A 54,919-nucleotide genomic window follows, 5' to 3' on the forward strand; every position below is an offset into this window, starting at 1 on the left:
CAGATACGCCCGCGCCCGCCCGATCACCGTGCGATTGGCCGCCAGCAGGGCGTTGATCTCGTCCGAGACGGGCTGTAATTCGCGGACCTCCGGGCGGGGCAGGGCCTCGGCCCGGCCGGCGCGGATGGCGGCCAGATCGTGTTGCAGCCGCCGCAGGCTGGCCAGCCCGGCGCTGACCTGAATGACGCTGGCCAGCGCCAGCCCCAGCCCCAGCACCAGCAGCGACAGTGCCAGTGGCCGGCGCACGCGCGTCAGTGCGGCGTCGATCCCGGCCTGTGGCGCGGTCAGGCGCAGGATGACCGGCGCGGCGCTGTCGGCCAGCCGGACCTGCCGGACCAGCACCCGCAGGCCCGCACCGTCAAGGTCACGTCCGCTGCCGCCGGTCTGTTCCCCCGGCGGCCCGTCCAGATAAGCATCAAACAGCGAACCCGACCGCCCTGCCACCACGCCGCCGCGCGTGACCTGCCAATACCAGCCCGACAGCGGCAGGTCATAGCTGGGATCGGGGGGCTGGCGGGTGACGCGCAGGGTGCCGCTTTCGCTGTCCAGCCCGGCGGTCAGCATATCGGCGGCGGCGGACAGTTCGGCATCGAAGCGGTCGGTCACGAACTGGTTCAGCACCGCGCCAATCGCCAGCCACGCCCCCAGCAGCGCCACCCCCAGCCAGACCGCCGCCAGCCCCAGCAGCCGCCCCCGGATCGAGCGCGGCGCGATCATCCGCGCGGACCTGCGGGGGCTGGCGCGGCTGCCGGGGCCGGGGCGGCCAGCACATAGCCCTCGCCGCGGCGGGTGCTGATCAGCCCGTCACCGATCTTGCGGCGCAGACGGCCAATCACCACCTCGATTGACTTGAAATCGCGGTCCTGACCGGAGTCATACAGATGGTCTGACAATTCGCTGCGCGACACCACCCGGCCCTGATGATGCATCAGATAGGACAGGATGCGGGTTTCAAAGGCGGTCAGTTTCAGCGGCATCCCGTCACGGCTGATCACGCCCATCTGGCTGTCCAGCCGCAGCGGCCCGGCGCTGATCATGGCGCTGGCATGGCCCGCCGCGCGGCGCACCAGCGTCTGACAGCGCAGCACGACCTCGTCCAGGCGGAAGGGCTTGACGGCATAATCGTCGGCCCCGGCGCGAAATCCCGCGACCTTGTCGGCCCAGTCGCCGCGCGCGGTCAGGATCAGCACCGGCATCGTCACCCCTTGCGCGCGCCAGCGGGTCAGCACCTCCAGCCCGCCAAGGCCGGGCAGGCCAAGGTCCAGCACCGCCACGTCATAGGTTTCGGTGGCGCCCATGAATTCGCCCTCGGCCCCGTCGCTGGCACAGTCCGGGGCAAAGCCCGCATCGCGCAGGGCACAGGCCAGTTGCGCCGACAGGGTGGGGTCGTCCTCGACGATCAGACATCTCATCTTCGGGCCCTTTCCAGACCGTTTCCCGCGACCTCCAGAATGCGGCCACTGGCCGGGTCGACGCGGATCACCAGCAGGTCGCGGTCGGGCGTCAGCCAGCGCAGTTCAAGGACCCGATCCGCCCCCAGCGCGCGTTCGCCGGGCCGCGCGGCAACCGGCTGCGCGCCGATCAGCCGCCCCTGCCAGCGCTTGCCGACCTTGCGCGCCAGCTTGTGCAGGTCCATCCGGCGGGGATGGTCCAGATCGTCATCATCGTCGCGGTGATGGCTGTCGTCGTGGTCATCGCGGTGGGCGTCATATGTGCTGCGGGTATCGTCGCGGCTGTGGCGGGAATGATGCGGGTCGGAATGCGCCGACCACAGCGCCAGCGCCGCCACCAGCGCCACCAGCACCATTCCCCCCAAGGCAAAAAGTCGTTTCGCATTCATGTGGCCAGTCTATAGCGCCGGAAGGTAAACGAAACCCCAACAGGTCATTGGCGTTTGATTGGTCCGTCATCGGCTAGGGATGATTCGTGACGGGGCGCGCTGCCCCGCAAGACGGTTAATAAAGGATGTGACCATGATCTTGTTTTCCCTTAAACGCAGCACTGCGATTGTGACGCTGATGGCGCTGGCGGCGGCGCCGCTGGCGGGGGTGGCGCAGGCGCAAACCCAGCCCCGGACCCCGGCACAGGTGCAGGGCCAGTTGCCGCCGGCGCTGATGGTCGAAGGGCTGCGCGACATTCATACCGCCCCCGCACGACGCGGTGGCACCCGTGTGACCGGCAAGCTGGCCGATGGCAGCGATTTCCGCGCCATGCTGACGCCTGACGGCCAGTTGGCAATGATCGGCAGCGATGACGGGGCCTTGCCGCGGGCGATGCTGGAAGCGGTGTTGCCCCAGGCGCTGCGCGACGATGCGATGCTGGCGCAGATCGCCACGATCCACGCGGTCATGCAGGCCGATGCGCGCGGCACCATGGTGATGGGCAAGGATGCCGATGGCCAGCATATCCGCATCGGCTTTGACCCCAGCGGCAAGCTGGCGCATTTCAGCCGTGGCGATGACGGGTTTGGCGGCAAGAAGGGCTATGACCGCAAAGGTCACAAGGACCACAAGGGACGTAAAGACCACAAAGAGCATCGGGGCTGGGACGATGATGACCGGTCCGGCGATGACAGAAAGGGCGGCAAATGGGGTGGCCGCAGCTGGGGCGATGATGACGACGACCGCCCGCACGACCGGCGCGGTTCGCACATGGGGCAGGGCGATGGCCCCGCCATGGGCGGCCCCCGGAATGATGACGGCCCCCGGAATGGTGACGGCAATGGCGCCGGTCAGGGCATGGGCAATGGTCCCCGGATGGGACAGGGTGCCGGTCAGGGCGCCGGGGGCGCGATGGGCCAGCCGCCCGCACCGATGCCGGATGACGCCATTCGTCAGGCGGCCCGCGATGCCGGATATACCGATCTGGGGGCGATTGACCGCGCCGGGCCGCGCGGCCTGATCGCCGCCACCAACCCGCAGGGCGAGGCCGTCACGGTCGAGATCGCGCCCAATGGCCGCATCCTGCGCGAAACCGCGCGCTGAGGGCACGGCGCACGCGGTGCCCCGGCGGGGCGCCGCATCACGCCCGGCCAGCCGGCTTGCGGCCGTGCCGCGCGGGCCTGATCCGCAGGGTGGGGGTCTATTTCAGCTCGACCTCGATAAAGGCCATGGGGGCGGTGCCGGCATTGACGACGTTATGTTCGGTCCCTTCCGGGCGGGTATAGGCCTGACCGGCGGGGATCAGGCTGTCGCGAACCTCGCCCCCCGGCAGCATCAGGCGCAGGTGGCAATCGGTCAGCGTGGTGATGACATAGTCCAGCGGATGCCGGTGCCAGCCGGTCTGCGCGCCGGGGGCAAAGTCAAAGCGGGTGACGCGCACCCGGTCGTTTTCCATCAGCGGCGTGGCGACAACTTCGGGGGTATCGTCGTCAGCGTCGGGGGTGTTCGTGGGGTCGGGGGTCATGTCAGGCAACCTCGCGGATGGCGTCGGCCAGAATGCCGATCAGGGTGTCGATCTGGTCCTTGCTGATGATCAGCGGCGGCGACAGGGCGATGGTGTCGCCGGTGACGCGCACCATGGCGCCCCTTTCGAAGGCGCGGACAAAGACATCGAAACCGCGCTTGCCGGGCTGGTCGCCGGGGGCCAGTTCCACCGCGCCGATCAGGCCCATATTGCGGATATCGACCACATGCGGCAGGTTGGCCAGCGCGTGCAGGCGGTCCTGCCAGTAGTCCGCCAGACCGGCGCAGCGCGCGAACAGATCCTCGTCACGATAGATGTCCAGCGTCGCCAGCGCGGCGGCACAGGCGATCGGGTTGCCGGAATAGGTATAGCCGTGGAACAGCTCGATCATATGTTCGGGACCGGTCATGAAGGCGTCGTGGATCGCGGCGCTGGTCAGGACCGCGCCCATCGGGATGACGCCGTTCGACAGGCCCTTGGCGGTGGTGATCATGTCGGGCACGACGCCGAAATGCTGTGCCGCGAAGGCGCTGCCAAGGCGGCCAAAGCCGGTGATCACCTCGTCAAAGATCAGCAGGATTCCGTGCTGGCGGGTGATTTCGCGCAGGCGTTGCAGGTATCCTTTGGGCGGCAACAGAACGCCGGTCGATCCGGCCATGGGCTCGACAATGACGGCTGCGACGGTTTCGGGGCCGTGCAGGGCCAGAATCCGCTCCAGCTCGTCGGCCAGTTCGGCGCCGTGCAGGGGCTGGCCGCGCGTCATGCGGTTTTGCGGCAGATGCGTATGCGGCAGGTGGTCGGCGCCGGGCAGGGTCAGGAAGCTGCGGCGGTTCGACACGATGCCGCCGACGGTGATGCCGCCAAAGCCCACCCCGTGATAGCCCCGCTCGCGCCCGATCAGGCGGGTGCGCTGACCCTCGCCACGGGCGCGGTGATACCCCAGCGCGATCTTCAGCGCGGTATCCACGGATTCCGAGCCGGAATTGGTGAAAAACACATGTTCCAGCCCCTCGGGGGCCAGATCGGCCAGCCGGTTGGCCAGATCGAAGGCCAGCGGATGGCCCATCTGGAAGGCGGGGGCGTAATCCATCTGCGCGGCCTGCCGGCTGATGGCCTGCGTGATCGGCGCGCGCCCGTGCCCGGCATTGCAGCACCACAGCCCCGCCGTGCCATCCAGCACCTGACGGCCATCGCTGGTGGTGTAATGCATGTCCTGCGCCGCAACCAGCATCCGCGGCGCCGATTTGAACTGGCGGTTGGCGGTAAAGGGCATCCAGAAGGCGCGCAGGTCATTGGGGGTGGGCGGTGTGGCGGTCATGGCAAAACCTGTGCGAAAGGGCTGATCGCCTGACGCTAGCACCGCCCTGCGCGCCGTCAAGCGCCGCCATGCGCGGGGCGCGGGGGACGCGGCTGTGTGACCTGCCCTGAATGGCCTGACGGTCCTGCCGCAGCAGGGACCGGCGAAAGGCGCGCCGATACCCCGCTTGTGCGGGTTGCGGCTGTGGCCGGGCGGTGACGCCGGGCATTCGCCGGGGCAGGTTGTGGTCACAACCCTTGCCACGGCAGTGTCACTGGCGATAATCGGGCGACGCGTGGCAATGCCGCGACGCCCAAGGACATCAGGATGAGCGACCCGCAATCCAGCCCCGACCTGCCGCAGCCCGAAAGCGCCGGCGCGTTTCACCCCTTTCCCGAACGTCACGATCACGGCCATGGCGGCGGCGCGCGTGCGGCGCTGACGCTGGCGGCGATTGGCGTGGTCTATGGCGATATCGGCACCTCGCCGCTTTATGCGCTGCGCGAATCGCTGGCCCATGCGCATGAGGAAGGGATGCAGCAGACCGCCGTGATCGGCATCGTGTCGCTGCTGTTATGGACGGTGATGCTGATCGTGACGGTCAAATATGTCGCCCTGATCCTGCGCGCCGACAATAACGGCGAGGGCGGCACCCTGTCGCTGGTGGCCAAGGCGACCGAGGCCCTTGGCGGACGCTCGCGCGGGTTGCTGTTGCTGGGGGTGGTGGGGGTGTCGCTGTTTTTTGGCGATGCCATGATCACGCCGGCCATTTCGGTGATGTCCGCGATCGAGGGGCTGGACCTGATCCTGCCCGCCGCGCAGGGCTGGGTGGTGCCGCTGACGCTGGCGGTGGTGTTTGCGCTGTTCTGGGTCCAGCGGTCAGGCACCGAACGCGTGGCGCGGTTTTTCGGCCCGGTGATGGTGATCTGGTTCGGGACCATGGCGGTTCTGGGCCTCAGCCATATTGCCGATGACGGGCGCATCCTGCTGGCGCTGAACCCGCTGCGGGCGGCGGAATTCCTGTTCACCAAGGGGCTGTCCGCCATGCCGGTGCTGGGGTCGGTGTTTCTGGCCGTCACCGGGGCCGAGGCGCTGTATGCCGATATGGGCCATTTCGGGCGCGGGCCGGTGCGCATCGCCTGGGGGTCGCTGGTGCTGCCGGCGCTGGTGCTGGCCTATCTGGGGCAGGGCGCGATGGTGCTGGCCGACCCGCAAACCGCCGTCAATCCGTTCTTTCTGATGGCGCCGGACTGGTTTACCCTGCCGCTGATCCTGCTGGCGACGCTGGCAACGGTGATTGCCAGTCAGGCGGTGATTTCGGGCGCGTTTTCGGTGGCGCAGCAGGCGGTGCAACTGGGGCTGATCCCGCGGCTTGAGATCCGCCACACCTCGGACACGCAGCGCGGGCAGGTGTTCATGCCCCGGATCAATATGCTGCTGCTGACCGGGGTGGTGGCGCTGGTGCTGGCCTTCGGGTCATCGGCGGCGCTGGCCAATGCCTATGGCATCGCGGTGACGGGGGATATGGTGATCACCTCGATGCTGGCGATCATCGTGTTCCGGTGGGCGTGGAACTGGCGCTGGTGGACGATTGCGCTGGTCATGGTCCCGATTCTGGGGATCGAGCTGATCTTTTTCTTCGCCAATATGGCAAAGGTGCTGGATGGCGGATATATCCCGCTGGCACTGGCGGCGGTGGCAATCACCATGATGGCGGTCTGGCTGCGCGGCTCGGCGCGGGTGCAGGCCAAGCTGCGGGCGGAATCGGTGTCGCTGGACCTGATCGCGCGCAAACTGGCCGAAAAACCGCCCGTCATCGTGCCGGGCACGGCGGTGTTTCTGACCGCCGATCTGCGCGTGGCGCCGCCGGCGCTGATGCATAACCTCAAGCATAATCAGGTCCTGCACGAACGCAATTTCGTGGTCACCATCGTCACCGCCAACAGCCCGCGCGTCGCTGATGACAGCCGCCTGCACATGGAAGAGGTCGCCCCCCGGTTCTGGCGGGTCTGGCTGCGCTTTGGCTATATGGAACAGCCCAATGTGCCGCGCGCCCTGGCTGCGGCGCGCGATCTGGGACAGCGGTTTGACATCATGTCCACCTCTTATTTCCTGAACCGCCGCAGCCTGCGCGTCGGCAAGGGGCGCCTGATGCCGCATTGGGCGGCGCGGCTTTATGCCGGGCTGTATCGCAGCGCGTCCGAGCCGACGAATTTTTACCGCCTGCCCTCGAACCGGGTGGTCGAGCTGGGGCAGCAGATCAACCTGTAACGCAAACGAAAAGGCCCCGCCGGGCGGGCGGGGCCTTGGCGCTGTCGCAAGGGGGCTGTGTCAGCTGGCGGCTGCTGCCCGCGCGGCGCGGGCGGCGCTGCGGGCGGCGACGCGGGCGCGGATGGCGTCGACATCGGCCACCGGCGTCGCGGCGAACAGCTTTTGCGTGTATTCATGCCGGGGATTGGCAAAGATCGCATCGCGGGGCGCGTGTTCGACCACCTCGCCCATATAGATGACCATCACGTCATCCGCGATATAGCGCACGACCGACAGGTCATGGCTGATGAACACATAGGTCAGGTTCATTTCATCCTGCAAATCGGCCAGCAGGTTCAGCACCTGCGCCTGCACCGACAGGTCCAGCGCCGAAACCGGTTCGTCCAGCACCAGCAGCGACGGGTTCAGCATCAAGGCGCGCGCAATCGCGATCCGCTGGCGCTGCCCGCCCGAGAACATATGCGGATAGCGGTTGTAATGTTCAGGCTTCAGGCCGACACGTTCCAGCATCTCCAGCGCGCGTTTGCGGCGTTCGGCGCCGGGCAGGCTGGTGTTCAGGATCAGCGGTTCGGTCAGCACATCCCCCACCTTCTGGCGCGGGTTGAGCGAGCCATAGGGGTTCTGAAACACGATCTGCACCTTGGATCGCAGATCCCGCGTCACCTTCTGACGCGCGATATCGACGGGCTGACCTTCGATCAGCAATTCGCCGGTCGTGGCCGGGTCGATCAGGGTGATGATCCGCGCCAGTGTCGACTTGCCACAGCCGGATTCGCCCACGATGGCCAGCGTCTTGCCGCGTTCGACGGCAAAGTCGATGCCCTTCAGCGCCCGCACCGTTTTCACCCCGCCAAGCAGGCCCTGACGGACATGGTAATCGCGGGTAATGGCGCGGCCTTCCAGAACGATATCGGTCATCAGGCGTCCTCCTCGGTATAGTCGCCGACGGTGGGCAGGCGGTCGCCGGTGGCGTTTTCGGGCAGGGCCGACAACAACGCGCGGGTATAGCCGCTTTGCGGGTTTTCGAACAGCGACAGCACGTCGGCCTCTTCCATCTTGCGGCCTTTATACTGAACCACCACGCGGTCGGCGGTTTCGGCCACCACCCCCATGTCATGGGTGATCAGGATCAGCGCCATGCCGTGTTCTTCCTGCAAATCCATCAGCAGATCCAGGATCTGTTTCTGGATGGTCACATCCAGCGCCGTGGTCGGCTCATCCGCGATCAGCAGGCGCGGATTACAGGCAATCGCGATGGCGATCATCACCCGCTGGCACTGGCCGCCCGACATCTGGTGCGGATAGCTGTGGATGCGTTCCTCGGGGTGGGGGATGCCGACCGCGCTGAACAGTTCGATCGCGCGGTCCCGCGCGGCGCGGCCGGTCAGGCCCAGATGCTTGCGCAGCACTTCCTCGATCTGGAAACCAACGGTGAAAGAGGGGTTCAGGCTGGCCATCGGTTCCTGAAAGATCATCGAAATGTCGCGCCCGATGATCTGACGGCGCGCGCGCGCGGGCATGTTCAGCAGGTCGTGCCCGTCATAGGTCAGCCGGTCGGCGGTCACCGTGGCGGTGGCGGGCAGCAGGCCCATTGTCGCCAGCATCGACACCGATTTGCCGCTGCCGGATTCCCCGACAATGGCCAGAACCTCGTGTGCGTCCACGTCGAAACTGACCCCGTCCACGGCCCGGAACGGGCCGGCGGCGGTGTCGAAACTGACGGTCAGGTTGCGGATTTCAAGCAGTGGCATGGCTCAGCTCCGCTTCAGTTTGGGGTCAAGGGCATCGCGCAGCCCGTCGCCCATCAGGTTGATGGCCAGCACCGTGATCAGAATGGCCAGACCGGGCAGGGTCACGACCCACCAGGCGCGCAGGATGAATTCGCGCGCCTCGGCCAGCATGGTGCCCCATTCCGGCGTCGGCGGCTGTGCGCCCATGCCCAGAAAGCCAAGCGCCGCGGCGTCCAGAATGGCGTTGGAAAACGACATCGTCGCCTGCACGATCAGCGGTGCCAGGCAGTTGGGCAGGATGGTGCGGAACATCAGCCGCAGCTTGCCCGCCCCTGCCACCCGCGCGGCCATGACATATTCGCGGTTCTTTTCCGCCATCACCGCGGCGCGGGTCAGGCGGGCGAAATGCGGCTGCAACACCAGCGCGATGGCGATCATCGCATTGGTCAGCCCCGGCCCCAGCACCGCCACCAGCACCAGCGCCAGCAAAAGCGACGGAAAGGCCAGAATCACATCCATCACCCGCATGATGACGGTATCGACCCAGCCGCCGAAAAACCCCGCGACCAGCCCGATCACCACCCCGCCAAGCAGGGCGATGGTAACCACGACCACGCCGATAAACAGCGAATAGCGCGCCCCGAACAACAGCCGCGACAGGATATCGCGCCCCACCGCATCGGTGCCAAGCAGGTAATCGCTGCTGCCGCCATCCTGCCAGAAGGGCGGCAGCAACAGCGCGTCGCGGTATTGATGCGTGGGGCTGTGCGGCGCGATCAGCGGTGCCAGCAGCGCCAGCACCACCAGCAGCACGAATACCCACAGCCCGATCACCGCGCCCTTGTTTTCGCTGAAATAGAACCAGAATTCGGCCAGCCGGTGGCGCAAGCTGCCGGGCCTGGGGCCATTATGTGTCACGTCGGTCATATCTGCCCCCTTACTGATGCCGGATGCGCGGGTTGATCAGCCCGTAAAGCAGGTCAACCGCAAGGTTCACCACCATGACGATGGCGGCGATGATCAAAAGCCCGCCCTGCACCACCGGATAGTCCCGGCGCGAGATGGAATCGACCATCCATTTGCCGATGCCGGGCCAGGAAAAGATCGTCTCGGTCAGGATCGCGCCAGCCATCATCACCCCGATTTGCAGGCCGATGGTGGTGATCACCGGGATCATCGCATTGCGCAGCGCGTGCACGCCGATGACGCGCCCCGGCCCCATGCCCTTGGCGCGGGCGGTGCGAACGTAATCCTCGCCCAGAACCTCCAGCATGGCGGACCGGGTCTGGCGGGCAATCACCGCCAGCGGGATCGTGGCCAGCACAATGGATGGCAGGATCAGGTGGCTGAGCGCGGACCGGAACGCGCCCGGCTGGCCCGACAGCAGGCTGTCGATCAGCATGAACCCGGTCACGCGGTCGAAAAAGAACAACAGGCTGATCCGCCCCGAAACCGGCGTCCAGCCCAGAATGCCGGAAAAGAAAATGATCAGCAGCAGGCCCCACCAGAAAATCGGCATGGAATAGCCCACCAGCGCTGTGCCCATGGTGATCTGGTCAAACCACGACCCGCGCTTGATCGCGGCCAGAACGCCGGCGGGAATGCCGATCAGCGTGGCCAGCAGGATCGCGCAGATCCCCAGTTCCACCGTCGCCGGGAACAGCGAAAAGAATTCCGTCAGCACCGGCTTTTTGGTCACCAGCGAGGTGCCCAGATCGCCCTGCATCAGCCGTCCCAGAAAGTCCAGATATTGCGCCCACAGCGGCTGGTCAAAGCCAAGCTGATGGCTGATCTGCGCATAGCGTTCAGCGGACATGCCGCGTTCGCCGGCCATCAGCAGCACCGGGTCGCCCGGCAGCACCCGGACAAAACCGAAGGCGATGATGGTGATGCCCAGAAAGGTCGGAACCAGATAGGCCAGTTTGCCAAGAAGAAAGCGTATCATGCCGCAAATACCATAGGCCGCGCCACAGCGGATGCGGGGCGCGGCCTTGTTGAAGGGTTGGGTTTATTCGGCGATGTCGACTTCGTCGAACTGGTGGGTGCCAAGCGGGCTCATGATATAGCCGGTGACTTTGGCCGACATCGGCATCACCACGCTGGAATGCGCCAGCGTCGCCCACGGGGCCTGTTCCTTGAACATCACCTGAGCGTCTTCATACAGCCTGGTGCGTTCAGCCTGATCGGTGGTTTCGCGGGCCTTGGCCAGAATGGCGTCGAAATCCTCGTTGCAGAAGAACGCCCGGTTCGCACCCTTGTCAGCCGCGTCGCAGGACAACAGCACCCCAAGGAAGTTGTCGGGGTCGCCATTATCGCCCGTCCAGCCCAGAATCACGGCGCCGGTGCGGTCTTTTTCGCCCGATTTCTTCAGGTATTCGCCCCATTCATAGGACACGATATTCGATTTCACCCCGACCTTGGACAGGTCTTCCTGGAACATTTCCGCCGCGCGGCGGGCATTGGGCATGTAAGGCCGCTGCACCGGCATGGCCCAGATATCCATGGTCAGATCGGTGACGCCGGCATCGGCCAGCATCTTTTTCGCGGCTTCGGGGTCATAGGCATCATCCGTGACCGCGTCGTTATACGACCACATGGTCGGCGGCAGCGGGTTCTTGGCAACCTGACCCATGCCCTGGAACACGGCATCGACCATGGCCTGCTTGTTCAGCGCCATGTTCAGCGCCTTGCGGACCTCTGGCTTGTCAAAGGGCGGCAGGGTGGTGTTATAGGCCATATAGGCCACGTTCAGCCCCGGCTGTTCCATCACCGTCAGGTTGCTGTCGGCCTTCAGCGACGCAATATCGGCGGGCGCCGGATAGGGCATGATGTGGCATTCGCCGGCTTGCAGCTTTTGCATCCGCACCGAGGCATCGGGCGTGATCGCAAAGACCAGATTGTCGATCTTGGGGCGCTGACCCCAGTATTCGTCATTGGCGACGTAACGGATCACCGCGTCTTTCTGATAGCCCATGAACTTGAACGGGCCGGTGCCGACGGGCTGCTGGTTCAGCAATTCCCTGGCGCCATCGGCGTCCAGCTTGTCGGCATATTCCTTGGACTGGATGACCGCGAAATCCATGCCCAGATTGGCCAGAAAGGGGGCCTCGGGTTTGTTCAGCACGAATTTGACGGTGTTGTCGTCGACCTTTTCAATCGACTTGATCAGGTCCGCCATGCCCATCGAGCTGTAATATTCATAGGTCGTGCCCGGAACATACTGGTTCCACGGGTTGTCTTCGTTGCCCTGACGGTCGAAGGAAAAAATCACGTCATCGGCGTTGAAATCGCGCGACGGGGTAAAGCGGTCATTGGCATGGAACTTGACGCCCTTGCGCAGGTGGAAGGTGTATTCCAGCCCGTCCCCGGACACGTCCCAGCTTTCGGCCAGCGCGGGTTCGATCTCGGTCGTGCCCTTCTTGAACTGGACCAGCCCGTTGAACACCGGACGCGAGGCCGCGTCAAAGGTGGTGCCGGTGGTATAGGCCGCCGGGTCAAACCCCTCGGGCGAGCCTTCCGAGCAATAGACCAGCGTTTTTGCCTGTGCCGCTGACGCAGCCGCGATGGCCAGTGCGGATACGGTCAGGATATGGGTGATTTTCATGTGGTCACTCCCTGTCAGGAACCATGGACGACCGGCTTGGCGAAAACCTGCCGGTCACTGCGGTCTAACCAAGCGGAACACGGGCGGGGGCGCAAGCCCTGTTCGCGTTAACATCGGCATATTCTGGACATCCCTGTTTGGGGCGCTTTCGCTGCCGCGCAGAAAAAACCGCTGGTTCCCCGCGAATTAAAGCCGGAATATCAACCTCCAGCGCGCAGCAATTGATGTGCGCGCCTTGGCGCGCGTCGCCGTGAACTGGTCAGGGCAAGGTGACCGATTGCCGCGTCTGGTCCTGATCTGCACAGTTGTGCACATGGCCCGGCAGGGGGGCCTCCAGCGCGGCGGCGACCGACAGAAACAGCGGCTCGGGCGCCAGCGCGTCCAGCAGGCCGGTGCGCCGGGCTTCGTGACGGGCGCGCGGCGATTCCAGCCGCGCCAGCCGCAGCACCAGCCCGCGCTGACGCCAGCGCCCGATCGCCGCCGACAGGATGCCCGCGCCGGTAATGTCGACGCTGATCACGCCCGCGGCCTCCAGCACCAGCAGGCGGGGCGGCGCGGGCAGGGCCGCCAGCGCCGCATCGACCGCCGCCACCATCCGGGGCGCGGTCACGAAACTGACCGGCGCCCCCAGCGCAAAGACCAGCACGCCGGGCACCGTTTCGGCCCGGCTGTGCGGACCGGGCTGACCCCAGACCGAGGTCCCGCGATACCGCGCCATCGGACCCGAGCCGATGCGCAGCGCCACCGACAGCGCGTGCAGCACCGATAACAGCATGGCCAGCGCAATGCCGGTTTCAATCGGCAAGAACAGCACCAGCCCCGCCGATGCCGCCACCAGGGGCAGCTCGGCCGGGCTGCGCCGGGCAATGTCGCGGATGCGCCGGGCCGGGATCAGCCGCAGCGCGATAAAGATCAGCAGGCCCGCCAGCGCCGGCACCGGGATCAGCGCCAGCGGCGCCGGCACCAGCAGCAGCCCCAGCGCCAGCGCCGCCGCCACCACCCCGGCCCATGGGCTGACCGCCCCGGCACGGCGTGCGATCTGGCTGCGCGGCGGGCTGGCATTGACCGGAAAGGCCCCGGCCAGCCCCGCCGCCAGATTGGCCAGCCCCACCGACAGGATGGCCTGCTGGCGCTGGCTGGTATCGGGCGGGGCATCGGGGGTCAGTGAATCCAGCACCAGTTGCGTCTGGGTCATGCACAAAAACCCCACGATCAGCGCCACCGGCAACAGCCGCACCAGATCCGCCAGGGCGGGCCAGCCCGGCAGGCCCGGCGCCGCCTGTGCCGCTGCCGGGTCCAGACGGGCGATCTGATGCCCCTGCGGGTCGATCAGCGCCGCCAGCGCGATGGCGGTCAGCAGCACCAGCAACACAACCGGCGCGCGCGGGCGCAGGTATTCGGCCAGCAAACAGCCCACCGTCACCGCCAGCCCCAGCACCGCCGGCGCGGGCAGGGCATTGGCGCGGTCCTGCCAGACCCCGGCCAGCAAGGCGGCCAGACCGGAGGCCTCGGGCAGGGTCAGCCCCAACAGCCCCGGCAGCCGCCCGATCAGGATATGCAGCGCAATCGCCAGCAGCGCGCCACAGGTCACCGGTGCCGATATCAGCGTGGCCAGCCAGCCCAGACGCAACAGCCGCACCGAAACCAGCACCAGCCCCACCATCAGCGCCACGACATGGGCATCGCCGGGCAGGATCAGCGCCGCCGCCAGCACCGGGGCAATGGTTGAATCGGCGCCCACCGACAGCCATGGCTGGCGCGAGACCAGCCGCATCGCCAGCGCCGCCGCGACAAAGGCCAGCAGCCCCGTTGCGGGCGCCAGCCCGGTCAGCCGTGCCGTCGCCAGCTGTTCGGGGATCGCCACCGCCGCCAGTGTCAGCCCGGCCAGCAGATCGGCGCGCCAGCGCGCGGGCAGGGCGGGCATCCGGTCTTACCGGCAGGCGGCGGGGTTCACGTCAAAGGCGCGCAGTCCCCAGCCGGTCATCTGCGCCACCAGATCGCGGGTGGCGATGTCGAAAGCGGCGATCAGGTCGGCGGTGCGGGTGCTGGGGGCCATGGCCTGACTTTGGAACCGCCCACGGGCCACGACCTCGGCGCCGAATTCACGCACCAGTTGCGCATCGACCGCAACCCGGACCAGCGCGCCCTTGCCGGTAACCTCGGCGTTGAAGGCGCGGATCTCGGTCAGCAGGGCGAAATCGCCCGAGGCCGCCAGCGGCACCCGCCCGACATGGGTAAAGCGGTCGGTGTCGTCAAAGGCCTCGACCAGCAGCGATTGCAGCATCACCGGCACGGTATCGCCCCAGCGCGCATCGGGCAGATACTGGGTTTGCAGCGGGCCGGGGCGGATCATGATGCGCTGGGTGTCCAGCGTGCCGCGGGTCTTGGGCGGCTCGACCACCAGTTCGGCCAGACGGCTGCCCCGGCACTGGCGCGGGGCATCGGCGGGGCCGCGCAGCTCGTACACGTCGCGGTCGGGTTCACCCTGCAGCGCCGACAGCGCGCCACAGCCCGACAGGGCCAGCGACAGCCCCAGCAGCAGGGCCGGGCGAAGGGCGGAAAGGCAGGCGGGCAAAAGCGGCATGGCGGTCCTCAGCGGCGGAAATCGGGCTGTTTCGGCCCGGACAGGATCTGTGACGGGTTGCGGCGCAGGGTGGCGACAAGCTGGTTCATATTCGCCACAAGGCTGCGCATCTCGCGTCCCAGCGGGGTGATCTGGGCCAGCCCGTCGGTGGCAAAAGACTGGACCGGGCCGCGGATCTTGTCCAGCATGGCGCGCAGCCCGGAAAAGGCGGCATCGGCGGAATCGGCGGCGTTTTTCAGCCCCTCGGTGATGCCCGGCAATTCATCGGCCAGCCGGTCCGCCGCCGCCCCCAGACGCGACATGGTCTCGCGCAGATCGGCGGTGATCGGGCCAATATCCTTGTTAATGACCTTGTCGGCGCCTTCAAAAGTGCGCCCGGCCGCGACCATGGCGGCGTCCAGCCCGTCCAGCGATGTCTGCGCCCGCCCGGTCAGCGCCGACAGGTCTGTCTGCAAACTGGCGGCGGTGTCATCCAGCCGCGCGGTCAGGGTTTTCAGATCGCCGGAAATGTAATCGCGCGCCTGATCCAGCGTCGCGGTGGCGCTGTCCAGCGTGGCATCGGCGCGGCTGGCCGATCGGGTGAACTGGTCCAGCGCCGCATCGGCCTTGGACAGGGTCGTGGTCGCCGCCGCGCTGAGGCCGTCAAGCCGCTGGCCAAAGGCGGAAATATCGCCCGCCGCCGACGCGATCGAGTCGGTGGCCGAGGAGATATCGGCAATCGCCGCATCCAGATTTCCGCTGGAGCGTTCGACATTGGTCAGGATATTCGCGACGCGGGTCTGGTTTTCCGCCCCCAGCAACCGGGTCAGCTGTTCGGCCACGGTGTTCAGCCGCTCGATCATTTCCGGCCCCTGATCGCCAAGCGTTTGCAGCACCGAACGCGTGGCCGGGATGATCGGCACCCCGTCCGGTTGGGCATCGTTCAGCAGACCGGCATCGGGGCTGCCGGCGGTAATGCCGACATTGGACACCCCCGTCACCCCCTGCGTATCGACCGAGGCGCGGGAATCGACCCGCACCGGCGTGCCCTCGCGCACCTCCAGCCGGACGCGGACGGTGCCGTCATGGCGCGGCGACAGCCTCATATCGACCACCTGACCGACCGACAGCCCGGCAAAGCGCACATCCGAGGCAATGGCCAGCCCGGAAACCTCGGGGAAGTCGACATCGTAATAATCGAACTGGCGGTCCAGCTCGATCTTGGCAAACCACATCAGAAACAGCAGCAGCCCCAGAAAGCCGGCCAGCGTGAAAGCCCCGATCAGGACGTAATTGGCTTTCGTTTCCATTCCCTTACCTGTCCTTGCCGCGCCCGAAATCCATCGCGGCGCGGGCGCGTGGCCCGTGAAAGTAATCATGCACCCAAGGATGGTCGATGGACAACATCTGCTGCATGGTCCCGGTCGCCAGCACCCGTTTTTCCGCCAGCACCGCGACCCGGTCGCAACAGGCGTGCAGCGTGTCCAGATCGTGGGTGACCAGAAACACCGACAGGTTCAGGTCGCGCGACAGGCTGCGGATCAGGCGGTCGAACGCATCCGCGCCAATCGGGTCCAGACCGGCGGTCGGTTCGTCCAGAAACACGATTTCCGGGTCCAGCGCCAGCGCCCGCGCCAGCCCGGCGCGCTTGCGCATCCCGCCCGACAGCTGGGACGGGTATTTGTCATTGGCGGACCATGGCAGGCCCGACATAGCGACCTTCAGTTCCGCCAGCGCCGCGCGCATATCGGCGGGCAGGCCGGGAATGGCGCGCAGCGGCACCTCGACGTTTTCGCGCACGCTGAGGGCGGAAAACAGCGCCCCGTCCTGAAACATCACCCCCCAGCGCCGTTCCAGCGCCGCGCGCGCCGGGCCGCTGGCATTCAGCACATCGGTTCCCAGCACCCGGATGCTGCCCGCCTCTGGCCGGCGCAGCCCCACAATCGTGCGCAGCAGCACCGATTTCCCCGTCCCCGAGCCGCCGACCACGCCCAAAATCTCGCCGCGCTTCAGGTCCAGATCCAGTCCGTCATGCACGACATGACTGCCGAACTGGTTGCGCAGGCCCCGGATCTCGATCACGGTTTCGGTCATATCCCCACCTGCGCGAAAAACACCGAAAACAGCGCATCGGCCACGATCACCGCAAAGATCGCCTGCACCACCGCGCTTGAGGTCATCGACCCCAGCGATTCCGCGTCAGACCCGACCTGCATTCCGGCATGACAGCCGATCACACCGATGATCAGCGCGAAAACCGGCGCCTTGGACAGCCCGACAATGACATGATCGACGCTGGTATCGGCAATCAGCCGGGTCTGGAACATCGAGGGCGACACCCCCAGTTCCACCCAAGACATGATCGCCCCCCCCAGCAACCCGGACAAATCCGCGATCAGCGCCAGAATCGGCAAAGTAATGATCAGCGCCAGCACGCGCGGCACCACCAGCACCAGATCGGGGTTCAACCCCAGCGTGCGCATGGCGTCGATTTCCTCGCGCATTTTCATCGACCCGATGGCGGCTGTCAGCGCCGATGCCGTCCGCCCGGCCACGATAATGGCGGTCAGCAGCACCCCCAGTTCGCGCAGGATGGAAATGGCGATCAGGTCGACGACAAACACCTCGGCCCCGAACTGGCGCAACTGCGTGGCGCCCTGAAAGGCCAGCACTACCCCGATCAGAAACGCCATCAGCGCCACGATCGGCACCGCCTTCAGCCCGGTTTCCTGACAATGCCACACCAGCGAGGTCAGCCGGAAATCGCGCGGGTGGCGCAGGCAATGTGCCAGCCCGGCCAGAAACCGCCCGGTATATTCGGCTATGCCCGACAAAAATGCGCCAAAGCCGGTGACCAGCTGCCCCAGCCGGGCCAGCCCGCGCTGCCATGCCGGTGCGGCTTCGGGCGTCGGGTCAGGTGTGGGGATGGCGCTGGCGATGCTGTCGAAAAACCCGGTCAGATCGGCGGGCAGGGCGATCAGCTGTGCGCCCTGTGCGCGGCGCCGGGCCAGATACCACGCCGCCGCCGTGTCCAGACGGGTCAGCCCCGACAGATCCAGCCGCTGTGCCTGTGCCAGATCAGCCGGCAACCGCCCCAGATCGGCCAGCCGGAAATCGCCGCGCAGTACCACGCCATCGCCCTGTCGCTGAACCGACAGGCCGGATGCCTCGGCAGGGGCGGCGATGGGCTGGCCGGGCCGGGACGGGGGGCGTGGGGACATGGCAGGCACCGAAAACCGTTTTCACGGTGATCGCGCGCCCGGCGCGGCTTGTCAAACCCGCGCTTGCGGGAAGGGCGGTGACGTGGCGCCCGGCCCCGTGCACGCCGTTGCGGAACCGGCCCCGGGACGGGCCGGTCCCTGCGGGGATCAGAAATCCCAGTCTTCGTCCTCGGTCGCGACGGCCTTGCCGATCACATAGGACGACCCCGAGCCAGAGAAGAAATCGTGGTTTTCATCGGCATTCGGTGACAGCGAGGCCAGAATGGCCGGGTTCACATCACAGACCTGCGCCGGGAACAGCGCCTCGTAGCCAAGGTTCATCAGCGCCTTGTTGGCATTGTAATGCAGGAATTTCTTGACGTCCTCGGTCAGGCCGACGCTGTCATACAATTCCGCCGTGTAATGGCTTTCGATGTCATACAGGTCGAACATCATCGCGAAGGCGAAATCCTTCATCTCCTGCCGCTTGGCCTCGGACAGGCGTTCAACGGCTTTCTGGTATTTATAGCCGATGTAATAGCCATGCACGGCCTCGTCGCGGATGATCAGCCGGATCAGGTCGGCGGTATTGGTCAGCTTGGCCCGCGAGGACCAGTACATCGGCAGGTAAAAGCCGGAATAGAACAGGAAGCTTTCCAGAAATACGCTGGCAACCTTTTTGCGCAGCGGGTCCGAGGCCGCCTGATATTCATCCACGATCAGCCGCGCCTTGCGTTGCAGATGCGGGTTTTCCTCGGCCCAACGGAAGGCTTCGTCGACCTCGGCGGTCAGGCACAGGGTCGAGAAGATCGAGGAATAGGACCGCGCGTGAACCGCCTCCATGAAGGCGATATTGGTCAGCACCGCTTCCTCGTGCGGGGTCACGGCGTCGGGCATCAGGGAAATGGCGCCGATGGTGTTTTGCACCGTGTCCAGCAGGGTCAGGCCGGTAAAGACCCGGATCGTCAGCTGGCGTTCCTGCGCCGTCAGCGTGCCCCAGCTGGGAATGTCATTGGACAGCGGCACCTTTTCGGGCAGCCAGAAATTGCCGGTCAGCCGGTTCCAGACCTCAAGGTCCTTGTCGTCCTGAAGCCGGTTCCAGTTCACCGCGCTGATCGGGGGCATTTTCGTCTGGATATTCATGGGGTCATCTTTCCTGTGCGCGGCGTCAAAGGGTGCAGGACACACAGCCCTGAACCTCGGTTCCTTCCAGCGCCATCTGACGCAGGCGGATGTAATAGATGGTCTTGATGCCTTTCTTCCACGCATAGATCTGGGCGCGGTTGATGTCGCGCGTGGTCGCGGTGTCGCGGAAGAACAGCGTCAGCGACAGGCCCTGATCGACATGCTGTGTCGCGGCGGCATAGGTGTCGATGATCGCCTCGGCGCCGATTTCATAGGCGTCCTTGTAATAGTCCAGATTGTCATTGGTCATATAGGGCGCGGGGTAATAGACCCGGCCGATCTTGCCTTCCTTGCGGATCTCGATCCGCGAGGCGATGGGGTGGATCGAACTGGTCGAATCGTTGATATAGCTGATCGACCCGGTCGGCGGCACGGCTTGCAGGTTGCGGTTATACAACCCGCCCGCCATCACCTGCTGGCGCAGTTCGGCCCAATCCTCGCGCGTGGGAACGGTGATTTCGAAACGCTCGAACAGCGCCCGCACAGTGTCGGTTTCGGGCAGCCAGTCGCGTTCGGTATAGGTGTCGAAGAAACTGCCATCGGCATATTTCGACTCTTCGAACCCCTTGAAGGACACACCGCGTTCGCGCGCAATCCGGTTCGAGGCTTTCAGCGCGTGGAACAGGATGGTGGCGAAATAGATATTCGTGAAATCAATGCCTTCCGCGCTGCCATACTGGATGCGTTCACGCGCCAGAAAGCCATGCAGGTTCATCTGGCCCAGGCCGATGGCGTGGCTTTCGTCATTGCCGCGCCGGATCGAGGGCACGGAATCGATATGGCTTTGGTCCGACACCGCCGTCAGCGCGCGGATCGCGGTTTCCACGGTGGCGCCGAAATCCGGCCCGTCCATGACGCGCGCAATGTTCAGCGAGCCAAGGTTGCAGGAAATATCCGTCCCCAGATGCTTGTAAGACAGGTCGTCATTATATTCCGAGGCCTCGTTGACCTGAAGGATCTCGGAACACAGGTTCGACATGGTGATGCGCCCCTTGATCGGGTTGGCGCGGTTCACGTGATCCTCGAACATCAGATAGGGATAGCCGGATTCGAACTGGATTTCCGCGATGATCTCGAAGAATTTCCGCGCCCGGATCTTGGTTTTGCGGATGCGCTTGTCATCCACCATCTCGGCGTATTTTTCGGTGACCGAAATTTCCGAGAACGGCACCCCATAGACCTTCTGGATGTCATGCGGCGAAAACAGATACATATCGTCGTCGCGCTTGGCCAGTTCGAAGGTAATGTCGGGCACCACCACGCCAAGCGACAGCGTCTTGATGCGGATCTTTTCATCCGCGTTTTCGCGCTTGGTGTCCAGAAAGCGCAGAATATCAGGGTGATGCGCGTTCAGGTAAACCGCCCCGGCGCCCTGACGCGCGCCAAGCTGGTTGGCATAGCTGAAGCTGTCTTCCAGCAGCTTCATCACCGGAATAACGCCCGAGGACTGGTTTTCGATGCCCTTGATCGGCGCCCCCGATTCCCGCAGGTTGGTCAGCATCAGGGCGACGCCGCCGCCGCGTTTGGACAGTTGCAGCGCGCTGTTGATGCCGCGCCCGATGGATTCCATATTGTCTTCCAGCCGCAGCAGGAAACAGGAAATCAGCTCTCCGCGTTGGGCCTTGCCGGCATTCAGGAAGGTCGGCGTCGCGGGCTGGAACCGCCCGGCGATGATTTCCTCCATCAGGTTCATGGCCATGGTTTCATCGCCCGCCGCCAGCGTCAGCGCCACCATGCAGACCCGGTCCTCATAGCGTTCCAGGAAACGCTTTCCGTCGCGGGTTTTCAGCGTATAGCTGGTGTAATATTTGAATGCCCCCAGGAAGGTGCGGAACCGGAACTTGCGGGCATAGGCCGTGTCCCAGATCTTCTGAATGAAGGCTTCGCTGTATTGGGCCAGAACGTCGGCCTCGTAATAGCCCTCATCGACCAGATAGCCCAGTTTTTCCTTCAGCGAATGAAAGAAAACCGTGTTCTGGTTCACATGTTGCAGGAAATACTGACGCGCGGCCTTGCGGTCGGCCTCGAAATTGATGCGCCCGTTTTCATCATACAGGTTCAGCATCGCGTTCAGCGCGTGGAAATCCATATCCGCGGGCGCGCGCGGGTCGGTCAGCACTTCGGTGCGGTCAAGGCTCAGGTCGTCCAAAATCGTTCCAATCCCTGTCTGACGCGGTCGGTATCCTCGGGTGTGCCGGCCAGTTCGAACCGGTACAGACAAGGCACCCCGCATTTCTTGGTGATCACATCGCCGGCACAGGCGAAAAACTGTCCAAAGTTGCGGTTTCCCCCGGCAATAACCCCGCGCAGCAGGGCGCGGTTGCCGGGATTGTTAAGAAAGTGGATCACGGGCTTGGGCACGGCGCCCCGGCCCGCATCATCGGCATAGGTCGGCACCACCAGCACATAGGGCCGGTCGATCACCGCATCGCGGGTAATTTCCAGCGCCGGCAATCCCAGACGTTCGATGAAGCGCCGGGTATTGCCGGACGCGGTCGAATAATAGGCCAGACCGCCCATATCCCCACCCATGTCATCGCGGATCAACCACCGCCGCGCCCGCGGCCCGCAGGGACCGCCCGCCCGGCCTTGGGTGCCTCAGTTCGCCAGGGCACCGATCATGTCGGGGCGGAACCCGGACCAGTGCTGTTCACCGGCCACGACCACCGGCACCTGACGATACCCCAGCGCGGTCACGCGGTCCATGGCCTCGGCATCCTCGGACAGGTCGATGACGGTGTAATCCAGCCCACGCTGTTCCAGCGCGCGATAGGTGGCGGTGCATTGGACGCAGGCGGGTTTCGAATAAACGGTGATCGTCATTGGTTCGGTCCTTGGTCTGAAGACGGAAAAAGCACAGCGGAATGATGCCGGTCCCAAGGCCCGCGCCACGCCGCCGGACCCTCCGCCCGGTGTCGGTTATCACGCGCCATGGCAGGTCTCCTGGCTTGTGGCGAAGGCGTCAACCCCACCTTCCCGGCCCCCGAAGGGACCAGTGGTAACCGGGGCGACAAACCACTTACAGTTGCGGGGGCAGCGACGGATTTCCACCGGCTTCCCATTTTCACCCCCGGCATCCGGGGGCACCATGACCACATCATTTAGATATGAACTGGCCAAAACTGTCAATATCGTGTGTGTGCCATCGGCTGCTTTTCTGTCACACAGGCTTGATCGGGCGGCAACCGCCGGTTGGGATTGCCGCGCATATCAGGGGGTTGGGGCAAAGATCAAACGCATTTCCCACGCCCATCGCGACCTGTGGCAGATTGCCATCACCTGGGCGCCGCGTTACCACCGCCAGCATGACGATACGCCGCCCCTTTCGCGCCCTGGCGCTTGTTTTCGCGCTGTTATCGGGCGGTCTGCCCGCCAGCGCGCATCCGCATGTGTTTATCGACGCTTCTTTCGCGCTGCTGTTTGACGGGCAGGGGCGGCTGGCGGCGATTCGGGTCTATTGGCTGTATGACGAATTCTATTCCCTCTCGATGATCGAGGACGCGCAGCTGGACCGCGACGGCGATGGCGAGCCGGACCCGGCGCGGCTGGCGGCATGGGCGGGCCATGATGTCGATTGGGCAGCGGGCTTTCCGGGCGATTTCACGCTGGAACAGGGTGGTCAGCCGCTGGCGCTGGACCGGCCTGTCGATCACAAGGCGGTCTGGCGCGATGGCCGCATCCTGACCATCCATACCCGCCCGCTGCATAAACCTGTGCCGGTGACGCGCGCCGCGCCGGTGGTGGCGCGGGCCTATGACCCCAGCTATTTCGTGGCCTATGACACGCCCGCCGACCCGGTGGTCAAGGGCCGCGACGATTGCACCATCACCCGGCGCAAGCCCGATGACAGCGGCCAGAAGGAATTGCTGGCCGAATTGTCCAGGCTGGACATGCAGACCGATTCCATCACCTTCATGCAGATGCCCGATGTGGGCGCGGCCTTTGCCGACCGGTTCGAGGTCACATGCGGCGCGCGCTGATCATTGCGCTGGCGGCGCTGCTGGCGCTGGGGCTTGGGTGGGTGCTGCTGCACCCGGCGGCGGTGTCGCAATGGGCGGCCACGCATCAGCGCGATGTCCAGAACGCGCTGGCCCGCGCCTTGCGCGCGCTGAAGGCGGGCGATGGCGGCGCGTGGCTGCTGTATCTGGGGCTGTGCTTTGGCTATGGCTTTGTTCATGCGGTGGGACCGGGGCATGGCAAGTTTCTGGTCGGCGCATACGGTCTGGCCCGCGACATTCCGGCGCGGCGGCTGGCAACGGTGTCGGCGCTGGCCGCGCTGGGGCAGGGGCTGATGGCGATTGCGCTGGTCGGGGCCGGGGTCACGGTGCTGAACCTGTCGCGCCGCCACATGACCGAGCTGGCCGAACAGCGTCTGGCCCCGCTGAGTTTCGCGCTGATCGGGCTGATCGGGCTGTGGCTGCTGTGGCGGGGCGCGCGGCGGTTGTGGCGGATGCGCCCGGCGCGCGGGGCGGGTCCGCACCATGCTGCCGCCTGCGGCCATGATCACGGGCATGACCACCACCACCATCATCACCACGATCATCACCACGATCATCACCACGACTACGATCATCACCACAGCGCGCCTGCCGATGCGGCGGTCTGCCCCGATTGCGGTCACGCCCATGCCCCCAGCCCACAGGCCATTGCCGCCGCGACCGGCTGGCGCGACATGGCGGCGCTGATCGCGGGCATTGCCGTGCGGCCTTGCAGCGGCGCGGTGTTGCTGTTGGTGCTGACCTGGCAGATGGGTATTTTCGCCGCCGGCATCTGGGGCGCGCTGGTCATGGCCATGGGCACGGCGGCGCTGACGGCGATGGTGGCAACCGCCAGCGTCACCCTGCGGCGCGGCGCGCTGGCGACGCTGACCCAGGCCCCGGCGCTGCGCATCGCCGCCGCCCTGTTCGAGCTGTCAGCCGGGCTGGCCATCGCGCTGCTGGCCGCGCTGCAACTGGGGCTGGCCTGAGGCCGCCCCCACGGGCCCACGAACCCACGGGCCCACGGGCCTTAGCCCGCGTCAGCCTGATCCATCAGCCCGCGCACCCAGCGTGCGCTGGCCCATGCCGCCGGAATACCCAAAAGCACCGCGACCCGGACCGACTGGACCGGATCAAGGCTGCCCAGACCGATGGCGTTGCCCATCAGCGCCAGCATGAACAGGTTGATCCACACCACGCCGCCCGCGAAGGGATACAGCAACAGCGCCAGTTTCCACAGCGGCCAGCGGCCCGGTTGCGGGGTGGTCATGTCATGTCCTTCCATGCTGCGGACAGGCGCCGCGCCACCAGCGCCGGAACCGCCGGGGCCAGACCGACCGGCGGCGTCACCGGGCCGGTCATGCCGGCCCTGGCAAGGGCGTCGGGGATGTCCTGCATGACATGCCCCGCTGCGGTGGCGAAAAACGGCAGGCACAGCGCCGGGCCGGGCAGGCGCGCGGCATCGGCCAGCCATGGCGGCTGTTCGATAAACCCGGTAACGACCTGCGCGAAACGCCCGGTCGCGGCAATGGCATCGGCAAAGCCGCGGCAGGCATTGGCCGCGGCCTCGCCCCGGCCCGAGCCATGCCCGGCCACGATCAGCGCCGTCTGCGCCGGATCAAGCCCGGCCCCCGCCGCCCCCGCCAGCGCCAGATCCAGCCCGATCTCCGGCAGGTCAGGGTCCAGCCCCAGCGGGTCGGTGACCTCGGCCAGATGGACACCGGCGGCGCGCAGGCGGCGCGGCATCTCGACCCGGGTGAACCAGCCATCGGCCATGAACAGCGGATAGATCAGCCGCGCATCGGTGATGCGCGACAGGCTGTCGGTGCAGGCCAGCGTCGCCCCGCTGACGCGCAGATCGGGCAACAGCGCGTCCACCCGCGCCGCCAGTGCCGCCACCGCCTGTTGCAGCGGCGCCGGATCGCCGGGCTGGCCATGGGCGATGATTGCTATGTCAGTGACTGGTGCCATCGCTGAAGGTAATCTTGTTCCAGACGTTATATTTGCCCGAGGGTTTGCGCATCGGCAAGCGCCGGACCTCGGCCAGCGTTTTGGCGTCATAGACGATCACCGCGCCGTCATCCTCCCACAGGGAGACAAGCGCATATTTGCCGTCGCGGGTGAATTCGGTATGGGCCAGCGTCTTGCCGGGTTCGGGGCGCAGGGTCCTGACGATTTCAAGGCTTTGCTTGTCGATGATATGCATCTTGTCCTTGTTCGGCCCGAAAAACACATCGGCCCAGACATAGGGCGAATTTTCATGGCTGCGCAGGAAAAACCCCGGCCCGTCGGTCTTGATCTGTCTGACCAGCGACCAGTCCTGCATGTCGATCACCGACAATACGCCCTCGTTCAGATGCGGACTGGCCATCACGCGGCGACCATCGCGCATCCAGGTGATGCCCGACCCCAGATGCGGCATCCCCGGCAGCGGCAGTTCCGCGATTTCGCGCCGCACATTCAGGTTCACCACCACGCCCTTGTCGCCCTTGCGATTGGCCCCGATCAGGGCGCTGTAATCGGGGGTGAAGAAGAAATCGTCCAGCGGTTCGTCGACCAGAATGCGGCGGCGGGCGAACAGTCCCTGCTGCGCGTCCAGCGATTCCTCCATCCCCTTTTCATAGCTGTGGACAAACCCCTCGTGGAAGGGGCCGGCCTGCGGGTCGGTGGCAACCTCCCAGATCTCGGGGGCGTCTTTCAGGGCCAGCACGAAACTTTTGCGCTGCGGCGCCTGATAGACGGCGCTGACCCGGCTGGCTGTGCCGTCGCGGGCAATGACGCTGATCACCCGGACCGGCGACAGATCGTCGGTCGACAGGATGGTCAGCGTGGCGGGCAGGTAATTGGCCACCGCCAGCCATTTGCCGTCATGGCTGATGGCGATATTGCGGCTGTTCAGCCCGGCGCGGACCTGACCGACCACCGACAGCGACCAGATATCGTATTTCTGCACCCAGCCATCGCGCGACATGACAAAGACAAAGCGCCCGTCTGGGCTGAATTTCGGCCCGCCATGCACCGCGTAAGGCGTGGCAAAGCGGTCCAGCACGTCGAATGTATCGCCGTCCAGAACGCTGACATGGTGATCGCCGGTTTCCACCACCAGCGTGATATTCATCGGATCGGCGGTAAAGCGCGGCGCGACCGAGGGGGCATAGTCCGGCGCCATCGCGCGGCTGGCGGCGATGTCATCCAGTGTCCAGTCCGGGGTTTGCGCCAGCGGCGCCTTGATATACCCCACCAGCGCGGCAATGCGGTCAGGCGACAGCTGGTCGGCAAAACCCGCCATTTGCGTGGCCGGGCGGCCTTGGGCGATCACCGCGTCCAGCCCTTTGACGCGGCCAAGCGTTTCGGGGATCAGCGCCGGGCCGGTGCCGCCAAGCCGGTTGTCACCGTGGCAGGCGGCGCAATGTTCGGCGTAATCGGCCGCCGCGCCGGTTGCCGCATCGGCCTGTGTCCCGGCCTGCGCGGCCAGCGGCACCGCCGCCAAAGCCGCCGCCAGCAGCGACAGCGCTGCACGGGGTTTGTCAGCGCCGGGCTTGGCAGCGCGGGGCTTAAAAGAATTTATGCGCCGGATCATGGCTTTTCCCCCGGAATGGCGTGACGGTCAGGCGGTCCGGGTCGGCATCGCTGATGCCGATTTCCCGCGCGGTCAGGTAACAGGCCGGGTCTTCGGCCCACGGATCGCCGGTCAGTTGCAGCGCCCGGATGCGGGTATTGCCGCCGCAAATGTCCTTGAACGCGCAGGCACCGCAGCGCCCTCTCAGCGGCCGGGGCCGGGTGCGCAGCGTGGCCAGCATCGGGTCGTCGCCGGTCCACAGCGCCGAAAACGGCACCTGCTTGACGCTGCCGATGGTGTAATCGGACCAATAGGTATCGGGGTGGACCTTGCCCTGCGGGTCGATATTACCCACCCCCAACCCCGAGGAATTGCCCCCCCATGCGCGCAGATGCGCGGCCACATGCGCCACCGCCTGCGGGTCGAACCGCGCCTGCGCCCACCGCATGAACCAGACCGCGTCGGCATCGTTATTGCCGGTCACGATTTCCAGCGCCCGGTCATGCGACACCGCATCCCATGCCCGGTCCAGCAGCAGGTCCATCGCGTGGCGGGTGTGGTCATGTTCCTGATCGTCGCCGCGATGCTTGTCGCCGCGCCCGGCATAGACCAGATGCGACAGATAGAACTTGTCCACGCCCTCGGCTTCGCACAGGTCCAGCATGGCGGGCAGGTGATGGGCATTGTCGCGGGTGATGGTAAAGCGCAGCCCAACCTTGACCCCGCGCGCCTTGCAGGCCCGCACGCCGGCCAGCGCCTTGTCAAACGCCCCATCCACCCCGCGGAACCAGTCATTGACCGCCCCGATCCCGTCCAGAGAGATCCCGACATAGTCAAAGCCCAGATCGGCCAGCCGGTCGACATTGCCGGCATTGATTTTGGTGCCATTGGTCGACAGCGACAGATGCCGGAAATTCAGCCGCCGGGCCTCGGCCGCCAGATCCCAGAAGTCGAAACGCGACATCGGCTCTCCGCCCGACAGGATCAGCGCCGGGATGCGGAAATCGGACAGATCGCGCAGCACCGCCATGGCCTGTTCATGGCTCAACTCGCCCGGAAAGACATGGTCGGATGACACGGTATAGCAATGGCGGCATTTCAGGTTGCAACTGCGCGTCAGGTTCCAGATCACCACCGGTCTGACGTTTTGCGGATCGCCCCGCCGCCGCACCGGGGTGGGGGTGATCAGTTGCTGCATATATTGGGTCAGGCGAAACATGGCCGTGCCTTTCGATGGGTCAGGCGTCGCGCAGACGCATCCCGGTCTTTTTCAGAATCCGGGTCGAATACAGAATATCGCTGCCGCGACAGGCATCGCCCAACAGATCGCGCAGCTTCTGGCGCAGGGCCTCGACCTGATCGCGGCTGTCGCCATGCAGCATCGCAAACAGGTTATAGGGCCAGTCGGGCAGCGCGCGCGGGCGCAGATAGCAATGGCTGACGAAATCCAGCGCGCCGACCTGTGCCCCCAGCGCGGATGCCTGCGCGTCATCCACGTCCCAGACGCTCATGCCATTGGCGGTCATGCCAAGCGCGTAATGATTGGGCGCGACCGCAATGCGCCGGATCACGCCGCGATCCATCATCGCGCGGATGCGGTCGATCACCTCGGCCTCGGGCAGGTCCAGCGCCGCGCCGATTTCGGCATAGGGATGCGTCACCAGCGGCAGACCGGCCTGCGTAGCCGCCATGATGCGGCGGTCGGTGGGGTCCAGATCGCTCATGCGCGGACCCGGAACCCGATGAAGAATTCTTCCAGCTTGGGAAATTGCATGACCTTCAACCCTGTTTCCGCCTCGATCGCGGCGGCTGTGCGGGCGATTGCGTCGGGCGTTGGCGTTGCCAGAACGAACCACATGTTCAGCCGGTGCGTGCGTTCATAATTATGGGCGACCTCGGGATGTGCATTGACCATTGTCAGGACGCGGTCGAAATCGTCAGGCGGGACCGCCATCGCGCACAGGCAGAATGCCCCGCCCATGGCGGCGGCGTCGAAAAACGGGCCAAAGCGGGTGATCGCGCCAATCTTGCGCAGCCGCGCCAGCCGGGTCATCAGCTGATCCGCGTCGATCCCCAGTTCCGCCGCCGCATCGGCATAGGGGCTGGGGGTCAGGGGGAAGCCCTCTTGCAACTGGTTGATAATGCGCCGGTCGGTGGCGTCCAGCGCCGTGGCGGGCAGGGGGCTGCGCAGGGGCCGGGTCATGCCGCCACCCCGGTGATCTGGGCGCCCTGCTGTTTGAAACAGCGGGTCGAGAACAGAACCTTGTGATCGGCCCCCGACAGTTCGGGCAGGTCACGCGCGGTTTGCAGCACCGCCCCGGCCTCGGGGCGGGACCGGGCGTGGATCATGCAAAACAGCGGCCAGTCCCAGACCCCCGGCGTGATACGCCGCTGATAGCACAGCGTCACCCCCGGCAGCTGCGCCAGCGCCCGCCCGGCCGCGCCGATGCGGTCATCGGGCAGGCGCCAGACGACCATGGCATTGGCGGTCCAGCCAAGGGCACGGTGTTTCAGGATAATGCCGACGCGGGTCAGCAGCCGCGCCTGCGACAGGGTGGCGATGCGGTCCAGAACCTCGGCTTCGGGCCGGTTCAGGGCATGGGCAAGGGCCTGAAACGGCTGCGCCACCAGCGGCAGCCCGCGCGACAGGGCGTGCATGACCGGGCGGTCATCGTCGCGCAGCACCGACAGGTCGGCATCCTGATCCAGCCGCATCGCGCGGCGCGGGCCGGACAGGCGAAAGCCCAGATCAATATTGAACGCGCGCAGCAGCGGCAGCGACAGAACCGGCAGCCCGCTGTTGGCTTCGATCCGCGCCAGCAGGGCGGTCAGGGCGGCGGGGTCGGGCGCGGTGGCGACAAACCACAGGTTGAACGCATCCTCGCGCAGATAGGAATGGTTAACGCCGGGCTCGGCGCCGATCATCGCCGCGACCTGTTCGACGCGCTGATCCGGCACCGCCAGGGCCGCCAGTGTCGAGGCCCCCGCCGTATTGGGCCGGCAGGTCGCCCCCACGCGCGAGATACGCCCCTGATCGCGCAGCGCGGTCAGCCGGTCCAGAACCTCGGCCTCCGATATGCCCAGATCGGCGGCGATCACGGCAAAGGGGCGCGGCGTCAGCGGGAAATCGCGCTGATAATCGTCCAGCAGGCGGCGGTCGATGGGGCAGGGAATATCCATCACAGCCCCGCCCGATGCGCGCGGTCGGTGAAAAAGATGCCCGAAGGCGCCTTGGCCGGGATCTCGGCCACGACCTCGTGGCTGATCGCGTCGCGGATCTCGACCCGGTCTTCGTCGCGCACCGACAGCCAGACCTCGCGCCCGCGGGGGGTGAATTCCATATGCAGCACGCCCTTGCCGGGGGTCAGCGTATCGGTGACCTGATGGGTCATGGTGTCGATGACCTGCACGGTGTCATTATGCGGCGGGGCGAAATTGACCCAGACCTCGCGCATATCGGGGCGGGCGACGGCAAAGACCGGCTGGCCATGCAGATCGGTGCGCGCGGCCTCGGATAATGTCGCGGCATCGACCCACAGCAACTGGTGCAGGCCCACCGCAGGCAGTGCATATTCGCCCGAAGCCAGCGTCCAGCCCTGCAAATGCGGCATTTTATAGACCGGCAGATCAGGCTGATCCTTGCCGTAATCGGGCAGGAACCGCGTCACCTTGGGCGGGTCCGCCCACAGGTCGATGGCGGACAGGCCCTTTTCGCCAAACAGCCCGACAATATAGGTCCGGCCCCCGACCATCAGCGCGTCATAGGGGTTTTTGCCAATGCCGGTCAGCCGGGTGATCTGCGGCTTGGCGGGGTCTTTGCCGTGATCAAGCAGCCAGACCTCGCCGCTGTCCCATGTCGCGACGATAAAGCGCGATCCGGGGGCATCCGCGATGCCCACCGTTTTGGACCCCATCGGAATATCGGCCAGCATTTCCAGCGTTTCGGCGTCAAAGACCCTGACCCCGCCGGGTTCGTAATTCGACACGGCGACCAGCCGCCCGTCATCGGAAATCGCCCCGCCGATGCTGTTGCCGCCCTGCATGATGCGGCGCACGATCTTTTGCGTCAGGATGTCGACCTTGGTCAGCCCGCCATCGCGGCCAAAGACAAAGGCAAAGCGTTCATCGGGCGAAAACACCAGACTGGCATGGGACAGATCGCCCAACCCCTCGATCCGGCCAATGGCGGCGCGGTCGGACTGGTCCACCACCAGCAGCGACCCGGTGGCGCGTTCGACCACCAGACCCAGATCGCCGGTGCCGCGCAACCCATCCGCCAGTGCGGGGCTGGTGGCCAGGGCAAAAGACAGCAAGGCAGCGCGGATCATGGTTCGTCCTTTCGCAGCAGATATTCCGCGATCCAGATCGCGTCGGTTTCGGTCAGCAACGGGCGCCATGGCGGCATGGCGGTGCCGGGCACGCCGTCAAGGATGATCAGCGCCAGCCCCTGCGGATCGCGGCCTTCAAGGTCGGCCGGGGTGATGGCGGGGCCAAGCCCGCCGCGCATGGTCAGCCCGTGGCACGATCCGCAATCCTGCGTGACCATATGTTCCAGTTCGGCCTGCCGTCCGGGCGGGACGGGACCGGCCGCAAGGGCCGTGGCCGGGGCGATGATCAGCACAGCGGCCATCAGGGCCAGCCTGCGGTCAGCCATGGGTGACGACGCGCAGATTCGGCGTGGTCATGGCCTTGGGCAGGGGCAGCGCCGCCGTCGCATACAGCGACACGACATGGCCGATCACGAACAGAACCGGTGCCGGCATCGGGTCGGCAGCAAAGACATCGGCCATCCGCACCAGCGTCGAGACCCGCCGGTCCTCGCGCCGGGTGGTGGCGTGCGAAACCGCCATGACCGGAATATCGGCAGGCATCCCATGCGCGATCAGCCGGGCCGAGATTTCGCCAATATTGGCCGCCCCCATATAGACCACCAGCGTGGTGTCGGGATTGGCCAGCGACTGCCAGTCCAGATCCAGCGCCTCGTCCCGCGCGCGGTGGCCGGTGACATAGCGCACCCCGGTGGCCAGCCCGCGATGGGTCAGCGGCACCCCGGTCGAGGCCGCCGCCCCCTGCGCCGCCGTAATGCCGGGGATGTATTCATAGGCAATGCCAGCAGCGGCCAGTTCCTCGGCCTCTTCGCTGCCGCGTCCGAAAATCAGCGGATCGCCGCCTTTCAGCCGCGCCACGATATGTCCCGCGCGTGCCAGATCGACCAGCAGCGCGTTGATCTGGTCCTGCGGCACGGTGTGAAACCCCGCCGTCTTGCCGACCGAGATCTTGCGCGTGGCTTTGGGAATGGTGGACATGATCTCGTCCGAGACCAGCCTGTCAAAGACCACCACATCGGCGGTCTGAAGCGCCTTCGCGGCCTTCAGTGTCATAAGTTCGGGGTCGCCCGGACCCGCGCCGATAAGGAAGACCTTGCCAGTCATTGTATTTGTCCTGTTCGCATGACCGCTGGGTGAAGGGGTGGCCAGGGGCACAACATCGCGCCCCCGGCCGGATTTCGCAAGGATCAGTAGATATCGCCCTTGGTGTTATGGACGTTGAACTTGCCGGTCGGGGTCACAAGGCGCTTGTCCTTGATTACCTTTTTCATTTCCAGCGTTTTGTCATCGACCACGACGATGGCCGATTCCTGTTCCTTGCCGTTCCAGACGCTGAACCAGATCTCGGTGCCTTCCTTGTTGAATTCACCTTGTACGACGCGGGGCTGGCCCTCGGCGATTTCGGCCCATTGCGCGATGGGCAGGGTGGTAAATTCAGGTTCTTCGCCCGCCTTCATCTTGTCGATATCGAACACCGCGACCGAGCCGGAAATCTCGGCATCGGGGTTCAGCGGCGCATCGACATACAGATAGTGCGAGTTGGGATGCGTCTTGATGAACAGCGACCCGCCGCCAAGCGCGGGGAAGCTGTCGATGATCTTCCAGGCGTTATCCTTGTGCCCTTCGGGATCGGTGCCGATCAGCGCGACCGAATCGTCGCCAAGGTGGGACGTCGCCCAGACCGGACCCAGATCGGGGTGGACAAAGTTCGCGCCACGGCCCGGATGCGGAGTCTGACCGCCGGTGTCTTCCTTGGCGACCAGCTTGCCTTCCTTGGTGTCGATCACGACCAGCTTGTTGCGCGCATTCGCCGCCGTGATGAAATAGCGGTGCGAGCTGTCCAGACCACCGTCATGGAGGAACCTTTCGGCCTCGATCTCGGTGGTTTTCAGGTTCTTGATGTCGGTGTAATCGACCAGCAGGATCTTGCCGGTTTCCTTGACGTTGACGATGAATTCCGGGCGATAGTGGCTGGCCAGAATGGCGGCAACGCGCGGTTCGGGGTGATAGGTCTGTTCGTCATAGACCATGCCGCGGGTCGATTCGATCTTCAGCGGCTCAAGCGTTTCGCCATCCATGATCACATATTGCGGCGGCCAATAGCTGCCGGCGATGGCGTATTTGTCTTCCCAGCCCTCGAATTTCGAGGTCTCGATGGACCGCGCCTCGGACCCGACCTTGATTTCGGCAACCGTGGCCGGTTCCTTCATCCACAGGTCGATCATGTTGATTTTGGCATCGCGACCGATCACGAACAGGTAACGCCCCGAGGCCGACAGGCGGCTGATATGCACCGCATAGCCGGTGTCGATGACCGATTTGATCTCGTAGGTGGCGCCGTCGATCAGCGCGATCTGACCGGCATCGCGCAGGGTCACGCTGAAGATATTGTCCAGATCCCAGTCGTTTTCCTGCTTGGTGGGCCGGTCCTCGGGCTTGACGATCAGCTTCCAGCTTTCCTTCATTTCGGGCATCCCGAATTCAGGCGGGCTGGCCGGGTCCTGCATGACATATTTCGCCATCAGGTCGACCTGCGCCTCGGTCAGCTCGCCCGAGGTGCCCCAGTTGGGCATCCCGGCGGGCGAGCCATAGGTGATAAAGCTTTGCAGGTAATCAAAGCCCAGCTCGCGCGTGATGTCGGGGGTCAGCGGCTTGCCGGTCGCGCCCTTGCGCAGCACGCCGTGACAGCCGGCGCAGCGTTCGAAATAAATCTTGTTGGCCTGCGCGAATTCTTCCTCGGTCATGCTGGGAACACCGGGCTTTTCGCCGGGCGCTTCGGCAGGCATGTCCTGCGCAAGATTGTCCATCGCAGGTTCATATTTGTCCTGCGGCTGGTCGGCGTGATTGGCATCGGCTTCCTTGGCGGCCGCGTCCTGCGCCATGACGGCGCCCGGATACATCATGCTGCCCGCGCCCAGAACAAGGGCCAGGGCGGCCGTGGCAAGCAGACGCTGCCCTGACGTGTAATCCCGGTGTTTCATAACTGGCTTTCTCCATAGCTGGTGAGGCTGACCTCTCGCTAGCACACGATTCGATCACGCGGCCTTGACTTGGGTTAAGGAGGCTTTGCCCGCATTGGGAAAAAACCTGAATTCTGACGGCCCGACGGCACCCGGCGGCACCGGCACCGTGTTTATGGCATGTCTGCACCCCGCGCGCGCCCAAAAAGCGCCGCCCCACAAGGAGATGGTCAATGAAATTACCGCAGCTTCTGGCCGCCGGATGGCGGGTGTTTTTCCTGTCTGCGGGGCTGTTCGGGGCAGGGGCAATGCTGCTGTGGCTGCACTGGCTGACGGCGGGCGACAGCTTTCTGCCCTTTGATCGTGCACCGCAGATGTGGCATGCGCACGAGATGATCTTTGGCTTCGCCGGGGCGGCGCTTGGCGGGTTCTTCCTGACGGCGGTGCCGAACTGGACCGGTGCCCGCGCCGCGCCGCGCCGGTTCATCCTGATGGTCAGCGCGCTGTGGCTGGCCGGGCGGGTCGCGGTCGGGCTGGCGGGCTGGCTGCCGCCGGTGCTGGTGGCGCTGGTCGATCTGGCCTTCCTGCCGGTGCTGGGGGCCAAGATCCTGACCCAGTTGCTGGCCCGGCCCAAGCCGCAGAACATGATGTTTCTGCTGATGCTGACCCTGACATGGCTGGGGGATCTGCTGGTGCATCTGGACTGGATCGGGCTGACCCAGACCGAATCGCAGGGGCTGCGCGGCGGGATGCTGGCCATCTGTGCCATGATCGCGACGTTGGGGGGGCGCGTCACCCCGGCCTTTACCCGCAACGCGCTGGTTCGTGCCGGGCAGGAAGCCCGGCTGCCGGTCAGCCGCCCGCGTCTGGACATGGCCGGGATCGCGCTGGCTATCCTGACCGCCGCATCGGTTCTGGCGGGGGCGCCTGATGGGCTGTCGGGTGGGCTGGCGGTCGCGGCGGGCGTGGTGGCGGCGCTGCGTCTGGCGGGCTGGCGCGGGCTGGCGCTGCCCGGTCAGCCGATCGTCTGGGCCTTGCATCTGGGCTATGCGATGCTGGCGCTGGGGCTGGTGATGTGGGGTGCGTCGCTGTGGGGGCTGGGGTCCGAAACCGGCGCGCTGCATGTGCTGGCCATCGGCGCCATCGGTGGCATGACGCTGGCGGTCATGAGCCGCGCCGCCCTGGGGCATAGCGGTCGCGATCTGGTGGCGCCATGGCCGGTCGCGCTGGGATATGCGGCGCTGCCGGTGGCGGTGCTGCTGCGCTGGCTGGCCTCGGTGTGGGTGGTGGTTTACTGGCCCGCGATCATTGCCTCAGGGGTGATCTGGGTGCTGGTCTTTGCGGGCTTTACCCTCACGCTGTGGCCGGTTTTCATGCGCCCGCGCATTGACGGCAAAGAGGGCTAGGCGGGTTTCTGACAAAATTCATCTGTCTGCCGGGCCGTTGACTTCCGTCAATGCCGCCGGGCGGCAGATCGCGATTCTGGGGCCATCTGAAATCGCTTGAAAGGGGACCCGCGTCATGAGCGACATCATGACAAAGAGCATGGCCCGAAACGTCTTTTACGGCGGGTCGCTGTTCTTTATAGCCATTTTTGGCGCGCTGACCGTTCACAGCCATCTGTATGCGGTCAACGTCTCGACCGACAAGGCAGGGCTGACGGACAGTGTCGCCGCCGGCAAGCATGTCTGGGAAAAACATGCCTGCATCAATTGTCACACACTTTTGGGCGAAGGCGCGTATTTCGCGCCGGAACTGGGCAATGTCATGAAACGCTGGGGCGTTCAGGACGACCCCGAGGCCGCGACCGAGACGCTGAAAGGCTGGATGCAGTCCATGCCCACCGGCATCGAGGGCCGCCGCCAGATGCCGCAATTCAATCTGACCGATCAGGAATATCGCGAACTGGCCGATTTCCTGCTGTGGACGGGCCGCATCAATACCCAGAACTGGCCCCCCAATGAGGCCGGGTAAGGGAAAGGGACGATCATGAAATATCACACGCAAAAGATCGCCTATGCCTATTTCGCGGTGGCGATGGCCCTGTTCGCCGTTCAGGTGACAATGGGGCTGATCATGGGCTGGATCTATGTCAGCCCGAATTTCCTGTCCGAGCTGCTGCCCTTCAACATCGTTCGGATGCTGCATTCCAACAGCCTTGTGGTCTGGCTGTTGCTGGGCTTTTTCGGGTCCGCCTATTACCTGCTGCCCGAGGAATCCGAGCGCGAGATCCATTCCCCCACCCTGGCCTGGATTCAACTGGCCATTCTGGTGCTGGGAACGGCGGGCGTGGTCGTGACCTATCTGTTCGACCTGTTCCAGGGCAACTGGCTGTTGGGCAAGGAAGGGCGCGAATTTCTGGAACAGCCCAAATGGGTCAAGGCCGGGATCGTGGTCGCGGCACTGATCTTTTTGTTCAACGTCACCATGACGGTGCTGAAAGGCCGCAAGACCGCGGTGACCAATGTGTTGCTGCTGGGGCTTTGGGGGCTGGCGCTGCTGTTCCTGTTCGCCTTCTATAACCCGTCGAACCTTGTGCTGGACAAGCAATACTGGTGGTGGGTCATTCACCTGTGGGTGGAAGGCGTCTGGGAACTGGTCATGGCCTCGATTCTGGCCTTCCTGATGCTGAAACTGACCGGCGTCGACCGCGAGGTGGTGGAAAAATGGCTGTATGTCATTGTCGCCACGGCGCTGTTTTCGGGCATCCTTGGCACCGGGCACCATTACTATTGGATCGGTCTGCCGGGATACTGGCAGTGGATCGGGTCGATCTTTTCCAGCTTCGAAATCGTGCCCTTCTTTGCCATGATGTCCTTTGCCTTCGTCATGGTCTGGAAAGGCCGTCGCGATCACCCCAACAAGGCGGCGCTGCTGTGGTCGCTTGGCTGTTCGGTGCTGGCCTTCTTTGGCGCCGGGGTCTGGGGCTTTCTGCACACGCTGCACGGGGTGAATTATTACACCCACGGCACCCAGATCACCGCCGCACATGGGCACCTGGCGTTTTATGGCGCCTATGTCTGTCTTGTGCTGGCGATGATCACCTATGCGATGCCGATCATGCGCAATCGCGACCCTTACAATCAGGTTCTGAACATGGCGTCTTTCTGGCTGATGTCGGGCGGGATGCTGTTCATGACCTTCACGCTGACATTCGCAGGCACCATCCAGACCCATATGCAACGGGTCGAAGGCACCTACTACATGGATGTTCAGGACCAGCTGGCGATCTTTTACTGGATGCGTTTCGGCTCGGGTGTGGCGGTGGTGCTTGGCGCGCTGCTGTTCATCTGGTCGGTGATGGCGCCCCGGCGCGAGGTCGTGACCCCCGGTCCGGTTCAGGCGCATAAGGACGCGCCCGAGGACTATTACAACACCCCTGCGGAGTAACGCCGATGAATGCCCACATATCTGTCGGGGGGGCGGTTGACGCCCCCTTCTATCTGCCGCAATCGGACGAGGTTGCGGTGTTTCAGGCGGCGGCGGCCAATGACCTGCCGGTGCTGCTGAAAGGGCCGACCGGCTGCGGCAAGACCCGCTTTGTCGCCCATATGGCCGCGCGTCTGGGGCGGTCGCTTTATACGGTGGCCTGCCATGACGACCTGTCGGCGGCCGACCTGATCGGGCGGTTTTTGCTGAAAGGCGGTGAAACGGTCTGGGTCGATGGCCCGCTGACCCGCGCCGTGCGTGAAGGCGCGATCTGTTACCTTGACGAGGTCGTCGAGGCCCGCAAGGACGTGACCGTCGTGCTGCACCCGCTGACCGATGACCGCCGCATCCTGCCCATCGACCGCACCGGCGAGGAATTGCAGGCCGCCCCCGGCTTTATGCTGGTGGCCAGCTATAACCCCGGATACCAGAACATCCTGAAAACGCTGAAACCTTCGACCCGGCAGCGCTTTGTCGCGCTGGATTTCGACTTTCCCGCCGCCGCGCAGGAAACCCGCATCGTCGCCACCGAAAGCGGTCTGGATCAGGACCGCACCGCCGCGCTGGTGCGGCTGGCGGGCAAGCTGCGGGCGCTGAAAGGGCAGGATCTTGAGGAAGGCGTCTCCACCCGGCTGGTCGTCTATGCCGCGACGCTGATCGCGCAGGGAATGCCCGTCAACCGCGCCATCGAGGCCGCGATGATCGAGCCGCTGACCGACGACGCCGATGTCAAGCGCGGGCTGCTCGATCTGGTCACCGCCGTGTTCGGGTGAGGCCAGGCGATGTCACGGATCGAGTTCGAGCCATGGGAACCCGAAGAAAGCGTCGGGAAACTGTGGCACAGCTATGCCAGCCGTCTGGACGCGCCACTGGCGTATGACGAAGCCCGCGTCGACCTGTCCCAGGTCGCCGGTCGGCTGGCAGTTCTCTTTCGCGGTCTGGGTGGGGCGCATGGGGTCGATATCCGACCCATGGCCGACCGCATCACCCATCACCGCATCAGCTGGCGCCGCCGTCTGGCGACCGAGGCCGAGGCCCTGCCACAGGCCAGCTTTGACGGCGGCACCCTGCGTCTGCCGCAATCGCTGGCGGTGTTTCCGACGCCACAGGCCAATGCGGCGCTGTATCTGTGGCTGACGGCGGCGGCGGCGCATGGGGTGCTGCCGGCGCCGCTGGACGACCCGCTGGCGCGCGATCTGGCGCATCTGGCGGCGGCGCGGGCAATGCTGAACGCGACGCTGGCCGATGCGCCGGGGCTGGCGGGGCTTTATGCCGATCTGTCCGCCGTGGTGCTGGCGCAGCGTCCGCAGCCCGCGCTGCCCCCGACCGAGGCCGCGCTCGAGGCCGTCATCCGCCACCTGCTGCGCGACCCCGCGCCGCTGGACGATGTCGCCCGTGCCCTGCTGACGGCGCTGGACGACCCCGCCAGCCAGACCGCGCCGCGCGGTTACCGCCCGATGCGCCCGGTGGTGCTGTGGCCCGATCTGGGGGCGGCGGCGCTGTCGGATGCCGACACCGTCGAAACCCGCGACACCGACGGCACCCCCGAGGAAAGCCACAGCGAAAAGACTATGCGCGCCCGCCGCCGCAAGGCCGATCTGGCCGAACGCCGCGACAGCCTGATCTTCCATAAATTCGAGGCGATCCTGCAATGGGCCGAATTCCTGAACCTGAACCGCCGTGTCGATGATGACGATCAGGATGATGCGAAAAAGGCCGCCGACGATCAGGACGAACTGGGTCTGGGCCAGATCAGCAAGGCCCCGGCGACGCGGCTGAAGCTGCATCTGGACCTTGCCCCCGAGGATGCCGACCGCGAAAAGCTGGGGGGCAGGCTGACCTATCCCGAATGGGACGCGCGGCGCGGGGTTTACCTGCCCGATCATGTGCGGGTGCTGGTCAACCCCGCCGAACCCGCAGAACCCGGCCATGACGGTCTGGCCGACCCCGCCGCACAGCGCCGCATCCGCGCCGTGCGCCGCCAGTTCGAGGCCCTTCGCCCCGGTCGCGTCATCACCACCGGCCATCGCGATGGCGACGATCTGGATGTGGAACTGGCGGTGCGTTCGGCCACCGAGATCCGCGCCAGCGGGCAGGGCAGCGACCGCATCTGGCGTCAGTCGCGGCCCGTGGCGCGCGATCTGGCGGTCTCGATCCTGCTGGATATTTCGCGCTCGACCGAAAGCGCGGTGACCGGGCGCGCGGTGATCGACATCGAACGCGAGGCCCTTGCCGCGCTGGCCTGGGGGCTGGATGCCTGCGGCGACAGTTTCGCGATCAACGCGTTTTCCTCTCTGAAACGCGACCGGGTATTTGTGACCGAATGCAAGCGCTTTGACGAAGCCATGACCCGCGATATCGAACATCGCATCGCCGGTCTGCGGCCCTGTTTTTATACCCGTCTGGGGGCGGGCATCCGCCATGCCAGCGCCGGTCTGGCCAGCCAGTCGCGCAAGCGTCGGCTGCTGCTGGTCATCACAGATGGCAAGCCCAATGACCTTGACCATTACGAAGGCCGCCACGGGATCGAGGACAGCGCCCGCGCCGTGCGCGAGGCCCGCCGCGCCGGTCATGCCGTTTTCGGCATTACCGTCGATCACGATGGCAAGGCATGGTTTCCACGCATCTTCGGGCAGGGGGGCTTTGCGCTGATCCCGCATCCCGACCGCCTGACCGCGGCCCTGCCCGAAATCTATCGCCAGCTGGTCGGCGCATGACCGGGGCGACGGACCCGGATGCCGGCCCCGGCCCCGGCAATGGCGCCGGCCCGGAAAGCGGCCCGACTGCGCGCGGCGCCAAGGGCGGGCTGTTGACGGAACTGCCCGGCGAATTGGTGCTGTGGGTGCTGATCATCAGCGAACTGGCAGTATTCGGCGCCGGGTTGCTGGTCTTTCTGGTGCTGCGCCTGCTGGACCCGGCGCTGTTCGCCCAATCGCAGGACCATCTGCACCGCGCCGCCGCCGGGCTGAACACCGTGGTGCTGGTCAGTTCCGGCTTTTGTGCGGCGCGGGCGCTGCATGTGGTCGGGCAGGCGATGCGCTGCCGGGCATGGCTGGCGGCGGCCATCGCGCTTGGCGGGGTGTTTCTGGCCTTGAAAGCGGTCGAATATGCCGATGCCATCGGTCAGGGGATCGGCATCGACAGCAACCGGTTTTTCACCTTTTACTTCCTGCTGACCGGCTTTCACGCCGCGCATGTTCTTGCGGGGATGCTGATCCTGGCGCTGGTGGCGATCCGCCCCAGCCGCAACGGCGTGCAGGCGGGCGCGCAATTCTGGCACATGGTCGATCTGGTCTGGGTGCTGCTGTTTCCCGTCATCTATTTGCTGAGGTAAGCCATGGACCGCATCACCCGCGCCTGGATGTTCCTGATCGCGCTGTCGCTGGCTTCGACACTGGTGGCACTGTTGCTGCCAAGCCTGCGCGGCTGGCCGGTTCAGGCGGCGGGGCTGTTGATCCTGTCCATCGCGCTGGCCAAGGCGGTGTTGATTCTGGACGATTATCTGGAACTGCGCAGCGCACCACGCTGGCGCCGGGGCTTTCACGCCGCCCTGACCGGGTTCGCGGTGATGGCCGCAGGGCTGTTTCTGGCCGGTTAAGGCAAGCGCCGACAGCCCGTTAAACCGCGACCTCTGGTCTTCAGGATAAGGCGCCGTTTCGAAAAGAAAAATGGCGGAGAGGGTGGGATTCGAACCCACGGAACCCGTGAAGGCTCAACGGTTTTCGAGACCGCCCCGTTCGACCACTCCGGCACCTCTCCGCGCTTGGTGTGGTGGAGGCGGGATTTAGAGGCAGTTGCCGCCAAGCGCAAGGGGGCAGGCGGCAAAAAACGACGGGAATGTGAAAAATTCCGGTGGCTTGCTGTCAGGCCCGTCCGGGCGATGATAGGGCTGTCGCAAGCGCCGCATTGTCGCGGCGACAGATCAGGGGGCGCGCCATGCACGAACAGGACCAGATCACGGAACAGGTTGTGCTGGCCGGGCCGCTGGCGCATCCGCTTATGCTGGCGGCGCTGGGGCTGACCGGGCAGGCGCTGGCCCTGACCGGGGTGCTGACGCCATCGCCGCGGGCGGGGCTGGTGCGTGACGGCTGGCCGATGTGGCAGCCCGGTTCGCAGCCGCTGACGGCGGTTCGGGTGGGGGTGAATGCGGCGCTGCGGCTGTATGCGCAGGTGTTCGGCCTGCATCCGCAGAATTGTGACGGGGTGCAGGTGCTGGGTCTGGCCGCGCAGGCGCCGCAACCCGGCCCCGGCGTCTGGCCGGCCGAACAGGCCGCCCGCATTGCCCGGATCGTCACCACCACCGAATCGCATCGCCCGCCGGACCAGATTGCGGCACGGCTGGCCATGATCGGGATCTGGGCCGGGTCCTGCCTGCGGGCGGCGGCACAGCAGGCCCCGGCGCCCGATCTGCTGGGGGCGCCCGACCCGGCGCGGGTTCGGGTCACGGCCCGCCGCCAGCCCTATGCGCGGTTTTTCGCGGTGCAGGAACTGGACCTGCGCCATCGCCGCCATGATGGCGGCACCAGCGCGCCGGTGTCGCGCGCGGTGTTTGCGATGGGCGATGCGGTGGTGGTGCTGCCCTATGACCCGCTGCGTGACCGGGTGCTGCTGATCGACCAGTTGCGGGCCGCGCCGCTGGCCATGGGCGATCCGCAGCCGTGGTTGCTGGAAACCATCGCCGGGCGCATCGACGCGGGCGAGACCCCCGAGGCCGCCGCCCGGCGCGAGGCCGCCGAGGAAACCGGCCTGACCCTTGGCCGCCTGATCCCCGGCCCGACGCATTACCCCAGCCCCGCCGCCGTGGGCGAACGCATCTTTTTGTTCATCGCCCGCGCCGACCTGCCCGATGGGGTGGCGGGCATTCACGGGCTGGAAACCGAGGCCGAGGATATTCGCGGTCATCTGATCGCGCGCAGCGATCTGGACCGGCTGGTCGACCGGGGCGACATTCGCAACGGGCCGCTGCTGATTCTGGCCTATTGGCTGCGGGCCGGGCTGGCGCAGCTGCGCGCGCAATTGTGACGCGGTTGTGCAGGGCGGCCCGGCCCCCGGCGGGCTTGTGGCGGCAATTTGCGCCATGTTAGGTCTGGGGCAAACAGGCCGGCCGGACCGGCAGAACCGTTAACCGAAAGGCCCCGATATGCGCGTTTGCCCTGACCTTGCCTCTGCCATCGGTCATACCCCGCTGATCCGGCTGCGCCGCGCCTCCGAGGAGACCGGCTGCGAGATCTGGGGCAAGGCCGAATTCATGAATCCCGGCCAGTCGGTCAAGGACCGCGCGGCGCTGTTCATCATCCGCGATGCCATCGCGCGCGGCGATCTGAAACCCGGCGGCACCATTGTCGAGGGCACCGCCGGCAATACCGGTATCGGGCTGTCGCTGGTGGGGGCCTCGATGGGGTTTCGCAGCGTGATCGTGATTCCCGAAACCCAAAGTCAGGAAAAAAAGGACATGCTGCGGCTGGCCGGGGCCACGCTGGTCGAGGTTCCCGCCGCACCTTACAAAAACCCCAATAATTACGTCCGCTATTCCGGGCGGCTGGCCGAAAAGCTGGCGGCCAGCGAACCCAATGGTGCGATCTGGGCCAATCAGTTCGACAATATCGCCAACCGTCAGGCGCATCTGGAAACCACAGGACCTGAGGTCTGGGACCAGCTTCAGGGCCGGGTCGACGGCTTTACCTGCGCGGTCGGTTCGGGCGGGACGCTGGCGGGGGTGGCGATGGCGCTGCAACCCAAGGGCGTGCAGATCGGTCTGGCCGACCCCGAGGGCGCGGCGCTGTTCAGCTATTACACGCAAGGGGTGTTCGAAAGCCCCGGCTCGTCCATCACCGAAGGCATCGGGCAGGGGCGTATCACCGCCAATCTGGACGGGTTCACCCCCGACATGGCCTGGCGCATCCCGGATGCCGAGGCGCTGCCGCTGCTGTTCGACCTTGCGCGGGACGAGGGGCTGGTGCTTGGCGGATCGTCCGCGATCAACATTGCCGGGGCGATGCGCATGGCCCGCCAGATGGGACCGGGCAAAACCATCGTCACCGTGCTGTGCGACCCCGGCAACCGTTACCAGACCAAGCTGTGGAACCCCGCCTTCCTGCGCGGCAAGGGCCTGCCGGTGCCGCAATGGCTTGAGGCCGGTGCCGCCGATCTGCCCACCGTGTTCGAGGACTGATTTCCCGTGATCCGCATGTTTTCCGCCGTGCCCGCGGCCCGTTTCATGATTGCCGTTCTGGCGATGGTCCTGTCGCTTGCGCTGTCGGTGCCCGCCATGGCGCAGGACGACCCACAGGTCGATTACGCCCGCTGGGAAAAGCTGGCCGGGCAGGTGGAAACCGTGCTCGAGGGTGGGTCCGCCCCCGATGGCCGGCTGGAAACCATGCGCGCCGATGTGGTCAAATGGCGCGACAAGTTCCAGTCCGCCAAGGGCACCAACGCCCCCCGGATCGCCACGCTGAACGACCAGATCAAGGCTTTGGGACCGGCCCCGAAAGAGGGCGAAGCCGAGGCCGAGGACATCGCCGCCCGCCGCAAAGAGCTGAACGAGCAACTGTCCAAGGCGCAGGCCCCCCGGCTGGCCGCGGTCGAGGCCTTCAGCCGCGCCGATGCCATCGTTCAGCAGATCGACAAACAATTGCGCGACCGGCAGGCCATGGCGCTGATGCGGCTGTCGCCCTCGCCGCTGAACCCGGTCAACTGGCCCTCGGCCTGGCAGGCGGCGCGTGACATCGGCAAGGGGCTGGTCGATGAACAGACCCAGCGCGCCGGGCGCAAGGGCTGGGATGATGCGCTGAAATCCAACGGGCCGGCGATTGGCGGGCTGTTGCTGGGGGCGCTTTTGCTGCTGACGGTGGGGCGGCGCTGGGTCGACACCCTGCCGGGGCGGCTGTCCAAGCGGGCCTCGGACAGTTCGCGCGCGGCAGTCGATTTTCTGGTGTCGCTGATCCAGATCGTGCTGCCGATGGCGGGGGTGGTGCTGGGGGTGATCGCGCTGTCGCTGACCGGGCTGTTCGGGCAATGGGGCGAGCCGCTGTTATTCGCGCTGCCGGTGGCGGCGGTCACAATCTTTCTGGGGCGCTGGCTGATCTCGCGCGTGTTTCCGCGCCATGACGATGGCGACCTGCCGCTGCCGCTGCCGACACCGCGCCGGATCGAGGCGCGTTACCACGCCTTCATCCTGACGCTGCTGCTGGCGCTGTATGACTTTCTGACCAATTCCATTCTGCCGGTGGCCGGGCTGCGGCTGGTGCCGGAAGACGACCTGATCCCCTATCGCGTGGCCGATATGGCCAGCGCGGTGATCTTTTTCCCGCTGATCTGTGTGGCCGCGCTGGTGCTGTTCCGTCTGGGTCAGATCCTGCGCCGCACCTCGCGCCATGTCGATTCCGAAAGCGTCAGCTATCGTGTGCGGCTGGTGTCTTTCGTGGGTGGCTTTGCGGTTTTGTCGGCGCTGGTGGCGCCGGTGCTGGCGGCCATCGGCTATGTCAGCGCCGCCAATGCCATTTTGTGGCCGGTGATCATGTCGCTGGGGCTGATCGGTATTCTGATCGTATTGCAGGATTTCATCGCTGATCTGTATGTCATGCTGCGTCGTGGCAAGGAAGGCGCGCGCGAGGCGCTGGCACCGGTGCTGATCGGCTTTGCGCTGGTGCTGCTGTCGCTGCCGGTCTTTGCGCTGATCTGGGGCGCGCGCCCGGCCGATATTCAGGAATTCTGGGCCCAGTTCCAGCAGGGCGTGGTGCTTGGCGGTATCCGGCTGTCGCCGGGTAAGGTGCTGACCTTTATTATCGTGTTCTTCCTTGGCCTGACCGTGACCCGGCTGGTGCAGGGGGCGTTTCGCAGCTCGATCCTGCCCAAGACGCGGCTGGATGACGGCGCACAGAATGCGGCGATTTCGGGTCTGGGTTATCTGGGCATGTTTCTGGCCGCGATGCTGGCCATTACCAGCGCCGGGATCGACCTGTCATCGCTGGCCATCGTTGCCGGGGCGCTGTCGGTCGGGATCGGTTTCGGGATGCAGAATATCGTCTCGAACTTCGTGTCCGGGATCATTTTGCTGATCGAACGCCCGGTGACGGTCGGTGACTGGATCGACGCCGGTGGCCGGCAGGGAATTGTCAAACGCATCGCTGTGCGGTCAACCCGCATCCAGACCTTTGACAAGACCGAGGTGATCGTCCCCAATTCGGACCTGATCACGCAGGCGGTGACCAACTGGACCCGCGGCAGCCTGACCGGGCGCATCATCGTTCAGGTCAGCGTGGCCTATGGCAGCGACACCCGGCAGGTGGCCGATATTCTGATGCGCGTGGCCGAGGATCAGCCCACGGTGCTGATCAACCCGGCGCCGACGGTGCTGTTTACCGGCTTTGGTGCCGACGGGCTGGATTTCGAGGTGCGCTGTATCGTCTCGGACATCAATGGCGGGCTGGGGGTGCAGTCGGAAATACGCCACCAGATCTATGCCCAGTTGAACGACGCGGGGATCGAAATTCCCTTTGCACAGCGCGACCTGCGCCTGCGCAACCCCGAGGTGCTGACCGAGGCGCTGCGCAATGCCGGGTTGCTGCCCAAAGCCGTGGAAGAGCGCGAGGCACAGAAAGCCCCGGACGCGACCGCCGCAGGTCAGCCGTCGCCGCATCAGCGCCAGCCCGTGCGCGGGTCCGGCAACCCGGCAGATAATGCCAGCGAAAGCGACCTGCCTGATGCGCCCGATGCCGGTGGTGATGGCGGCGACGGGCGTTAAGCGCCCCGACCGGGCAGGCCATGACAGATGGAAAGGGACAGGCCGCACAGCCTGTCCCTTTTTTCCATGGCGGGGGCGTGACGGCGGCATCGGCCAAGTGCCATGGCTGTCAAACATCCGGGGGGTAAAACGGCACAGCGGGCGGGTTTGGGCCTGCCCGTTTGTGGTCATTCCCTGTGGGCCACCGGTTCAGCCCGACAGGCCGTCATCGGGCAGCCCCTCGCGCGATAACAGCACCGCCACCGGACGCAGCCAGTGGATCTGGGAACACACGATCATCAGCGCCACCATGATCGGCACCGCCAGAAACATCCCCGGAATGCCCCAGACCGCGCCCCAGAAGGCCAGCGACAGGATGATGCCAAAGCTGGACAGCCGCAGCGTCTGACCCAGCAGCATCGGGTCCAGCACATTGCCGATGACGAACTGCACCAGCACACAACCAGCCCCCACCAGCAGCGTCACCGTCAGATCGCCCGACTGCACGAAAACCAGCAGCACCGCGATCAGCGTGGCAATGATCGAGCCGACCGAGGGAATGAAGTTCAGAATAAAGGTCAGCATCGCGATCGGCCCGGCAAGGTCCAGCCCGGCACTGGTGAAAATCGCCCAGACCAGCCCGGCGGTCACCGCGCTGACCGCGGTTTTGACCACCAGATAACGGTTCACCCGGCGCATGATGCTGGCCGTGATGCGGCGCACATGCAGGGCGCTGTCATGATCGCCGGTCAGGCTTTCGACCTTGGCCGGGAAATAGGCGCGTTCGGCAAACATGAAGCCCACGAACAGCACGATCAGAATCGCCCCCGACATCAGGTTCGAGGCCTGACCCGCCAGCGACCTGATCCAGCCGGTCAGGTTGACATTGGCCATTGCGGCCTCGATGGCGGCGCGGGCGTCGGGCGACAGCCATTTCAGCAGGCCGGGCAGGGCGCGCTGGATCTGTTCGGCATAGCCGATCGAGGTATAGACAATCTGGTTGACCTGACTGACCACGGTCGCCGCCCCCCACAGCACACCGCCGGTGATCAGCACCAGCGCCGCCACGGTGGCCAGCCAGTTGGGCACCCGCTGGCGCGCAATCGCACCGATGGCATCCGAGGTCAGCGAAAAGATGATAATGGCGATGGCCAGCGCGATCAGCATGAAACGGGCCTGCACCAGCAAAAACAGAAGCAGCGCGAAAGCGATGATCCCCAGAAAACCGGTCTGCAACCGCTCGCGCAAAACTGAATCACCTGTCACGCGTGTCTGTCCCCCGATGGAAAGGCGTCCCCTGGCCGACTATCGCCCGCGCGGGGCCGCGAATGCAAGGGCGGGCTGGCCGGGCAGGGGCGGTGCAGGGGGGCTGTGGCCGGTCCGCCCTGTGGGACGCGCTGCGCATTGCCCGCCATGCCGGGTCGCTGACGCGATCACGATGCCGCGTCAGCGCAGGCGTCACAGATCCGTGTCGCCGCTGCCCGTATCGCCGGTGTCAGCAACGCCGTTGCCGGAATGACCGCTGTCGCCCAGATCCGCCCCCGTATCCGTGCCGTCCTCGGGATCGGGTTGTTCGCCCTGATCCGCGATGCGGGCGACGGACACGACCTCTTCGCCCTCGGCGGTGTTAAAGACCCGAACCCCGCCGGCGCTGCGTGAACGGAAGCTGATGCCCGCGACCGGCACCCGGATCGACTGGCCGGTGCTGGTGGCCAGCATGATCTGGTCATCGCCGGCAACCGGGAAGCTGGCCACCAAACTGCCGCCGCGCATGGCCTTGTCCATCGCGGTGACACCCTGACCGCCGCGTCCGCGCACCGGGTAATCATGGGACGAGCTGATCTTGCCCGCGCCTTTTGCGGTGATGGTCAGGATCAGATCCTCGGCCGCCGACATCTGGGCATAGCGTTCGGGGGTGATGGCGGCATCTGCCACGGCTTCGTCATCCTCGTCCGCCTCGGCGCCGTCATCCAGCGCCCCGGCCACGGCGCGGCGCATCTTCAGATAGGCGGCGCGTTCGGCGGGGTCGGCCTCGAAATGGCGGATCACCGACAGCGACACCACCGCATCACCGTCATGCAGGCGGATGCCACGCACCCCCGCTGCCGTGCGGCCCTTGAACAGGCGCACATCTGTGGTCGGGAAGCGAATGGCGCGACCGCGCGCGGTCACCAGCATGATGTCATCGGCAGCGGAACAGATGCGCACGTCGATCAGCTTGACATCGCCCTCCAGCCGCATGGCGATCTTGCCGTTGCGCATGACATTGGTGAAATCGGACAGCGCGTTCTTGCGCACCGTCCCTTCCGAGGTTGCAAAGACGATCTGGTAATTTTCCCATTCCGCCTCGGGGGCGTCGACGGGCATCAGCGCGGCAATGCTGGTGCCGGCGGCGATGGGCAGCAGGTTGACCAGCGCCTTGCCCCGCGCATTGCGCCCGCCAAGCGGCAGACGCCAGCATTTCAGCCGGTAAACCATGCCGTCGGTGGTAAAGAACAACAGTTCTGTATGGGTATTGGCGACGAACAGGGTGGTGACGACGTCATCCTCTTTCGTGGCCATGCCGCCCACGCCCTTGCCGCCGCGGCGTTGGGCGCGGAAATCGGTCAGCGGCGTGCGCTTGATATACCCGCCCGAGGTGATGGTGACGACCATATCCTCGCGTTCGATCAGGTCTTCGTCGTCCAGATCGCCGGCCCAGTCGCTGATCTCGGTCCGGCGGGGGACGGCGAACAGGTCTTTGACCTCAAGCAGTTCGTCGCTGATGATCGCCATGATCCGCTCGCGCGAGGCGAGGATGGCCAGATAGTCGCGGATCTTTTCCGCCAGTTCCTGCAATTCGTCGGTGACTTCCTGAACGCCGATCTGGGTCAGGCGTTGCAGGCGCAGGTCCAGAATGGCGCGGGCCTGAACCTCGGACAGGTTATAGGTGCCGTCGTCATTGACCGGGTGCAGCGGGTCGTCGATCAGGCGCAGATATTCGACGATCTCGTGGGCGGGCCAGCGCCGCGTCATCAGCTTTTCGCGCGCCTCGGCGGCGTCACGGCTGGCGCGGATGGTGGCCACGACCTCGTCGACATTGCTGACGGCCACGGCCAGACCGCACAGGATATGGCTGCGTTCGCGCGCCTTGCGCAGTTCGAACGCGGTGCGGCGGGCGACGACCTCTTCGCGGAAGGCAATGAAATGGGTCAGGAAATCGCGCAGGGCCAGTTGCTCGGGGCGGCCACCGTTCAGCGCCAGCATATTGGCCCCAAAGCTGGTCTGCATCTGGGTAAAGCGGAACAGCTGGTTCAGCACAACCTCGGGGGTGGCGTCGCGTTTCAGCTCGATCACCACGCGCACGCCGATGCGGTCGGATTCGTCCTGCACATGGGCGATGCCCTCGATGCGCTTTTCCTTGGCCAGTTCCGCGATCTTTTCGATCAGCGTGGCCTTGTTCACCTGATAGGGGATCTCGTCCAGAATGATGGCAAAGCGGTCCTTGCGGATCTCCTCGACGCGGGTTTTGGCGCGCACCACGATGCTGCCGCGCCCTTCCAGATAGGCCTTGCGCGCCCCGGACCGGCCAAGGATCAGCCCGCCGGTCGGGAAATCGGGACCGGGGATCATCTCCAGCAGGCGCTCGGTCGGCAGGTCAGGCTCGCGGATCAGGGCCAGCGTGGCGTCGACGACCTCGCCCAGGTTATGCGGCGGAATATTGGTCGCCATGCCGACGGCGATGCCGCCCGCGCCATTGACCAGCATGTTGGGAAACCGCGCCGGCAGCACCGTCGGTTCGCGGTCCTTGCCGTCGTAATTGTCCTGAAAATCGACGGTGTCCTTGTCGATATCGGCCAGCAGCCAGTTCGCCGCCCTGGCCATGCGCACCTCGGTATAGCGCATGGCGGCGGGGCTGTCGCCATCCATCGAGCCGAAATTGCCCTGACCGTCCAGCAGCGGCAGCGACATGGAAAAGTCCTGCGCCATCCGCACCAGGGCGTCATAGATCGCGGCATCGCCATGGGGGTGATATTTCCCCATCACATCGCCCACCGGACGCGCCGATTTGCGGTAAGGCTTGTCAAAGCTGTTGCCGGCCTCGTGCATGGCATACAGGATGCGGCGGTGCACCGGCTTCAGCCCGTCGCGCAGGTCAGGAATGGCGCGGCTGACAATGACCGACATCGCATAATCCAGATACGATGATTTCATCTCCTCCGAGATGGAGATCAGCGGGCCGTCATGGGCCATGACCGGGCGCGCCTCGGCGCCGGTTTCTTCGCTGTCCGGCAGGTCGTTTTCAGGGGTATCAGCCACGGGTTTGCCTCAATATCTTGTTGCCACCGGGTATAGCTTCCCCCGCCCTTGGGCGCAATCGCCGCTTGCGCCCTCAGTCGCGGCGCAGCGCCGCCAGCAGCCAGACCGCCACCAGCCCCGAAGAGGCCAGCGCATTCCACCCCGCCATGGAAACGCCAAACAGGCTGAAGGCGACCTCGTCGCAGCGCACCATTGGCGCCGACTGGATGCGGGTCATCAGGTCTTGCACCGACATGCCGCCAATATTGGTCGCGCCGGTGCAATCGGCCGGACCGGCCCACCAGTGCTGTTCAACCCCGGTGTGGTAAAAGGCCAGCCCCATGGCCACCGCCGCAGCCCCGGCCCCCAGCACCGCCATCCGCCGCGCGGGCAGGCCCAGAAACCACGTTGCCGCCGCAATCAGCGCCGCCGCCAGATGCGGCCAGCGTTGCAGGATGCACAGATCGCAGGGCGCATAGCCCGCCGCCTGAAACATCAGCGCCGCCAGCAGCAGCACGGCCGAGCCAGCCCCGGCAAGGGCGATCAGCGAACGCGGGGACAGATCATGGATCGGCATCAGATATACCTCACGGCAATGAACCCGGCCAGCAGACCGGCGACAAGCAGGGTGAACAACAACCCCAGCCGGCGCTCGATAAAATCGCGGATCGGCGGGCCAAAGCGCCATAACAGCCAGGCCACGACAAAGAACCGCAGCGCCCGCGCCACGACCGACACGGTGATGAACAGCGGCAGCGACAGATGCACCGCCCCCGAGAAGATGGTGATCACCTTATAGGGAAACGGCGTCACCCCGGCGATCAGCACCGCCCATCCGCCCCATTGCGCAAAGCGATCCGAGATCTGCGCGAAAGCGCTTTCCTTGCCATAAAAGCTGAGGATGGCGTGACCCCAGCTGTCCATCAGCACCGCCCCGATCCAATAGCCGAACAGACCGCCAATGACCGACCCTGCCGTTGCCACCAGCGCGATACGCGCCCATGCCGGGCGCATTGCCAGCACCATCGGGATCAACAGCACATCGGGCGGGATCGGAAAGAACGAGCTTTCGATAAAGGCCACCGCAAACAGCGCCCACATGGCGTGGCGATGCCCCGCCAGACCCATCGTCCAGTCGTAAAGACGCCGTAACATGCTGTTTCCCCTTGCGGCCCGGTTCCGCTTGCACTCTGGCGCCCGGCATCGCAAGGCTGGACGGAACCGTCAAGGCGCGAATACGTTACCGGACACGCCGGTGGGATTGGCGGCGCAAGCACGGGTCGCGCTTGGCGACAGAGAAAATCGGGGGAAAACGCATATGCAATGGCGCGGACGGCGGGGCAGCCGCAATATCGAGGACCGGCGGGGCATTACCACCGCAGGTGCGGGCGGCATGGGGCTGGTGGGGGTGCTGGCGGTGCTGGCCTTTGGCTATTTCTTCGGCATCGACATCACGCCGATCATGCGCGGGCTGGACCAGCAACCGGCGCAAAGCGGCCAGACCCGCGCCCTGACCGACGAGGAACGCCAATATGGCGAATTCGTCTCAGTGGTGCTGGCCGACACAGAAGAGGTCTGGCACGCCGTTCTGCCCGATCAGGCCGGGCGGGACTATGCCGAACCGCGTCTGGTGCTGTTTTCGGGGGCGGTGCAATCGGCCTGCGGCGGGGCCTCGGCGGCGATGGGGCCGTTTTATTGCCCCGGCGATCAGAAGGTCTATCTGGATACCGATTTCTTCAAGGTGATGGCGCAGCGGATGAATGCCGGGGGCGATTTCGCCGCCGCCTATGTCATCGCGCATGAGGTCGGTCACCACGTCCAGAACCTGTTGGGCATTCTGCCGCAGGTCAACAAGATGCGCAGCGCCGCCAGCAGCCGCGACAGCAACGCCCTGTCCGTTCTGACCGAACTTCAGGCCGATTGCTTTGCCGGGATCTGGGCGCGTCAGACCGGTGACCGTTTCGGCAGCATCGAACCGGGCGATCTGGACGAGGCCATCAATGCCGCCCGCGCCGTGGGCGATGATGTGATCCAGCAAAAGGCCGGGCGCGCGCCGATGCCCGACAGCTTTACCCATGGCAGCGCCGCCGACCGTCAGGCATGGTTCCGCCGCGGCTTCCAGTCGGGTCATATTGACCAGTGCAACACCTTCCGCGAGGCCGGGCTGTAAACGCCGCGCCGGATGCGACCGATGCGCGCAGCCTGTGGCGCGTCGGTCCGGTCCGGCCCTCAGCGTGACAGGCGCAGGCCCTGATTGCGTTCGACCCTGGCCCAGTCGGGCCACATCCCGGCCTTTTCCAGCGCCAACAGGGCCAGCCCCGCCAGAATGATAGCAAAGACCAGCTTGACCATGCGCGGCGAAGGCGGGTTACGCACCCAGCGCGCCGCACGCACCAGCCAGTTGAGGTTGTTCATCCGGCGTTCCTTTTGCTAATCAGCGGCAACCTAACAGTAACGAGGCGAGCTTGCCCCAATCCCGTGATTCCCGCGTTCTGCCCTATTCGGCCCGACAGATGTATGATCTGGTGGCCGATGTGGAAAGCTATCCCCGCTTTTTGCCGTGGAACAGCGCCGCCCGCATCCGCACGCGCCAGACCCGCCCCGATGGCGCCGAGGTGATCGAGGCCGATCTGGTCATCAGCTTCAAGGTCTTCCGAGAGCGTTTCGGCAGCCGCGTCACATTGTGGCCGCAGGATCTGCGCATCGACACCGAATATCTGGACGGGCCGTTCGAATACCTCAAAAGCGGCTGGCAATTCACCGATCTGGGAACGCCCGCGGCACCCGCCTGCCGGGTCGATTTCTTTGTCGATTTCGAATTCCGCAACGCCTTGCTGCGCAAGGTGATCGGCGTGGTCTTTGCCGAGGCGATGGGCCGCATCGTGCGCGCCTTCGAGGCCCGCGCGCACCAGCTTTACGGCCCCGGCGGCGCCATTCCGGCCCGCGACGCCTGACGCCCCCGCCACCGGTTCAGGCTTGCGGCGCATCGACCGCATGACGGTGCAGCAGCGCCAGTGGCACAATGTCTTGCGCGGCCTCGTGGGTGGCGGCCAGAACCACCTTTGGCGCCGCATATTCCTGCGCGGCCTGCAAAAAGCGGCTGGCACACAGGCACCAGCGATCGCCCGGTTTCAGGCCGGGAAAGCCCCATTCGGGACGCGGCGTGCTAAGGTCGTTGCCCAGATATTTCGACAGCGCCAGAAATTCGGCTGTGACGATGACACAGACCGTGTGACTGCCGCGATCATCGGGACCGGTATCGCAGCACCCATTGCGATAAAACCCGCTCAGCGGGTCCAGCGAACAAGGCTGCAACGGGCCGCCAAGCACATTCACCGATGCGCGTCTTTCAGATGTCATCACCTTTTCCTTTCGCGCCTGCGCGCACCATCCCGCAACCATTTGATCCGGGGACAGATCTGTTCGCGGAAAACCCGTGTCGTGACGGCCACATCCGGCCATGTATTCCGCACCACACGGTATCAGCTGAACCGGGCCGCCAGTGCCTTCAGCCGCCCGGCCATGCCACCTGCCGCCTGATCCCTGGCCCCGGAGTGCGCTTTGTCCATCGCATCACCGCGCCCCTGATCCTGCGCCCCCGCGCCGGCGGGGGGTGGCGCAGGTTGCGCCGCTTGCCCGCCGTTGCCATCCGGTCCCGACCGGGGGGCGGCCCCGGTTTCAGCCGCGCCGCGCCCTGCGGTGCCGCTGTTACGGGCCGGTGCGGTGCGGGCCGCGACCGCGTTTGCAAAGCCGGCCCAGTCGCCCGCCGCCAGTCGCGCCGCCCCATCCGTCACCCCGCGCAGCAGATCGTCCAGCCAATCGGCATCGGATTTGGCGAAATCCGACAGGACATAGCCCGACACCCGGTTCTTGTCGCCGGGATGGCCGACCCCCAGCCGGACGCGGTGATAAGCCGCGCCAATATGCTGATGGATTGACCGCAAGCCATTATGCCCGGCATGACCGCCCCCGGTCTTGACCCGCATTTTGCCCGGCGCAAGGTCCAGTTCGTCATGCAGCACGACCACATCGTCCGGCGTCAGCCGCAGGTATCGCATCGCCTCGCCCACCGATTGCCCCGACAGGTTCATGAAGGTCTGCGGTTTCAGCAGCGCGACACGTTGCGACCCCAGCCGCCCCTCGGCCATCAGGGCACTGAAGCGGGGCTTCCACGGGCCGATCGCGTGATCGGCGGCGATACGATCAAGGGCCATAAAGCCGATATTGTGGCGGTTCTTTTCATATTTTCCACCGGGATTACCAAGTCCGACGATCAGCTTCATAACCTGCTCCTTCTTTACATCAGGTTAACGGCGGCGCAGATTTTTTTCCATCACTTGCGGATCAGGGCAGGCGTTACTAAGACTCTGTCAACTTTTCGCTGTTAGGACAGGGGGGCACAACGCCCCGA

General features: G+C 65.5%; 53 protein-coding genes, 1 tRNA gene and 1 riboswitch (1 of these 55 running past the window's edge). Of the genes, 16 read left to right on the forward strand and 38 right to left on the reverse strand.

The window, feature by feature from the left end; translation table 11 throughout:
- The 3 genes in view from ACFXP9_RS06385 to ACFXP9_RS06395 are tightly spaced (each overlapping or abutting the next) and all read right to left on the reverse strand, a layout consistent with a single transcriptional unit that may run on beyond the window.
- Nucleotides 1–717: the 5' portion of a sensor histidine kinase gene (locus ACFXP9_RS06385; protein WP_397207351.1), read on the reverse strand. The gene continues 594 nt to the left of window position 1, outside the view; 717 of the gene's 1,311 nt are visible here — the first part of the coding sequence; its start codon is at nt 715–717; the stop codon falls past the left edge of the window.
- Nucleotides 714–1,412: a response regulator gene (locus tag ACFXP9_RS06390; RefSeq protein WP_397207350.1), complete on the reverse strand. Its 699-nt coding sequence runs from the start codon at nt 1,410–1,412 to the stop codon at nt 714–716. The genes ACFXP9_RS06385 and ACFXP9_RS06390 overlap by 4 nt, the downstream gene beginning before the upstream one ends.
- Nucleotides 1,409–1,840, reverse strand: coding sequence for a hypothetical protein (locus ACFXP9_RS06395; RefSeq protein WP_397207348.1), 432 nt, complete (start codon nt 1,838–1,840; stop codon nt 1,409–1,411). The genes ACFXP9_RS06390 and ACFXP9_RS06395 overlap by 4 nt, the downstream gene beginning before the upstream one ends.
- A gap of 133 nt (nt 1,841–1,973) precedes the next feature.
- On the opposite strand from ACFXP9_RS06395, the gene ACFXP9_RS06400 reads away from it, so the two are divergent.
- Entirely contained in the window at nt 1,974–2,984 is a 1,011-nt protein-coding gene (locus ACFXP9_RS06400) for a hypothetical protein (RefSeq protein WP_397207346.1), read from the forward strand.
- 97 nt (nt 2,985–3,081) lie between these two features.
- Here ACFXP9_RS06400 and ACFXP9_RS06405 read toward each other — a convergent pair whose 3' ends face one another.
- Complete coding sequence (locus tag ACFXP9_RS06405) at nt 3,082–3,405, reverse strand: cupin domain-containing protein (RefSeq protein WP_397207344.1); 324 nt, start codon at nt 3,403–3,405, stop codon at nt 3,082–3,084.
- Between the two features lies 1 nt (nt 3,406).
- Complete coding sequence (gene aptA, locus ACFXP9_RS06410) at nt 3,407–4,723, reverse strand: omega-aminotransferase AptA (RefSeq protein ID WP_397207343.1); 1,317 nt, start codon at nt 4,721–4,723, stop codon at nt 3,407–3,409.
- Nucleotides 4,724–5,029: 306 nt separating this feature from the next.
- Here aptA and ACFXP9_RS06415 point away from each other — a divergent pair, with 306 nt between their 5' ends.
- On the forward strand, nt 5,030–6,973 hold the full coding sequence (locus ACFXP9_RS06415) for a potassium transporter Kup (protein ID WP_397207341.1): 1,944 nt from the start codon (nt 5,030–5,032) through the stop codon (nt 6,971–6,973).
- 60 nt (nt 6,974–7,033) lie between these two features.
- Here ACFXP9_RS06415 and ACFXP9_RS06420 read toward each other — a convergent pair whose 3' ends face one another.
- The 14 genes from ACFXP9_RS06420 to nrdH all read right to left on the reverse strand — a co-directional run bounded on the left by ACFXP9_RS06420 (nt 7,034) and on the right by nrdH (nt 22,078).
- Nucleotides 7,034–7,891, reverse strand: a complete 858-nt coding sequence (locus tag ACFXP9_RS06420) for a dipeptide ABC transporter ATP-binding protein (protein WP_397207339.1) — start codon at nt 7,889–7,891, stop codon at nt 7,034–7,036.
- Nucleotides 7,891–8,724, reverse strand: a complete 834-nt coding sequence (locus ACFXP9_RS06425; protein WP_397207336.1) for an ABC transporter ATP-binding protein — start codon at nt 8,722–8,724, stop codon at nt 7,891–7,893. The genes ACFXP9_RS06420 and ACFXP9_RS06425 overlap by 1 nt, the downstream gene beginning before the upstream one ends.
- A gap of 3 nt (nt 8,725–8,727) precedes the next feature.
- On the reverse strand, nt 8,728–9,630 hold the full coding sequence (locus tag ACFXP9_RS06430; protein WP_397207334.1) for an ABC transporter permease subunit: 903 nt from the start codon (nt 9,628–9,630) through the stop codon (nt 8,728–8,730).
- Between the two features lie 10 nt (nt 9,631–9,640).
- Entirely contained in the window at nt 9,641–10,648 is a 1,008-nt protein-coding gene (locus ACFXP9_RS06435; protein WP_397207332.1) for an ABC transporter permease subunit, read from the reverse strand.
- A 63-nt stretch (nt 10,649–10,711) separates the two neighbouring features.
- Nucleotides 10,712–12,307, reverse strand: a complete 1,596-nt coding sequence (locus ACFXP9_RS06440; RefSeq protein WP_397207330.1) for an ABC transporter substrate-binding protein — start codon at nt 12,305–12,307, stop codon at nt 10,712–10,714.
- Between the two features lie 259 nt (nt 12,308–12,566).
- Nucleotides 12,567–14,231, reverse strand: coding sequence for a SulP family inorganic anion transporter (locus tag ACFXP9_RS06445; RefSeq protein WP_397207328.1), 1,665 nt, complete (start codon nt 14,229–14,231; stop codon nt 12,567–12,569).
- A gap of 6 nt (nt 14,232–14,237) precedes the next feature.
- Nucleotides 14,238–14,891 carry an ABC-type transport auxiliary lipoprotein family protein gene (locus ACFXP9_RS06450; protein ID WP_397207326.1) on the reverse strand — a complete coding sequence of 218 codons (654 nt, stop codon included), beginning with the start codon at nt 14,889–14,891 and terminating at the stop codon, nt 14,238–14,240.
- Nucleotides 14,892–14,899: 8 nt separating this feature from the next.
- Entirely contained in the window at nt 14,900–16,180 is a 1,281-nt protein-coding gene (locus ACFXP9_RS06455) for an MlaD family protein (protein WP_397207324.1), read from the reverse strand.
- A 4-nt stretch (nt 16,181–16,184) separates the two neighbouring features.
- Complete coding sequence (locus ACFXP9_RS06460; RefSeq protein ID WP_397207323.1) at nt 16,185–16,964, reverse strand: ABC transporter ATP-binding protein; 780 nt, start codon at nt 16,962–16,964, stop codon at nt 16,185–16,187.
- On the reverse strand, nt 16,961–18,091 hold the full coding sequence (locus tag ACFXP9_RS06465) for an MlaE family ABC transporter permease (protein ID WP_397207321.1): 1,131 nt from the start codon (nt 18,089–18,091) through the stop codon (nt 16,961–16,963). Before ACFXP9_RS06465 ends, ACFXP9_RS06460 begins: the two co-directional genes overlap by 4 nt.
- A 147-nt stretch (nt 18,092–18,238) precedes the next feature.
- Entirely contained in the window at nt 18,239–19,213 is a 975-nt protein-coding gene (nrdF, locus tag ACFXP9_RS06470) for a class 1b ribonucleoside-diphosphate reductase subunit beta (protein WP_397207319.1), read from the reverse strand.
- A 25-nt stretch (nt 19,214–19,238) separates the two neighbouring features.
- Nucleotides 19,239–21,344, reverse strand: coding sequence for a class 1b ribonucleoside-diphosphate reductase subunit alpha (gene nrdE / locus ACFXP9_RS06475; protein ID WP_397207455.1), 2,106 nt, complete (start codon nt 21,342–21,344; stop codon nt 19,239–19,241).
- Nucleotides 21,345–21,391: 47 nt separating this feature from the next.
- Nucleotides 21,392–21,775, reverse strand: coding sequence for a class Ib ribonucleoside-diphosphate reductase assembly flavoprotein NrdI (gene nrdI / locus ACFXP9_RS06480; protein WP_397207453.1), 384 nt, complete (start codon nt 21,773–21,775; stop codon nt 21,392–21,394).
- A gap of 78 nt (nt 21,776–21,853) precedes the next feature.
- Complete coding sequence (gene nrdH, locus ACFXP9_RS06485; RefSeq protein WP_397207317.1) at nt 21,854–22,078, reverse strand: glutaredoxin-like protein NrdH; 225 nt, start codon at nt 22,076–22,078, stop codon at nt 21,854–21,856.
- Nucleotides 22,079–22,171: 93 nt separating this feature from the next.
- A riboswitch (cobalamin riboswitch) is annotated at nt 22,172–22,361 on the reverse strand.
- A gap of 199 nt (nt 22,362–22,560) precedes the next feature.
- Between nrdH and ACFXP9_RS06490 the strand changes: the two genes are divergently transcribed.
- Together ACFXP9_RS06490 and ACFXP9_RS06495 are read left to right on the forward strand one after the other, a co-directional pair.
- On the forward strand, nt 22,561–23,235 hold the full coding sequence (locus ACFXP9_RS06490) for a DUF1007 family protein (protein ID WP_397207315.1): 675 nt from the start codon (nt 22,561–22,563) through the stop codon (nt 23,233–23,235).
- Nucleotides 23,220–24,221, forward strand: a complete 1,002-nt coding sequence (locus ACFXP9_RS06495) for a nickel/cobalt transporter (protein WP_397210092.1) — start codon at nt 23,220–23,222, stop codon at nt 24,219–24,221. Before ACFXP9_RS06490 ends, ACFXP9_RS06495 begins: the two co-directional genes overlap by 16 nt.
- 41 nt (nt 24,222–24,262) lie before the next feature.
- Here the strand turns inward: ACFXP9_RS06495 and ACFXP9_RS06500 are convergent, their stop codons facing one another.
- From ACFXP9_RS06500 to ACFXP9_RS06550, 11 genes are all read right to left on the reverse strand, one after another.
- Nucleotides 24,263–24,502: a hypothetical protein gene (locus ACFXP9_RS06500; RefSeq protein ID WP_397207311.1), complete on the reverse strand. Its 240-nt coding sequence runs from the start codon at nt 24,500–24,502 to the stop codon at nt 24,263–24,265.
- On the reverse strand, nt 24,499–25,203 hold the full coding sequence (locus tag ACFXP9_RS06505; protein ID WP_397207309.1) for a sirohydrochlorin chelatase: 705 nt from the start codon (nt 25,201–25,203) through the stop codon (nt 24,499–24,501). The genes ACFXP9_RS06500 and ACFXP9_RS06505 overlap by 4 nt, the downstream gene beginning before the upstream one ends.
- The gene (locus ACFXP9_RS06510) at nt 25,187–26,812 is read right to left on the reverse strand and encodes a cytochrome D1 domain-containing protein (protein ID WP_397207307.1); all 1,626 of its coding nucleotides are present in this window, start codon (nt 26,810–26,812) and stop codon (nt 25,187–25,189) included. The genes ACFXP9_RS06505 and ACFXP9_RS06510 overlap by 17 nt, the downstream gene beginning before the upstream one ends.
- Nucleotides 26,787–28,010, reverse strand: coding sequence for a heme d1 biosynthesis radical SAM protein NirJ (nirJ, locus tag ACFXP9_RS06515; protein ID WP_397207305.1), 1,224 nt, complete (start codon nt 28,008–28,010; stop codon nt 26,787–26,789). Before nirJ ends, ACFXP9_RS06510 begins: the two co-directional genes overlap by 26 nt.
- Nucleotides 28,011–28,029: 19 nt before the next feature.
- Entirely contained in the window at nt 28,030–28,515 is a 486-nt protein-coding gene (gene ahbB / locus ACFXP9_RS06520) for a siroheme decarboxylase subunit beta (RefSeq protein WP_397207303.1), read from the reverse strand.
- A complete protein-coding gene (locus ACFXP9_RS06525) occupies nt 28,512–28,994 on the reverse strand; it encodes an Lrp/AsnC family transcriptional regulator (protein WP_397207301.1) in 483 nt (160 codons plus the stop codon). Before ACFXP9_RS06525 ends, ahbB (ACFXP9_RS06520) begins: the two co-directional genes overlap by 4 nt.
- On the reverse strand, nt 28,991–29,971 hold the full coding sequence (ahbB, locus tag ACFXP9_RS06530) for a siroheme decarboxylase subunit beta (RefSeq protein ID WP_397207300.1): 981 nt from the start codon (nt 29,969–29,971) through the stop codon (nt 28,991–28,993). The genes ACFXP9_RS06525 and ahbB (ACFXP9_RS06530) overlap by 4 nt, the downstream gene beginning before the upstream one ends.
- Nucleotides 29,971–31,119 (reverse strand): cytochrome D1 domain-containing protein, encoded by a 1,149-nt coding sequence (locus tag ACFXP9_RS06535; RefSeq protein ID WP_397207298.1) that lies wholly within the window; start codon nt 31,117–31,119, stop codon nt 29,971–29,973. Before ACFXP9_RS06535 ends, ahbB (ACFXP9_RS06530) begins: the two co-directional genes overlap by 1 nt.
- On the reverse strand, nt 31,116–31,445 hold the full coding sequence (locus tag ACFXP9_RS06540) for a c-type cytochrome (protein ID WP_397210094.1): 330 nt from the start codon (nt 31,443–31,445) through the stop codon (nt 31,116–31,118). Before ACFXP9_RS06540 ends, ACFXP9_RS06535 begins: the two co-directional genes overlap by 4 nt.
- Nucleotides 31,438–32,223 carry a uroporphyrinogen-III C-methyltransferase gene (gene cobA, locus ACFXP9_RS06545; RefSeq protein WP_397207294.1) on the reverse strand — a complete coding sequence of 262 codons (786 nt, stop codon included), beginning with the start codon at nt 32,221–32,223 and terminating at the stop codon, nt 31,438–31,440. The genes ACFXP9_RS06540 and cobA overlap by 8 nt, the downstream gene beginning before the upstream one ends.
- Before the next feature lie 83 nt (nt 32,224–32,306).
- On the reverse strand, nt 32,307–34,100 hold the full coding sequence (locus tag ACFXP9_RS06550; RefSeq protein WP_397207292.1) for a cytochrome D1 domain-containing protein: 1,794 nt from the start codon (nt 34,098–34,100) through the stop codon (nt 32,307–32,309).
- A gap of 212 nt (nt 34,101–34,312) precedes the next feature.
- Between ACFXP9_RS06550 and ACFXP9_RS06555 the strand changes: the two genes are divergently transcribed.
- From ACFXP9_RS06555 to ACFXP9_RS06585, 7 genes are all read left to right on the forward strand, one after another.
- Nucleotides 34,313–35,485, forward strand: a complete 1,173-nt coding sequence (locus tag ACFXP9_RS06555) for an NnrS family protein (RefSeq protein WP_397207290.1) — start codon at nt 34,313–34,315, stop codon at nt 35,483–35,485.
- A 115-nt stretch (nt 35,486–35,600) separates the two neighbouring features.
- Complete coding sequence (locus ACFXP9_RS06560; protein WP_397207288.1) at nt 35,601–36,053, forward strand: c-type cytochrome; 453 nt, start codon at nt 35,601–35,603, stop codon at nt 36,051–36,053.
- A 15-nt stretch (nt 36,054–36,068) separates the two neighbouring features.
- A complete protein-coding gene (locus tag ACFXP9_RS06565; RefSeq protein WP_397207286.1) occupies nt 36,069–37,469 on the forward strand; it encodes a cbb3-type cytochrome c oxidase subunit I in 1,401 nt (466 codons plus the stop codon).
- A 5-nt stretch (nt 37,470–37,474) separates the two neighbouring features.
- Complete coding sequence (locus ACFXP9_RS06570; protein WP_397207284.1) at nt 37,475–38,281, forward strand: CbbQ/NirQ/NorQ/GpvN family protein; 807 nt, start codon at nt 37,475–37,477, stop codon at nt 38,279–38,281.
- Nucleotides 38,282–38,290: 9 nt separating this feature from the next.
- On the forward strand, nt 38,291–40,225 hold the full coding sequence (locus tag ACFXP9_RS06575) for a nitric oxide reductase activation protein NorD (protein ID WP_397207282.1): 1,935 nt from the start codon (nt 38,291–38,293) through the stop codon (nt 40,223–40,225).
- Entirely contained in the window at nt 40,222–40,842 is a 621-nt protein-coding gene (locus tag ACFXP9_RS06580; protein WP_397207280.1) for a cytochrome c oxidase subunit 3, read from the forward strand. The genes ACFXP9_RS06575 and ACFXP9_RS06580 overlap by 4 nt, the downstream gene beginning before the upstream one ends.
- 3 nt (nt 40,843–40,845) lie before the next feature.
- Nucleotides 40,846–41,106, forward strand: a complete 261-nt coding sequence (locus ACFXP9_RS06585; protein ID WP_397207278.1) for a cytochrome C oxidase subunit IV family protein — start codon at nt 40,846–40,848, stop codon at nt 41,104–41,106.
- Nucleotides 41,107–41,177: 71 nt separating this feature from the next.
- Here the strand turns inward: ACFXP9_RS06585 and ACFXP9_RS06590 are convergent.
- Nucleotides 41,178–41,267, reverse strand: a tRNA-Ser gene (locus tag ACFXP9_RS06590).
- A gap of 177 nt (nt 41,268–41,444) precedes the next feature.
- Here ACFXP9_RS06590 and ACFXP9_RS06595 point away from each other — a divergent pair.
- The 3 genes from ACFXP9_RS06595 to ACFXP9_RS06605 all read left to right on the forward strand — a co-directional run bounded on the left by ACFXP9_RS06595 (nt 41,445) and on the right by ACFXP9_RS06605 (nt 46,251).
- On the forward strand, nt 41,445–42,530 hold the full coding sequence (locus tag ACFXP9_RS06595; RefSeq protein WP_397207277.1) for an NUDIX domain-containing protein: 1,086 nt from the start codon (nt 41,445–41,447) through the stop codon (nt 42,528–42,530).
- Between the two features lie 118 nt (nt 42,531–42,648).
- The gene (locus ACFXP9_RS06600; RefSeq protein ID WP_397207275.1) at nt 42,649–43,680 is read left to right on the forward strand and encodes a cysteine synthase A; all 1,032 of its coding nucleotides are present in this window, start codon (nt 42,649–42,651) and stop codon (nt 43,678–43,680) included.
- 45 nt (nt 43,681–43,725) lie between these two features.
- Nucleotides 43,726–46,251: a DUF3772 domain-containing protein gene (locus tag ACFXP9_RS06605; protein ID WP_397207273.1), complete on the forward strand. Its 2,526-nt coding sequence runs from the start codon at nt 43,726–43,728 to the stop codon at nt 46,249–46,251.
- A gap of 189 nt (nt 46,252–46,440) precedes the next feature.
- On the opposite strand, the gene ACFXP9_RS06610 is transcribed toward ACFXP9_RS06605, so the two are convergent.
- The 4 genes from ACFXP9_RS06610 to ACFXP9_RS06625 form a co-directional block, all read right to left on the reverse strand.
- Nucleotides 46,441–47,496, reverse strand: a complete 1,056-nt coding sequence (locus ACFXP9_RS06610; RefSeq protein ID WP_397207271.1) for an AI-2E family transporter — start codon at nt 47,494–47,496, stop codon at nt 46,441–46,443.
- Nucleotides 47,497–47,688: 192 nt separating this feature from the next.
- A complete protein-coding gene (gene gyrA, locus ACFXP9_RS06615; RefSeq protein WP_397207269.1) occupies nt 47,689–50,529 on the reverse strand; it encodes a DNA gyrase subunit A in 2,841 nt (946 codons plus the stop codon).
- 73 nt (nt 50,530–50,602) lie between these two features.
- Complete coding sequence (locus tag ACFXP9_RS06620; RefSeq protein WP_397207267.1) at nt 50,603–51,085, reverse strand: disulfide bond formation protein B; 483 nt, start codon at nt 51,083–51,085, stop codon at nt 50,603–50,605.
- The gene (locus tag ACFXP9_RS06625; protein WP_397207265.1) at nt 51,085–51,663 is read right to left on the reverse strand and encodes a YqaA family protein; all 579 of its coding nucleotides are present in this window, start codon (nt 51,661–51,663) and stop codon (nt 51,085–51,087) included. Before ACFXP9_RS06625 ends, ACFXP9_RS06620 begins: the two co-directional genes overlap by 1 nt.
- Nucleotides 51,664–51,826: 163 nt before the next feature.
- On the opposite strand from ACFXP9_RS06625, the gene ypfJ reads away from it, so the two are divergent.
- Nucleotides 51,827–52,678, forward strand: coding sequence for a KPN_02809 family neutral zinc metallopeptidase (ypfJ, locus tag ACFXP9_RS06630; protein ID WP_397207263.1), 852 nt, complete (start codon nt 51,827–51,829; stop codon nt 52,676–52,678).
- A gap of 59 nt (nt 52,679–52,737) precedes the next feature.
- Here ypfJ and ACFXP9_RS06635 read toward each other — a convergent pair whose 3' ends face one another.
- Nucleotides 52,738–52,923, reverse strand: coding sequence for a hypothetical protein (locus tag ACFXP9_RS06635; RefSeq protein ID WP_397207261.1), 186 nt, complete (start codon nt 52,921–52,923; stop codon nt 52,738–52,740).
- A gap of 50 nt (nt 52,924–52,973) precedes the next feature.
- Here ACFXP9_RS06635 and ACFXP9_RS06640 point away from each other — a divergent pair, with 50 nt between their 5' ends.
- Complete coding sequence (locus ACFXP9_RS06640) at nt 52,974–53,462, forward strand: type II toxin-antitoxin system RatA family toxin (RefSeq protein WP_397207259.1); 489 nt, start codon at nt 52,974–52,976, stop codon at nt 53,460–53,462.
- A 16-nt stretch (nt 53,463–53,478) separates the two neighbouring features.
- Here ACFXP9_RS06640 and ACFXP9_RS06645 read toward each other — a convergent pair whose 3' ends face one another.
- A complete protein-coding gene (locus ACFXP9_RS06645; RefSeq protein ID WP_397207256.1) occupies nt 53,479–53,868 on the reverse strand; it encodes a DUF2237 family protein in 390 nt (129 codons plus the stop codon).
- 122 nt (nt 53,869–53,990) lie between these two features.
- Entirely contained in the window at nt 53,991–54,791 is an 801-nt protein-coding gene (pth, locus tag ACFXP9_RS06650) for an aminoacyl-tRNA hydrolase (protein WP_397207254.1), read from the reverse strand.
- Nucleotides 54,792–54,919: the final 128 nt, after the last annotated feature.

The sequence above is a fragment of the Paracoccus jiaweipingae genome, assembly GCF_044335505.1.
Taxonomy (GTDB): Bacteria; Pseudomonadota; Alphaproteobacteria; order Rhodobacterales; family Rhodobacteraceae; genus Paracoccus.

What these genes read in the sequence shown, in the direction of transcription:
- ACFXP9_RS06565 (WP_397207286.1), top strand. Translation starts at nt 36,069, where the DNA reads ATGAAATATCACACGCAAAAGATCGCCTATGCCTATTTCGCGGTGGCG.
- ACFXP9_RS06550 (WP_397207292.1), bottom strand. Translation starts at nt 34,100, where the DNA reads ATGAAACACCGGGATTACACGTCAGGGCAGCGTCTGCTTGCCACGGCC.
- ACFXP9_RS06510 (WP_397207307.1), bottom strand. Translation starts at nt 26,812, where the DNA reads ATGATCCGGCGCATAAATTCTTTTAAGCCCCGCGCTGCCAAGCCCGGC.
- ACFXP9_RS06440 (WP_397207330.1), bottom strand. Translation starts at nt 12,307, where the DNA reads ATGAAAATCACCCATATCCTGACCGTATCCGCACTGGCCATCGCGGCT.
- nirJ (WP_397207305.1), bottom strand. Translation starts at nt 28,010, where the DNA reads ATGTTTCGCCTGACCCAATATATGCAGCAACTGATCACCCCCACCCCG.
- ACFXP9_RS06625 (WP_397207265.1), bottom strand. Translation starts at nt 51,663, where the DNA reads ATGTTACGGCGTCTTTACGACTGGACGATGGGTCTGGCGGGGCATCGC.
- ACFXP9_RS06425 (WP_397207336.1), bottom strand. Translation starts at nt 8,724, where the DNA reads ATGCCACTGCTTGAAATCCGCAACCTGACCGTCAGTTTCGACACCGCC.
- ACFXP9_RS06540 (WP_397210094.1), bottom strand. Translation starts at nt 31,445, where the DNA reads ATGGCTGACCGCAGGCTGGCCCTGATGGCCGCTGTGCTGATCATCGCC.
- ACFXP9_RS06575 (WP_397207282.1), top strand. Translation starts at nt 38,291, where the DNA reads ATGTCACGGATCGAGTTCGAGCCATGGGAACCCGAAGAAAGCGTCGGG.
- nrdE (WP_397207455.1), bottom strand. Translation starts at nt 21,344, where the DNA reads ATGGATTTCCACGCGCTGAACGCGATGCTGAACCTGTATGATGAAAAC.
- ACFXP9_RS06460 (WP_397207323.1), bottom strand. Translation starts at nt 16,964, where the DNA reads ATGACCGAAACCGTGATCGAGATCCGGGGCCTGCGCAACCAGTTCGGC.
- ACFXP9_RS06400 (WP_397207346.1), top strand. Translation starts at nt 1,974, where the DNA reads ATGATCTTGTTTTCCCTTAAACGCAGCACTGCGATTGTGACGCTGATG.
- ACFXP9_RS06605 (WP_397207273.1), top strand. Translation starts at nt 43,726, where the DNA reads ATGATTGCCGTTCTGGCGATGGTCCTGTCGCTTGCGCTGTCGGTGCCC.
- ACFXP9_RS06585 (WP_397207278.1), top strand. Translation starts at nt 40,846, where the DNA reads ATGGACCGCATCACCCGCGCCTGGATGTTCCTGATCGCGCTGTCGCTG.
- ACFXP9_RS06620 (WP_397207267.1), bottom strand. Translation starts at nt 51,085, where the DNA reads ATGCCGATCCATGATCTGTCCCCGCGTTCGCTGATCGCCCTTGCCGGG.
- ACFXP9_RS06635 (WP_397207261.1), bottom strand. Translation starts at nt 52,923, where the DNA reads ATGAACAACCTCAACTGGCTGGTGCGTGCGGCGCGCTGGGTGCGTAAC.
- ACFXP9_RS06600 (WP_397207275.1), top strand. Translation starts at nt 42,649, where the DNA reads ATGCGCGTTTGCCCTGACCTTGCCTCTGCCATCGGTCATACCCCGCTG.
- ypfJ (WP_397207263.1), top strand. Translation starts at nt 51,827, where the DNA reads ATGCAATGGCGCGGACGGCGGGGCAGCCGCAATATCGAGGACCGGCGG.
- ahbB (WP_397207303.1), bottom strand. Translation starts at nt 28,515, where the DNA reads ATGAGCGATCTGGACCCCACCGACCGCCGCATCATGGCGGCTACGCAG.
- pth (WP_397207254.1), bottom strand. Translation starts at nt 54,791, where the DNA reads ATGAAGCTGATCGTCGGACTTGGTAATCCCGGTGGAAAATATGAAAAG.
- ACFXP9_RS06465 (WP_397207321.1), bottom strand. Translation starts at nt 18,091, where the DNA reads ATGTCCCCACGCCCCCCGTCCCGGCCCGGCCAGCCCATCGCCGCCCCT.
- ACFXP9_RS06560 (WP_397207288.1), top strand. Translation starts at nt 35,601, where the DNA reads ATGAGCGACATCATGACAAAGAGCATGGCCCGAAACGTCTTTTACGGC.
- ACFXP9_RS06570 (WP_397207284.1), top strand. Translation starts at nt 37,475, where the DNA reads ATGAATGCCCACATATCTGTCGGGGGGGCGGTTGACGCCCCCTTCTAT.
- ACFXP9_RS06450 (WP_397207326.1), bottom strand. Translation starts at nt 14,891, where the DNA reads ATGCCGCTTTTGCCCGCCTGCCTTTCCGCCCTTCGCCCGGCCCTGCTG.
- ACFXP9_RS06595 (WP_397207277.1), top strand. Translation starts at nt 41,445, where the DNA reads ATGCACGAACAGGACCAGATCACGGAACAGGTTGTGCTGGCCGGGCCG.
- ACFXP9_RS06490 (WP_397207315.1), top strand. Translation starts at nt 22,561, where the DNA reads ATGACGATACGCCGCCCCTTTCGCGCCCTGGCGCTTGTTTTCGCGCTG.
- ACFXP9_RS06525 (WP_397207301.1), bottom strand. Translation starts at nt 28,994, where the DNA reads ATGACCCGGCCCCTGCGCAGCCCCCTGCCCGCCACGGCGCTGGACGCC.
- ACFXP9_RS06495 (WP_397210092.1), top strand. Translation starts at nt 23,220, where the DNA reads ATGCGGCGCGCGCTGATCATTGCGCTGGCGGCGCTGCTGGCGCTGGGG.
- ACFXP9_RS06555 (WP_397207290.1), top strand. Translation starts at nt 34,313, where the DNA reads ATGAAATTACCGCAGCTTCTGGCCGCCGGATGGCGGGTGTTTTTCCTG.
- aptA (WP_397207343.1), bottom strand. Translation starts at nt 4,723, where the DNA reads ATGACCGCCACACCGCCCACCCCCAATGACCTGCGCGCCTTCTGGATG.
- ACFXP9_RS06415 (WP_397207341.1), top strand. Translation starts at nt 5,030, where the DNA reads ATGAGCGACCCGCAATCCAGCCCCGACCTGCCGCAGCCCGAAAGCGCC.
- ACFXP9_RS06405 (WP_397207344.1), bottom strand. Translation starts at nt 3,405, where the DNA reads ATGACCCCCGACCCCACGAACACCCCCGACGCTGACGACGATACCCCC.
- ahbB (WP_397207300.1), bottom strand. Translation starts at nt 29,971, where the DNA reads ATGGATATTCCCTGCCCCATCGACCGCCGCCTGCTGGACGATTATCAG.
- ACFXP9_RS06390 (WP_397207350.1), bottom strand. Translation starts at nt 1,412, where the DNA reads ATGAGATGTCTGATCGTCGAGGACGACCCCACCCTGTCGGCGCAACTG.
- ACFXP9_RS06505 (WP_397207309.1), bottom strand. Translation starts at nt 25,203, where the DNA reads ATGGCACCAGTCACTGACATAGCAATCATCGCCCATGGCCAGCCCGGC.
- ACFXP9_RS06430 (WP_397207334.1), bottom strand. Translation starts at nt 9,630, where the DNA reads ATGACCGACGTGACACATAATGGCCCCAGGCCCGGCAGCTTGCGCCAC.
- nrdF (WP_397207319.1), bottom strand. Translation starts at nt 19,213, where the DNA reads ATGAATATCCAGACGAAAATGCCCCCGATCAGCGCGGTGAACTGGAAC.
- cobA (WP_397207294.1), bottom strand. Translation starts at nt 32,223, where the DNA reads ATGACTGGCAAGGTCTTCCTTATCGGCGCGGGTCCGGGCGACCCCGAA.
- ACFXP9_RS06420 (WP_397207339.1), bottom strand. Translation starts at nt 7,891, where the DNA reads ATGACCGATATCGTTCTGGAAGGCCGCGCCATTACCCGCGATTACCAT.
- ACFXP9_RS06445 (WP_397207328.1), bottom strand. Translation starts at nt 14,231, where the DNA reads ATGCCCGCCCTGCCCGCGCGCTGGCGCGCCGATCTGCTGGCCGGGCTG.
- ACFXP9_RS06435 (WP_397207332.1), bottom strand. Translation starts at nt 10,648, where the DNA reads ATGATACGCTTTCTTCTTGGCAAACTGGCCTATCTGGTTCCGACCTTT.
- ACFXP9_RS06500 (WP_397207311.1), bottom strand. Translation starts at nt 24,502, where the DNA reads ATGACCACCCCGCAACCGGGCCGCTGGCCGCTGTGGAAACTGGCGCTG.
- ACFXP9_RS06535 (WP_397207298.1), bottom strand. Translation starts at nt 31,119, where the DNA reads ATGATCCGCGCTGCCTTGCTGTCTTTTGCCCTGGCCACCAGCCCCGCA.
- nrdH (WP_397207317.1), bottom strand. Translation starts at nt 22,078, where the DNA reads ATGACGATCACCGTTTATTCGAAACCCGCCTGCGTCCAATGCACCGCC.
- nrdI (WP_397207453.1), bottom strand. Translation starts at nt 21,775, where the DNA reads ATGGGCGGTCTGGCCTATTATTCGACCGCGTCCGGCAATACCCGGCGC.
- ACFXP9_RS06580 (WP_397207280.1), top strand. Translation starts at nt 40,222, where the DNA reads ATGACCGGGGCGACGGACCCGGATGCCGGCCCCGGCCCCGGCAATGGC.
- ACFXP9_RS06455 (WP_397207324.1), bottom strand. Translation starts at nt 16,180, where the DNA reads ATGGAAACGAAAGCCAATTACGTCCTGATCGGGGCTTTCACGCTGGCC.
- ACFXP9_RS06645 (WP_397207256.1), bottom strand. Translation starts at nt 53,868, where the DNA reads ATGACATCTGAAAGACGCGCATCGGTGAATGTGCTTGGCGGCCCGTTG.
- ACFXP9_RS06395 (WP_397207348.1), bottom strand. Translation starts at nt 1,840, where the DNA reads ATGAATGCGAAACGACTTTTTGCCTTGGGGGGAATGGTGCTGGTGGCG.